The sequence below is a fragment of the Rothia sp. QJM3NY_36 genome (assembly GCF_056173115.1).
In genome coordinates, this window is the sequence record NZ_CM149658.1 from 56512 (window position 1) to 110430 (window position 53919).

54 protein-coding genes, 1 rRNA gene and 1 pseudogene (2 of these 56 cut by a window edge) are annotated in these 53919 nt (G+C 71.8%); 28 read left to right on the forward strand and 28 right to left on the reverse strand.

What is annotated here, in order from left to right; translation table 11 throughout:
• Nucleotides 1-931, reverse strand: the 5' portion of a protein-coding gene (locus AC0VXQ_RS00280; protein WP_064725031.1) for a glycoside hydrolase family 1 protein. The gene continues 515 nt to the left of window position 1, outside the view; only the first 931 of its 1446 coding nucleotides appear in the window; the start codon lies at nt 929-931; its stop codon lies off the left edge, out of view.
• A gap of 190 nt (nt 932-1121) precedes the next feature.
• On the opposite strand from AC0VXQ_RS00280, the gene AC0VXQ_RS00285 reads away from it, so the two are divergent.
• On the forward strand, nt 1122-3854 hold the full coding sequence (locus AC0VXQ_RS00285) for an excinuclease ABC subunit UvrA (protein ID WP_081275403.1): 2733 nt from the start codon (nt 1122-1124) through the stop codon (nt 3852-3854).
• A 250-nt stretch (nt 3855-4104) separates the two neighbouring features.
• Here the strand turns inward: AC0VXQ_RS00285 and AC0VXQ_RS00290 are convergent, their stop codons facing one another.
• Both AC0VXQ_RS00290 and AC0VXQ_RS00295 read right to left on the reverse strand, forming a co-directional pair.
• Complete coding sequence (locus AC0VXQ_RS00290; RefSeq protein WP_475528694.1) at nt 4105-5772, reverse strand: sensor histidine kinase; 1668 nt, start codon at nt 5770-5772, stop codon at nt 4105-4107.
• Nucleotides 5772-6527, reverse strand: a complete 756-nt coding sequence (locus AC0VXQ_RS00295) for a response regulator transcription factor (RefSeq protein ID WP_058731667.1) — start codon at nt 6525-6527, stop codon at nt 5772-5774. The genes AC0VXQ_RS00290 and AC0VXQ_RS00295 overlap by 1 nt, the downstream gene beginning before the upstream one ends.
• A gap of 159 nt (nt 6528-6686) precedes the next feature.
• On the opposite strand from AC0VXQ_RS00295, the gene AC0VXQ_RS00300 reads away from it, so the two are divergent.
• The 5 genes from AC0VXQ_RS00300 to AC0VXQ_RS00320 all read left to right on the forward strand — a co-directional run bounded on the left by AC0VXQ_RS00300 (nt 6687) and on the right by AC0VXQ_RS00320 (nt 13494).
• The gene (locus AC0VXQ_RS00300) at nt 6687-7697 is read left to right on the forward strand and encodes a hypothetical protein (protein WP_475528696.1); all 1011 of its coding nucleotides are present in this window, start codon (nt 6687-6689) and stop codon (nt 7695-7697) included.
• Between the two features lie 776 nt (nt 7698-8473).
• Entirely contained in the window at nt 8474-9037 is a 564-nt protein-coding gene (locus AC0VXQ_RS00305; RefSeq protein WP_058730568.1) for a hypothetical protein, read from the forward strand.
• Between the two features lie 218 nt (nt 9038-9255).
• Entirely contained in the window at nt 9256-10626 is a 1371-nt protein-coding gene (locus AC0VXQ_RS00310; RefSeq protein ID WP_064725753.1) for a bifunctional glycosyltransferase family 2/GtrA family protein, read from the forward strand.
• Between the two features lie 48 nt (nt 10627-10674).
• On the forward strand, nt 10675-12822 hold the full coding sequence (locus tag AC0VXQ_RS00315; protein ID WP_196826271.1) for a glycosyltransferase family 39 protein: 2148 nt from the start codon (nt 10675-10677) through the stop codon (nt 12820-12822).
• Between the two features lie 192 nt (nt 12823-13014).
• Nucleotides 13015-13494 (forward strand): pyridoxamine 5'-phosphate oxidase family protein, encoded by a 480-nt coding sequence (locus tag AC0VXQ_RS00320; RefSeq protein WP_058731715.1) that lies wholly within the window; start codon nt 13015-13017, stop codon nt 13492-13494.
• A 90-nt stretch (nt 13495-13584) separates the two neighbouring features.
• Here the strand turns inward: AC0VXQ_RS00320 and AC0VXQ_RS00325 are convergent, their stop codons facing one another.
• Genes AC0VXQ_RS00325 through AC0VXQ_RS00335 form a run of 3 tightly spaced genes read right to left on the reverse strand, consistent with a single transcriptional unit; the run spans nt 13585 to nt 15162 of the window.
• Nucleotides 13585-13932 carry a hypothetical protein gene (locus tag AC0VXQ_RS00325; RefSeq protein ID WP_058731714.1) on the reverse strand — a complete coding sequence of 116 codons (348 nt, stop codon included), beginning with the start codon at nt 13930-13932 and terminating at the stop codon, nt 13585-13587.
• Entirely contained in the window at nt 13919-14578 is a 660-nt protein-coding gene (locus AC0VXQ_RS00330) for a hypothetical protein (protein WP_196826272.1), read from the reverse strand. Before AC0VXQ_RS00330 ends, AC0VXQ_RS00325 begins: the two co-directional genes overlap by 14 nt.
• Entirely contained in the window at nt 14575-15162 is a 588-nt protein-coding gene (locus AC0VXQ_RS00335; RefSeq protein WP_061225115.1) for an RNA polymerase sigma factor, read from the reverse strand. Before AC0VXQ_RS00335 ends, AC0VXQ_RS00330 begins: the two co-directional genes overlap by 4 nt.
• 328 nt (nt 15163-15490) lie before the next feature.
• On the opposite strand from AC0VXQ_RS00335, the gene AC0VXQ_RS00340 reads away from it, so the two are divergent.
• The 5 genes from AC0VXQ_RS00340 to AC0VXQ_RS00360 all read left to right on the forward strand — a co-directional run bounded on the left by AC0VXQ_RS00340 (nt 15491) and on the right by AC0VXQ_RS00360 (nt 17870).
• The gene (locus AC0VXQ_RS00340; protein ID WP_058731711.1) at nt 15491-15976 is read left to right on the forward strand and encodes an Asp23/Gls24 family envelope stress response protein; all 486 of its coding nucleotides are present in this window, start codon (nt 15491-15493) and stop codon (nt 15974-15976) included.
• A 141-nt stretch (nt 15977-16117) separates the two neighbouring features.
• The gene (locus AC0VXQ_RS00345) at nt 16118-16300 is read left to right on the forward strand and encodes a hypothetical protein (RefSeq protein WP_058731710.1); all 183 of its coding nucleotides are present in this window, start codon (nt 16118-16120) and stop codon (nt 16298-16300) included.
• Nucleotides 16301-16303: 3 nt separating this feature from the next.
• Complete coding sequence (locus AC0VXQ_RS00350) at nt 16304-16714, forward strand: Asp23/Gls24 family envelope stress response protein (protein ID WP_196826273.1); 411 nt, start codon at nt 16304-16306, stop codon at nt 16712-16714.
• Nucleotides 16715-16719: 5 nt separating this feature from the next.
• Nucleotides 16720-17274: a DUF6286 domain-containing protein gene (locus tag AC0VXQ_RS00355; RefSeq protein ID WP_058731709.1), complete on the forward strand. Its 555-nt coding sequence runs from the start codon at nt 16720-16722 to the stop codon at nt 17272-17274.
• On the forward strand, nt 17271-17870 hold the full coding sequence (locus tag AC0VXQ_RS00360) for an Asp23/Gls24 family envelope stress response protein (protein WP_058731708.1): 600 nt from the start codon (nt 17271-17273) through the stop codon (nt 17868-17870). Before AC0VXQ_RS00355 ends, AC0VXQ_RS00360 begins: the two co-directional genes overlap by 4 nt.
• Nucleotides 17871-18079: 209 nt before the next feature.
• Here the strand turns inward: AC0VXQ_RS00360 and AC0VXQ_RS00365 are convergent, their stop codons facing one another.
• The 3 genes from AC0VXQ_RS00365 to AC0VXQ_RS00375 all read right to left on the reverse strand — a co-directional run bounded on the left by AC0VXQ_RS00365 (nt 18080) and on the right by AC0VXQ_RS00375 (nt 21228).
• Entirely contained in the window at nt 18080-18706 is a 627-nt protein-coding gene (locus AC0VXQ_RS00365; protein WP_100463510.1) for a hypothetical protein, read from the reverse strand.
• 103 nt (nt 18707-18809) lie between these two features.
• Nucleotides 18810-20126: an MFS transporter gene (locus AC0VXQ_RS00370; protein WP_100463511.1), complete on the reverse strand. Its 1317-nt coding sequence runs from the start codon at nt 20124-20126 to the stop codon at nt 18810-18812.
• A gap of 7 nt (nt 20127-20133) precedes the next feature.
• A complete protein-coding gene (locus tag AC0VXQ_RS00375) occupies nt 20134-21228 on the reverse strand; it encodes an aldo/keto reductase (RefSeq protein ID WP_129358055.1) in 1095 nt (364 codons plus the stop codon).
• A 179-nt stretch (nt 21229-21407) separates the two neighbouring features.
• Between AC0VXQ_RS00375 and AC0VXQ_RS00380 the strand changes: the two genes are divergently transcribed.
• From AC0VXQ_RS00380 to AC0VXQ_RS00395, 4 genes are all read left to right on the forward strand, one after another.
• Nucleotides 21408-21845, forward strand: coding sequence for a fluoride efflux transporter FluC (locus AC0VXQ_RS00380; protein ID WP_064725748.1), 438 nt, complete (start codon nt 21408-21410; stop codon nt 21843-21845).
• Complete coding sequence (locus AC0VXQ_RS00385; RefSeq protein WP_058731457.1) at nt 21842-22246, forward strand: fluoride efflux transporter FluC; 405 nt, start codon at nt 21842-21844, stop codon at nt 22244-22246. The genes AC0VXQ_RS00380 and AC0VXQ_RS00385 overlap by 4 nt, the downstream gene beginning before the upstream one ends.
• A gap of 160 nt (nt 22247-22406) precedes the next feature.
• Nucleotides 22407-23528 (forward strand): alpha/beta hydrolase, encoded by a 1122-nt coding sequence (locus AC0VXQ_RS00390; RefSeq protein WP_475528702.1) that lies wholly within the window; start codon nt 22407-22409, stop codon nt 23526-23528.
• Nucleotides 23529-23693: 165 nt separating this feature from the next.
• Nucleotides 23694-25082 carry an MFS transporter gene (locus tag AC0VXQ_RS00395; RefSeq protein ID WP_475528704.1) on the forward strand — a complete coding sequence of 463 codons (1389 nt, stop codon included), beginning with the start codon at nt 23694-23696 and terminating at the stop codon, nt 25080-25082.
• 82 nt (nt 25083-25164) lie between these two features.
• On the opposite strand, the gene AC0VXQ_RS00400 is transcribed toward AC0VXQ_RS00395, so the two are convergent.
• A complete protein-coding gene (locus tag AC0VXQ_RS00400; protein ID WP_196826274.1) occupies nt 25165-25671 on the reverse strand; it encodes a PTS sugar transporter subunit IIA in 507 nt (168 codons plus the stop codon).
• Between the two features lie 137 nt (nt 25672-25808).
• Between AC0VXQ_RS00400 and AC0VXQ_RS00405 the strand changes: the two genes are divergently transcribed.
• Nucleotides 25809-26576 carry a DeoR/GlpR family DNA-binding transcription regulator gene (locus tag AC0VXQ_RS00405; protein ID WP_058731460.1) on the forward strand — a complete coding sequence of 256 codons (768 nt, stop codon included), beginning with the start codon at nt 25809-25811 and terminating at the stop codon, nt 26574-26576.
• A 25-nt stretch (nt 26577-26601) separates the two neighbouring features.
• On the opposite strand, the gene AC0VXQ_RS00410 is transcribed toward AC0VXQ_RS00405, so the two are convergent.
• Nucleotides 26602-26730, reverse strand: coding sequence for a hypothetical protein (locus AC0VXQ_RS00410; RefSeq protein WP_260007669.1), 129 nt, complete (start codon nt 26728-26730; stop codon nt 26602-26604).
• 330 nt (nt 26731-27060) lie between these two features.
• Between AC0VXQ_RS00410 and exaC the strand changes: the two genes are divergently transcribed.
• The 3 genes from exaC to AC0VXQ_RS00425 all read left to right on the forward strand — a co-directional run bounded on the left by exaC (nt 27061) and on the right by AC0VXQ_RS00425 (nt 30148).
• Nucleotides 27061-28584: an acetaldehyde dehydrogenase ExaC gene (gene exaC / locus AC0VXQ_RS00415; protein ID WP_475528708.1), complete on the forward strand. Its 1524-nt coding sequence runs from the start codon at nt 27061-27063 to the stop codon at nt 28582-28584.
• Nucleotides 28585-28649: 65 nt separating this feature from the next.
• On the forward strand, nt 28650-29669 hold the full coding sequence (gene adhP / locus AC0VXQ_RS00420) for an alcohol dehydrogenase AdhP (RefSeq protein ID WP_475528710.1): 1020 nt from the start codon (nt 28650-28652) through the stop codon (nt 29667-29669).
• The gene (locus AC0VXQ_RS00425) at nt 29669-30148 is read left to right on the forward strand and encodes a DUF779 domain-containing protein (RefSeq protein WP_081046114.1); all 480 of its coding nucleotides are present in this window, start codon (nt 29669-29671) and stop codon (nt 30146-30148) included. The genes adhP and AC0VXQ_RS00425 overlap by 1 nt, the downstream gene beginning before the upstream one ends.
• A gap of 86 nt (nt 30149-30234) precedes the next feature.
• Here AC0VXQ_RS00425 and AC0VXQ_RS00430 read toward each other — a convergent pair whose 3' ends face one another.
• Nucleotides 30235-30942: a hypothetical protein gene (locus AC0VXQ_RS00430; RefSeq protein ID WP_061225105.1), complete on the reverse strand. Its 708-nt coding sequence runs from the start codon at nt 30940-30942 to the stop codon at nt 30235-30237.
• A 154-nt stretch (nt 30943-31096) separates the two neighbouring features.
• Between AC0VXQ_RS00430 and AC0VXQ_RS00435 the strand changes: the two genes are divergently transcribed.
• Nucleotides 31097-33097, forward strand: coding sequence for an acyltransferase family protein (locus AC0VXQ_RS00435; protein ID WP_475528713.1), 2001 nt, complete (start codon nt 31097-31099; stop codon nt 33095-33097).
• Between the two features lie 25 nt (nt 33098-33122).
• On the opposite strand, the gene AC0VXQ_RS00440 is transcribed toward AC0VXQ_RS00435, so the two are convergent.
• The 5 genes and pseudogenes from AC0VXQ_RS00440 to AC0VXQ_RS00460 form a co-directional block, all read right to left on the reverse strand.
• On the reverse strand, nt 33123-34082 hold the full coding sequence (locus AC0VXQ_RS00440) for an SGNH/GDSL hydrolase family protein (RefSeq protein ID WP_260007661.1): 960 nt from the start codon (nt 34080-34082) through the stop codon (nt 33123-33125).
• Nucleotides 34083-34117: 35 nt separating this feature from the next.
• Nucleotides 34118-35143 carry an alpha/beta fold hydrolase gene (locus tag AC0VXQ_RS00445; RefSeq protein ID WP_475528716.1) on the reverse strand — a complete coding sequence of 342 codons (1026 nt, stop codon included), beginning with the start codon at nt 35141-35143 and terminating at the stop codon, nt 34118-34120.
• A 144-nt stretch (nt 35144-35287) separates the two neighbouring features.
• Nucleotides 35288-35665 carry a hypothetical protein gene (locus AC0VXQ_RS00450; RefSeq protein WP_475529426.1) on the reverse strand — a complete coding sequence of 126 codons (378 nt, stop codon included), beginning with the start codon at nt 35663-35665 and terminating at the stop codon, nt 35288-35290.
• A 157-nt stretch (nt 35666-35822) separates the two neighbouring features.
• A pseudogene (locus tag AC0VXQ_RS00455) lies at nt 35823-36167 on the reverse strand (MFS transporter); the annotation flags it as partial.
• Entirely contained in the window at nt 36082-36765 is a 684-nt protein-coding gene (locus tag AC0VXQ_RS00460; protein ID WP_358293416.1) for an MFS transporter, read from the reverse strand. The gene AC0VXQ_RS00460 and the pseudogene AC0VXQ_RS00455, both read right to left, overlap by 86 nt.
• 274 nt (nt 36766-37039) lie before the next feature.
• Here AC0VXQ_RS00460 and AC0VXQ_RS00465 point away from each other — a divergent pair, with 274 nt between their 5' ends.
• Nucleotides 37040-37387: a hypothetical protein gene (locus AC0VXQ_RS00465; protein ID WP_475528718.1), complete on the forward strand. Its 348-nt coding sequence runs from the start codon at nt 37040-37042 to the stop codon at nt 37385-37387.
• Nucleotides 37388-37513: 126 nt separating this feature from the next.
• Nucleotides 37514-38314 (forward strand): trimeric intracellular cation channel family protein, encoded by an 801-nt coding sequence (locus AC0VXQ_RS00470; RefSeq protein ID WP_058730979.1) that lies wholly within the window; start codon nt 37514-37516, stop codon nt 38312-38314.
• A 22-nt stretch (nt 38315-38336) separates the two neighbouring features.
• Here the strand turns inward: AC0VXQ_RS00470 and AC0VXQ_RS00475 are convergent, their stop codons facing one another.
• The gene (locus AC0VXQ_RS00475) at nt 38337-38858 is read right to left on the reverse strand and encodes an asparaginase domain-containing protein (RefSeq protein WP_475528720.1); all 522 of its coding nucleotides are present in this window, start codon (nt 38856-38858) and stop codon (nt 38337-38339) included.
• A 149-nt stretch (nt 38859-39007) separates the two neighbouring features.
• Here AC0VXQ_RS00475 and AC0VXQ_RS00480 point away from each other — a divergent pair, with 149 nt between their 5' ends.
• Nucleotides 39008-40579 (forward strand): MFS transporter, encoded by a 1572-nt coding sequence (locus tag AC0VXQ_RS00480; RefSeq protein WP_358293411.1) that lies wholly within the window; start codon nt 39008-39010, stop codon nt 40577-40579.
• Between the two features lie 145 nt (nt 40580-40724).
• On the forward strand, nt 40725-41687 hold the full coding sequence (locus AC0VXQ_RS00485) for an aldo/keto reductase (protein ID WP_475528721.1): 963 nt from the start codon (nt 40725-40727) through the stop codon (nt 41685-41687).
• Between the two features lie 77 nt (nt 41688-41764).
• On the opposite strand, the gene AC0VXQ_RS00490 is transcribed toward AC0VXQ_RS00485, so the two are convergent.
• From AC0VXQ_RS00490 to AC0VXQ_RS00520, 7 genes are all read right to left on the reverse strand, one after another.
• The gene (locus AC0VXQ_RS00490) at nt 41765-42025 is read right to left on the reverse strand and encodes a SemiSWEET family transporter (RefSeq protein WP_058730982.1); all 261 of its coding nucleotides are present in this window, start codon (nt 42023-42025) and stop codon (nt 41765-41767) included.
• A gap of 254 nt (nt 42026-42279) precedes the next feature.
• Entirely contained in the window at nt 42280-42777 is a 498-nt protein-coding gene (locus AC0VXQ_RS00495) for a hypothetical protein (RefSeq protein WP_100463524.1), read from the reverse strand.
• Entirely contained in the window at nt 42774-43661 is an 888-nt protein-coding gene (locus tag AC0VXQ_RS00500; RefSeq protein ID WP_058730984.1) for a PTS system mannose/fructose/sorbose family transporter subunit IID, read from the reverse strand. Before AC0VXQ_RS00500 ends, AC0VXQ_RS00495 begins: the two co-directional genes overlap by 4 nt.
• A gap of 10 nt (nt 43662-43671) precedes the next feature.
• A complete protein-coding gene (locus AC0VXQ_RS00505; protein ID WP_058730985.1) occupies nt 43672-44475 on the reverse strand; it encodes a PTS mannose/fructose/sorbose transporter subunit IIC in 804 nt (267 codons plus the stop codon).
• On the reverse strand, nt 44472-45614 hold the full coding sequence (locus AC0VXQ_RS00510; RefSeq protein ID WP_058730986.1) for a mannose/fructose/sorbose PTS transporter subunit IIA: 1143 nt from the start codon (nt 45612-45614) through the stop codon (nt 44472-44474). Before AC0VXQ_RS00510 ends, AC0VXQ_RS00505 begins: the two co-directional genes overlap by 4 nt.
• A 169-nt stretch (nt 45615-45783) precedes the next feature.
• The gene (locus AC0VXQ_RS00515; protein ID WP_058730987.1) at nt 45784-46167 is read right to left on the reverse strand and encodes a VOC family protein; all 384 of its coding nucleotides are present in this window, start codon (nt 46165-46167) and stop codon (nt 45784-45786) included.
• A gap of 146 nt (nt 46168-46313) precedes the next feature.
• Complete coding sequence (locus AC0VXQ_RS00520; RefSeq protein ID WP_058730988.1) at nt 46314-46883, reverse strand: TetR/AcrR family transcriptional regulator; 570 nt, start codon at nt 46881-46883, stop codon at nt 46314-46316.
• Nucleotides 46884-46959: 76 nt separating this feature from the next.
• Here AC0VXQ_RS00520 and AC0VXQ_RS00525 point away from each other — a divergent pair, with 76 nt between their 5' ends.
• The 3 genes from AC0VXQ_RS00525 to AC0VXQ_RS00535 all read left to right on the forward strand — a co-directional run bounded on the left by AC0VXQ_RS00525 (nt 46960) and on the right by AC0VXQ_RS00535 (nt 49504).
• Entirely contained in the window at nt 46960-47832 is an 873-nt protein-coding gene (locus AC0VXQ_RS00525; protein ID WP_196826278.1) for a DMT family transporter, read from the forward strand.
• Between the two features lie 61 nt (nt 47833-47893).
• Complete coding sequence (locus AC0VXQ_RS00530) at nt 47894-48880, forward strand: IS481 family transposase (protein ID WP_058730990.1); 987 nt, start codon at nt 47894-47896, stop codon at nt 48878-48880.
• Between the two features lie 3 nt (nt 48881-48883).
• Entirely contained in the window at nt 48884-49504 is a 621-nt protein-coding gene (locus tag AC0VXQ_RS00535; protein WP_058730991.1) for a DeoR/GlpR family DNA-binding transcription regulator, read from the forward strand.
• A gap of 27 nt (nt 49505-49531) precedes the next feature.
• Here AC0VXQ_RS00535 and AC0VXQ_RS00540 read toward each other — a convergent pair whose 3' ends face one another.
• The 3 genes from AC0VXQ_RS00540 to AC0VXQ_RS00550 all read right to left on the reverse strand — a co-directional run bounded on the left by AC0VXQ_RS00540 (nt 49532) and on the right by AC0VXQ_RS00550 (nt 53055).
• Nucleotides 49532-49945 carry a ChaB family protein gene (locus AC0VXQ_RS00540; RefSeq protein ID WP_058730992.1) on the reverse strand — a complete coding sequence of 138 codons (414 nt, stop codon included), beginning with the start codon at nt 49943-49945 and terminating at the stop codon, nt 49532-49534.
• A gap of 35 nt (nt 49946-49980) precedes the next feature.
• Nucleotides 49981-51384: a carboxylesterase family protein gene (locus tag AC0VXQ_RS00545; protein ID WP_061225092.1), complete on the reverse strand. Its 1404-nt coding sequence runs from the start codon at nt 51382-51384 to the stop codon at nt 49981-49983.
• 660 nt (nt 51385-52044) lie between these two features.
• On the reverse strand, nt 52045-53055 hold the full coding sequence (locus AC0VXQ_RS00550) for an LLM class flavin-dependent oxidoreductase (protein WP_058730994.1): 1011 nt from the start codon (nt 53053-53055) through the stop codon (nt 52045-52047).
• A gap of 801 nt (nt 53056-53856) precedes the next feature.
• Here AC0VXQ_RS00550 and AC0VXQ_RS00555 point away from each other — a divergent pair.
• A 16S ribosomal RNA gene (locus AC0VXQ_RS00555) occupies nt 53857-53919 on the forward strand; it runs 1468 nt beyond the window's last position.

Genomic DNA, 53919 nt, shown 5'->3' on the forward strand with positions numbered 1-53919 from the left:
CGAAGGGCGCGTCCGCCATCGTGGTGGTGTTGTAGTAGTTGAAGGCGATGAAGTCCGGCTTGGCGGCCTTCATGATCGCCATGTCCCCCACCTCGATCTGCGGGGCGATGCCCTTCTCCTCCAGGTACGCCCACGCGGTGGAGTTGTATTCCCCGCGCGCGGCCAGGTCCAGGTAGAGCCAGTTGCGCACCGCGTTGTAGTTGTCCGCGGCGATGACGTCCTCGGGCTTGGAGGAGGCGGGGTAGACGTAGGAGATGTTGGGGGCGGGCCCGATCTTGGCCTGCGGGTGCATCTGGTGCAGCAGGATCATGGCCTTGGCCTGCGCCAGGAACATGGTGTGGTTGACCTGGTACAGCTCCTTCTCCGGGTCATCGGTGAGCGCGTTGATGATGCCGAGCTTGCGCCCGTGCAGGATCATCATGTTCTGCTCGTTGATGGTCAGCCAGTACTTCACCTTGTGCCCGTACTCGCGGAACAGCACCTCGGCGTAGCGGACGAAGGCGTCCGCGGTGGAGCGGGCGGCCCATCCGCCCTTGGCGTCCAGGGCGGCGGGGGTGTCGAAGTGGAACATCGTGACGATGGGCTCGATGCCGTGCTCCAGCAGCGCGTCGATGAGCCGGTGGTAGAAGGCGATGCCGGCCGGGTTCTCCTCGCCGTCGCCGTCCGGGATGATGCGGGTCCAGGCGATGGAGAATCGGTAGGCGCGGAAGCCCATCTCGGCCATCAGGGCCACGTCCTCCTCGACGTGGTGGTAGTGGTCCGCGGTCACGGTGTAGTCCGCGGTGCCCTCGGGCAGCTCGTCGGCCGGCTTGGTGTCGATGACGGAGGGGCCCTTCCCGTCCTCGTTCCACGCGCCCTCCACCTGGTAGGCGGAGGTGGAGGCGGACCACAGGAAGTCCTGCGGGAACGGCTTGAGGTGCTGGTGGTACATGGTGTTCCTTTCTCGGTGGTCTGTCTCCCTCCCCAGCGTTTCACGTGAAACGCCGGGGAAGGGTGGGGGAGGATCGCCTCCCCGAAGATGACGTCCATGGCGGGGCCACGACCGTTCGACTCCACGGCTCCCCGCCCCTCCTCCACCCATGCCCACCTGCCCCTCCCCACCGGCGTGGTAGGCATGGGACATGCCCACCGACCAGCCCAACGCTGCCCCCGACGCCCCCACATCGCCCACCCCCGGCCAAGTCTCACCCACCCCCGCCACCCCGGCCCCCGACGTCGTGCGGGTGCGCGGGGCCCGCGAGCACAACCTGCGCGACGTGGACCTGGAGGTCCCGCGCGACGCCATCGTCGTGTTCACCGGGGTCTCCGGGTCCGGGAAGTCCTCGCTGGCCTTCGGGACGCTGTTCGCCGAATCCCAGCGGCGCTACCTGGAATCCGTGGCCCCCTACGCCCGTCGGCTGATCGACCAGGCGGGCGTGCCGGAGGTGGACGCCGTCGAGGGCATGCCCCCGGCCGTGGCCCTGCAGCAGCAGCGCGGCACCGGCGGTTCCGCCCGCTCCACCGTGGGCTCCGTGACCAGCTTGTCCAACGTCCTGCGGATGCTGTACTCCCGCGCCGGGATCTACCCCGCGGACCAGCCCATGCTCTACGCCGAGGACTTCTCGCCCAACACCCCGGAGGGCGCCTGCCCGGAATGCCACGGCATCGGCCGGGTCTACGACGTCACCGAGGACCTCATGGTCCCGGACCCCACCCTGAGCATCCGGGACGGCGCCATCGCGTCCTGGCCCGGAGCCTGGCACGGGCAGAACCAGCGGGACATCCTCGTGAACCTCGGCTACGACATCGATGCGCCCTGGCAGGACATGCCCGCCGACGCCCGCGAGTGGATCCTCTACACCGAGGAGCGTCCCACCATCCCCGTGTACCGGCACGCCGAGAGCCCGGAGGCGGTGCGGCGGCTGAAGGCCGACGGCGCGGAGCCCAGCTACCGGGGGACCTTCGTCGGGGCGCGCCGCTACGTGCTGGACACCTTCGCCGGGTCCAAGTCCGCCGCCGCCAAGAAGCGCGCCGCCCGCTTCCTCACCGGCGCCGTGTGCCCCGCGTGCCGCGGCCGGCGCATCAAGGCCGAGGCGCTGAGCGTGACCTTCGAGGGCCTGGACATCACCGAGATCTCCGCGCTGCCCCTGCACGAGCTGCGGGACCTGCTGGCGCCCGTGCTCGACGACGCCTGGACCCCCACCGCCCCCGAGGACGCCCGGGCCGCCGCCCTGCCGGATGAGGCCGCCCGCCGCGCCGCCGTCGAGGCCCGGGTGGCCGCGGGCGGCTCGGCCCACGCCGGCGGCGGGGACGTGCGCACCACCCCCAACCTCTCCGCGGAGAAGATCGCCGCGGCCCGCAGCCTGGTCCGGGATCTGCTGGCCCGGCTGCGCCCCATCCTGGACCTCGGCCTGGGCTACCTCTCTCCGGACCGCGCCACCCCCACCCTGTCCCCGGGGGAGCTGCAGCGGCTGCGCCTGGCCACGCAGCTGTCCAGCGAGCTGTTCGGCGTCGTCTACGTCCTGGACGAGCCCTCCGCCGGGCTGCACCCGCGGGACCGGGAGGCGCTGCTGGGGATCCTGCGGGACCTGCGCGCGGCCGGGAACAGCGTGTTCGTCATCGAGCACTCCCTGGACGTCATCCGCGCCGCGGACTGGCTGGTGGACATCGGCCCCGGCGCGGGCTCCGACGGCGGGCGTGTGCTCTACAGCGGGGAGCCGGCGGGCCTGGCGCGGGTGGAGGAGTCCGTGACCCGCCGCTACCTCGCTGACGACGCCGCCCGCCCCGAGCCCGCGGGCCGCACCCCCACCGGGTGGCTCGAGCTGACCGGGGTGCACCGGCACAACCTGGACGGCACCGACGCGCGGATCCCCCTGGGCTGCCTCACCGCCGTCACCGGGGTCTCCGGGGCGGGCAAGTCCACGCTGGTCGGGCAGGCCCTGCCGGAGCTGCTGGCCCGCGCCGGGGCGAACGCCGCCGGGGGTGCCGCCCACCCGGAGGAGACCGCCGAGCAGGCCCCGGATGAGGCGTCCCTGCTGCTGCAGACCGACGCGGAGACCACCCGCGGCGCGGTGGCCGGCGACGTCGCTCGGGTGCGCCGCGTCGTCGGCATCGACCAGAAGCCCATCGGGCGCACGCCGCGCTCCAACGTGGCCACGTACACGGGCCTGTTCGACCGGGTCCGCCGCCTGTTCGCCGGCACCGACGAGTCCCGCAGCCGCGGGTACAAGCCCGGCCGGTTCTCCTTCAACGTGCCGGGCGGACGCTGCCCCACCTGCGAGGGGGAGGGGTGGATCATGGTCGAGCTGCTGTTCCTGCCCAGCGTCTACTCGCCGTGCCCGGACTGCCACGGCGCCCGCTACAACCCGGAGACCCTGCAGATCACGTGGAACGGGCGGAACATCGCCGAGGTCCTGGACCTGACGGTCGCCGAGGCCCGGGAGTTCTTCGACGAGGTGCCGGAGGTGCGCCGCACCCTGGAGGTCCTCGACGACGTCGGTCTGGGCTACGTGCGCCTGGGCCAGCCGGCCACGGAGCTGTCCGGCGGGGAGGCGCAGCGGGTCAAGCTGGCCGCCGAGCTGCAGCGCAGCCACCGCGGGGACGCCCTGTACGTGCTGGATGAGCCGACCGCGGGCCTGCACCCGGCGGACACGGACCGGCTGCTGGCCCACCTGCAGCGACTCGTGGATGCCGGGTCCACCGTGGTGGTCGTGGAGCTGGACATGCGGGTGGTGGCCCAGGCCGACCACGTGATCGAGCTGGGTCCCGGCGCGGGGCAGGACGGCGGCCGGGTGGTCGCCGCCGGCACCCCGCGCGAGGTGGCCGACGGCGCCGGCGCGAGCGCGAGCTACCTGGCGGCCCAGTTGGGGGAGTAGGCCGGGCCGGAGGGTTCCGGTCTCGGGGAGGGGTCTGGTCTCGGACTCGGGGCTCCGGGGTCCCGGTTTTCCCGCGCGAAGACCCGCCGACCCGGCGCACCCGTTCCCACCCTCCATCGACCCGGCGCATCCGTTCCCAAGTTTGCCGTTCCTGGGAACGAATGCGCCGCCTCGCCGCCCGGGGAGGCCCGGATGGGAACGGATGCGCCGGGTCGGTGAGCCGCCTGGCCTCCAGCCCCGGGCCCCTCGGCTACGACGCCGTCGCCGTCGGGAGGCGGACCTCGAACTCGGTGCGGCCCGGGCGGGATGCCACCGCGATCCGGCCGCCGTGGCTCTCCACGATGGCTTTGACGATCGCCAGGCCCAGGCCCGTGGTGCCGACCTCCCCGGAGCGAGCCTGATCCGCCCGGGCGAAGCGGGAGAAGATCCGCGGGAGGAAGTCCGGGTCGATGCCGGGGCCGTCGTCGGTCACCGTCAGCACGGCCTCCCGGCGGTTGGCGCTGACCCCCAGGGCCGTGGTCACGGTGGTGCCGTCGTCGGTGTGCTTGCGGGCGTTGGACAGCAGGTTCATCAGCACCTGGCGCAGCTGCCGGGGGTCCCCGCGCACCACCACCGGCTCCTCGGGAAGCTCCAGGGCCCAACGGTGCGAGGGGGCGGCCACCTGCAGGTCGGAGACGCTCTCCACCACCAGCTCGGTCAGGTCCACGTCCTCGCTGACCGGCTGGTGGCCCTGGTCCAGGCGCGCCAGCAACAGCAGGTCCTCCACCAGGGCCGCCATGCGCTGGGACTGGGAGTCGATCCGGCCCAGGGAGCGCTGCCCGTCCTCGGTGAGGTCCTCGGTCCACTTCAGCAGGTCGGAGTACCCGCGGATCGCCGCCAGCGGGGTGCGCAGCTCGTGGGAGGCGTCCGCGACGAACTCCCGCACCCGGTCCTCGGAGCGCTGCCGCGCGCTCAGCGCCGAATCCACGTTCTCCAGCATCAGGTTCAGCGCGTGCCCGACGGCGCCGACCTCCGTGCTCGGGCGGGCGTCCGCGGGAGCCACCCGCGTCTCCGGGGGCAGCTGGCCCGCGCCCAGATCCAGCTGGGAGACGTCCGTGGCGACGGCGGAGACCCGCTCCAGCGGCTTCATGGTGCGCCGGATCGCCCAGGATCCGAGCAGCCCGGCCAGCACCAGGGCGGCCGCGCTGACGCCGACGGTGATCAGCAGCAGGGTGGTCAGGGTGCGGTCCACGTCCGCGGTGGGCAGCCCGGTGATCACGGTCTGCCCGCTGGCGTCCTTCTCCGCGAGCGCCAGGTAGTCCCCCTGGGACAGGCTCACCCGCTGCGCCTCCTTCCCGACCGGCAGGTTCAGCAGGGTCTGCTCATCGGCGGCGGTCAGGGCGACGGCGGAGCCGCGGGTGTCCAGCATCCCGCCGAAGACGAACTCGCCGCCGACGACCCGGGCGTTGAGGGTTCCGGCGGCTTGGCCCGGGGCGTTCAGAGGGTTGGGGGCGGTGGAGGAGGGACTCGGGGTGCTCGTGGCCGCATCCTGGCCGCCGTCGGCTCCCCCGGCGGAGCCATCGGCGCCGGTGCCGTCCTGGCCGCGGTGCGGTCCGGCGAAGCTGGTGGCCCGGTCGGAGGCCTCGGCGAGTCGGGTGCGCAGCTGTCCGGTGAGGTTCGCGTCCATCGCGGCGTAGCTGGCGGCGCCGATCACCAGGCACGCGATGCCCAGGAACGCCAGGAGGATCGCGATCAGCCGGGTGCGCAGCCGCCACCGGCCCGGGTGCAGCAGCCCGGCGCGCGCGGGGGCCGCCGGGCGGCGCGGGGCCGTCGCGGAACCGCTCGCGGCCGCCCCGCCCCCGGCGGTCCCGGTCGCGGCCGCCTCATTCGTCGCCGGCCCGCGCGGGGCGGGGGTGGCGTCGTCGTGCGCGAGGGCCATCAGACGGCGGGTTTGATGACGTACCCGGCCCCGCGCACCGTGTGGATCATGGGTTCGCGGCCGACGTCGATCTTCTTGCGCAGGTAGGAGATGTACAGCTCCACGATGTTGGCCTGTCCGCCGAAGTCGTAATTCCACACGCTGTCCAGGATCTGCGCCTTGGACACCACGCGCTTGGCGTTCTCCATGAGGTAGCGCAGCAGCTCGAACTGCGTGGCGGTCAGGGTGATCTCCTCCCCGCCGCGGGTGACCTCGCGGGTGTCCTGGTTCAGCACCAGGTCCCCGACCACCAGCTCGGCGTCGTCCACCGCGGCGACCCCGGAGCGCTGCACGAGCCGGTGCAGGCGGATGATCACCTCCTCCATGGAGAAGGGCTTGGTCACGTAGTCATCGGCCCCGGCGGCCAGGCCCTGGATGCGGTCATCCACGGAGTCCTTGGCGGTCAGGAACAGGCACGGGACCTCCGGCTGGAAGGCGCGGATGCGGGAGAGCAGCTCGACGCCGTCGTACCCGGGCATCATGATGTCCAGCACCAGCACATCGGGGCGGAATTCGCGGGCGGCGGCGAGGGCGGAGGGGCCGTCCCCGGCGGAGCGCACCTCCCACCCGGTCATGCGCAGGCCGGAGCCGATCAGCTCGGCGAGCATCGCCTCGTCGTCGACGACGAGCGCCCGGATGCGGCTGCCGTCCGGGTGCTCGAGGGCGGGCAGGTTCCGGGCGAGCTCGGTGGCGGAGGCGGCGGTGTTCTGGCTCATGTTCCACACACTAGCCCGCGGCCTGCCCGCCACGGGGCCTGGGCGGCGTCTCGGGGACAGGTCACAGCAACCCGAACACGCCGGCACAGCCGGGGCACAGGCGGCGTCCGGATCGTCGGTAGGGACCAACCACGGACCCGACCGAGAGGATCCTCAGCCATGACCACCCGCGACTCCGCACAGCATCCGAAGGATGACGCCCGCCGATCCGCCGAGGAGGCGGCCCGCCGCGCCGAGGACGCCAACCGTTCCGAGGGCGTCCACCGTGTCGACGACGGCTACGGCGTCGACGACGTCCGCCGCACCGAGGCCGGCTCCCGCCGCCGAGAGGCGACCCGCCCCGCCGCCTCCTACCCCGCCACGCACCGACAGGAGACCGAGCCGATCGCCGGGGGTCCCGCCCCGGCCTGGGGCGCTCCCGCCGAGGAGTGGGAGCGAGCCCGGGACCGCAGGGCGGGGCGCACCTGGAGCACCCGGAAGACCGCGGCGACGGCGGCCATCGCGATCGCCGTGACCGGCGGCGCGGCCGCGGCCGCCTACGGGCTGTCCTCCGCCGCGGACTCCTCCAGCTCCCAGGGCCAGGGAGGACCCGGCGGCATGGGCGGCGGGATGGGTGGCGGCCAGGCGGGCGGCACCGGCCAGGCGGGCGCGGGCCAGTCGGGAGACGGCTCCGGCGCCGCGGGTCAGTCCGGGCAGCAGGGCGGCACGGGCCAGTCGGGGACCGGCCAGTCGGGCACGGGCGCCGGCGGCACCGCGCAGGGCGGCGCACCGGGCATGGGCGCTGCGGGGCTGGGCATCGCCGGCGGGCAGCCGCTGTATTCGCAGAGCGTCACCGAGCAGAACGGCGAGTACGTCACCACCATCACCCAGACCGGCACGGTGGAGAAGATCTCCGACTCCTCCGTGACCGTGAAGTCCTCCGACGGGCACACCCAGGTCTACACCGTGTCCGATTCCTCCCTGGTGAGCGGCATCTCCACGGGGGATGAGGTCATGGCCTCCGGGACCAAGAAGGACGACGCCGTCACCCTCGTCTCGCTGCAGGCCGCCCAGTCGGGGACGGGCTCGACCGGCTCGGGTTCGTCCGGGGCGGGTGGGGCCTCCGGCGGGCAGGGGGCCGCGGGCCAGGGCTCGGGGTCGTCGTCGGACTCCTCCGGGACGGACTCCTGACCCAGCCCCTGATGGTGAGGAATATCACTCTCGGGGGGTCTCGGCGCGTGACCAGGGGAGACGCCCCGCACCCGCGATGGCGCGGGGGCTGGGCGTCTCCTTCGGGTTGCCTCACCTCGTGGGGGAGAGCACGATGGTGTCTCATCCGCGGGGCATCGGCTCCATCAGGACCGTCAGCCCTCCCGTTCTCCCCGCCTCCGGCGTCATGGGACGGGCTCGCACCCGCGGACGCTCCCGGTCCGCGCTCCGGGGCTTCGCTGCCCCGAGACACACTTCTGCCGGATCCGGAGGGCATGGATGCGGTCTGCGCCCGCGGTTGTGGTTCCCGGGGGTGCAGACCGCATCGTCTCATCCTCGCGGTACCGCGCTCTCGCCCGGCCTGCTCGAATCGATCGGGGAGAGGGCGAGGCCGCGGCGGGCGCGTCCCGCGTCGGCACCCAGAGCTCGGGCTTCGACCGTAGGGTCCTGCCTCGAAGCCGCCCGCGAGGGATGAGTTTGACGGAGCCCACATGATGTCTGACACTTCTCATCAGGCACCGGATCGCGCTCCGTGGTGTGGGCCTGCGTGCCTTGTCGAGGGGGTCGCGATGCCGCTTCCCGTCCTGCCCCGACCTCGGATGCTGATGGCAGCGAGGCTCGGGTGCTGCGGATGGAGCCGGAGGATCTGAGCGCTCCGCCGGATCTGATGAGCGTCACCCGGTGCCCGGAAGAGACCGGGTCCTCTCGATGACATCAACCCACGGGCATTGGGCGTTTCGATGATCAGGTCCTCACCGATGGAGTGGCATTTCGGATATCTTCCGGCGGGGACGGCTGGGCTCATCCTCAGTTCGGCGGCGACGAGGATAACGCTGGCGGCAACCTCTGAGGAATCATACGCCTGGGCTTATTTGTATGCCCTGACCTTCGCCGCCTGTCTTCTGCTGGGCGCAGTACACCGGATCAGGTTGCGCCCCTGGCATGCCGAGTACACGCAGGGTGTGAAGACATTCAAGATCACGAGGAGCGGGGTCAGGTCCACCGGTTCCCTGCGCATCGACAGACCGATGGAAGAGGCGCAGGAGGTCTTCCTCCTCGGTGTCGCGACCGTCGAATCCGTGAAGTTCGATGGGCGCGATGGTCGCATGCTGCACTTCCGCCAGGGGTTGTCCATCAGATCATGGGGCGAGAAGTTCACCGCAGAATTCACCGAAGAGGGCCGGGGCGTGTCCGTGAAGCTGACGGCCAGGCCATCCGTCAAGACCACGGTCCTCGACTTCGACCAGGGGAAGATCATGATCTATGAGATCCTCTCGGCGGTGGATGCCCAGAACCGACTGCAGGGGGCGATTTCTCGTTGAAGAGGGGCGATGCTGGACTCGCTCTTCAAGAACCCCCATGCGGATGACGATCCCGTCTGAGCCCTCTGAGACAGCGCAACGCCGTAAGGACCGCCGTCTCGCCTGACCAGGCCACCCGCTGCTGCCCCAGCCCCCATCCCGCCCCGCCCCTCCGCAGTCACAGCAACGGCACAGCAGCGCCACACAGGCGGCACACACCGGGCCTCGACGCTGGTCCCATGACCACCACAGCCCCCACCCCCCAGTCCCTGACCTCCCGCACCGCGGCCGCCGCCCGCGTCGTCGACATCGGCCGGGACCCCGTGGACACCCGCGGACCGCAGCCCGTGCTGGACGTGACCATCCCCGTGTACAACGAGCAGACCGACATCGAGGCCTGCGTGGGCCGGCTCAACGCCTACCTCGCCGAGCACTTCCCCTACACGTACTCCATCACCGTCGCGGACAACGCCTCCACGGACGAGACCCTCGTGATCGCCGAGCGCCTCTCCCGCGAGCTGCCCGCGGTGCGCACCGTGCACCTGGACCAGAAGGGCCGGGGCCGGGCGCTGCGCGAGGTGTGGACCCACCCGGCCGCCGCCGTGCTGGTGTACATGGACGTGGACCTGTCCACGGACCTCGCCGCCCTGCAGCCGCTGGTCGCCCCGCTGATCACCGGGCACTCGGACCTGGCCATCGGCACCCGCCTGAACCGCAGCTCCCGGGTGGTCCGGGGGGCCAAGCGCGAGTTCATCTCCCGCTGCTACAACCTCATGCTGCGCACCTTCATGGGCGCCCATTTCTCCGACGCCCAGTGCGGCTTCAAGGCCATCCGCGCCGACGTCGCCCAGAAGCTGCTGCCCTACACCGAGGACGCCGCCTGGTTCTTCGACACCGAGATGCTGGTGCTCGCCGAGAAGGTCGGCCTGCGCGTGGCCGAGGTCCCCGTCGACTGGACCGATGACCCCCACTCCAGCGTGGACGTGGTCAAGACCGCCACGGACGACATCAAGGGCATGATCCGGCTGTCCAAGGAGATGGCCACCGGCCGGATCCCGGTCAGCGCCCTGCGCGCGGAACTCGGCCGCGGAGCGATCGCCGGGCAGTCCAACGCCCTGTTCTCCCAGGCCGTGCGCTTCTGCGTCGTCGGCGTCGGCTCCACCCTCGCCTACCTGCTGATCTTCGTGCTGTGCCGGATGACGATGAGCGCGCAGTGGGCCAACTTCCTGGCCCTGATCATCACGGCCGTGGCCAACACCGCCGTGAACCGCTTCTTCACCTTCGGGGTCACCGGCCGCGCCGGAGCGGCCAAGCACCAGCTGCAGGGCCTGATCGTGTTCTTCCTCGGCTGGGGCCTGACCGCCGGGGCCCTGGCGGGCCTGGACGCGCTGGGCGGGAACCACCCCGTGCTGGAGGTGATCGCCGTCGTCCTGGCCAACCTCGCCGCGACCGTCCTGAAGTTCCTCCTGTTCCGCTGGTGGGTCTTCCGCCCCCGCGAGGACGCCGCAGCCGAATCCGCAGCCGACGCCGCCGAGGCGCGCCTCGCCGGCACTCCCGAGACGGTGCGACCGGCGGAGCCCGCCGAGGCCGACGCCGCCCGCGCCGCCTGAACCCACCCCTGACCCCCTCCCCAACCCCTTGATCCTTTGAGGAGCACCATGCTGACCCAGAGAACCCCCGGCCGCTTCCGGCGGCTGATCGCCGGGACACCCGGCGAACCGCGATGGCTGAACCCCGCCGTCGCCCTGATGATGCTCGGCACCGCCGTGCTGTACCTGTGGAACCTGACCATCTCCGGCTGGGGCAACAGCTTCTACGCCGCCGCCGTGCGTGCCGGATCGAAATCCTGGACGGCGATGCTGTTCGGCTCCCTGGACGCCAACAACGGCATCACCGTGGACAAGCCGCCGGCCGCCTACTGGATCCCGGCGCTGTTCGCCCGCCTCTTCGGCTTCAGCTCCCTGACGGTGCTGCTGCCGCAGGCGCTCATGGGCATCGCCGCCGTGTGGGTGCTGTACCTGGCGGTCAAGCGCACCAGCGGCAAGATCGCCGGGCTGATCGCCGGAACCCTGATGGCCCTGATCCCGGTGGCCGTGATGATGTTCCGGTTCAACAACCCGGACGCGATGCTCACCCTGTGCCTGACCCTCGGCGCGTACTTCACCATCCGCGCGATCCAATCCGACCCGGCCCGGCGCTTCGCCTCCACCGGGTGGCTGTTCGGCGCGGGACTCATCCTGGGTCTGGCCTTCCTGGTCAAGATGCTCCAGGGCTTCCTCATCCTGCCCGCCCTGGCCCTGGCCGTGCTGGTGGCCGCCCGCGGCGGATGGGTGCGCAGGATCCGCGATCTCGCGGTGGCCGCGGTGGGCGTGTGCCTGCCGGTGCTGGCCTACGCGGCGGTGTTCTACGCCTGGCCGGCCGATTCCCGCCCGTACATGGCCGGCACCGAGAACAACTCCTTCTGGGAGCTGGTCTTCGGGTACAACGGCCTCGGCCGGATCTTCGGCGGCTCCGGCAACGGCGGCGGAGGGGGCGGCGGTGGCGGCTCCATGTTCGGCGGCTCCACCGGCGTGCTGCGGATGTTCAACTCCGGCTTCGGCCCGGAGATCTCCTGGCTGCTGCCCGCCGCCGCGGTGCTGCTCGTGGCCGGCCTCTGGTTCACCCGCCGCGCCCCGCGCACGGACGGCACCCGCGCGGCCCTGCTGGTCTGGGGCGGCTGGCTGGTGATCACCGCCGGGATCTTCTCCTTCATGCAGGGCACCATCCACCCCTACTACGTGGTGGCCCTGGCCCCGGCCGTCGCCGCCCTGGTGGCCATCGGCGGCGTCGAGCTGTGGCGAGGACGCGAGTACGCCCCGGCCCGCTGGACGCTGGCCGGAACCCTCCTGATCACGGTGATCTGGAACTTCGCCCTGCTGCGCAGCGCCGGGGCGGACTGGCTGCCGTGGCTGCGCTGGGTCATCCTGATCGGCGGGTCCCTCACCGCGGTCGCGATCGCGGCCGGTGTGCACCGGCTGCGCCCGGGCGGCTTCCGCCGGATGGGTACGGTGCTGGCCCTGGCCGCGCTGATCTTCGGCGGCCTCGGCACGGCCTCCTGGGGTGTCGCCACCGCGGGCCAGGCTCACACCGGCTCCACCCCGTCCTCCGGGCCGGCCGTGGCCGGTGCCTCCGGGATGGGCGGACCCGGCGGCGGCACGGGTGGTGCCCCCGGCGGCGGGACCGCGGGGCAGACCGACGGCGCCCAGACGGATGGCACCCAGACGGACGGAACCCAGGGTGGCACCGGTCAGACCGGTACCGCGCCCGGGGGTGCCGCCCAGAACGGCACCTCCCAGGACGGAACCGGTCAGAGCGGCGCGGGCCAGACCGGGACCGACTCCGCGCAGACCGACGGGTCCGCGTCCGGAACCTCCGACGGCACCCAGACCGACGGGGCCCAGGGCGGCATGGGCGGCGGCATGGGCGAGTCCAACGCCGAGCTGACCGAGCTGCTGGAGAACGCCGGCACCGAGTACTCCGCGGCCACCATGGGCGCGACCGGGGCGGCGAACTACATGCTCGCGTCGGACACCGAGGTCCTGGACATCGGCGGCTGGAACGGCTCGGACCCGTACCCCACGCTGGACGAGTTCAAGCAGATGGTCTCCGAAGGGAAGATCCACTACTTCATCGCCGGCGGCATGGGCGGCGGCGGGATGGGTGACTCCAGCTCCTCCGCCATCCAGCAGTGGGTCCAGGAGCACTTCACCGCGACGACGGTGGGAGGCACCACGGTCTACGACCTGACCTCCTCGTCCTCCTCCTGACCCTGCGCACCCCGTAAGAGGGACCCGACGCCGCCGCCCATGCTGTTGGGTGGCGGCGTCGGCTCCGTCCGCCGTGCGCGCAACCGGCCCCGCACCCTGGCCAACGGGAGCGGGGCGGCGGAGCATGGGAGGCGGAACCACCCGCCGTACGAGCCCCGGGCTCGGCGGCACCCCAACCCCAGGAGGAGAACCATGGCCGAGGAACTGACCCGCGCGGACATCGTCGAGATCATGCGCGGCGAGCGCTTCGTGATGATGACGTCCGTCGCCGCCGACGGCACCCTGCAGTCCTACCCGATGACCCCGCAGGAGGTCACCGAGGAGGCCGTGGTGCGCTTCTTCATCGGGCTGCAGGGGGATCAGGCGGAGAACCTGCGGAAGAACGGCCAGGTCAACCTCGCCTTCGCCGAGGCCGGATCCTGGCTGTCCGTGTCCGGGACCGTGGAGTTCGAGGAGGACCGGGCCACGATCGATCGGCTGTGGAACGACGCCGCCGGCGCCTGGTTCGAGCACGGCAAGGAGGATCCGAACCTCGGGGTGCTGCGCTTCGAGGGGGAGTCCGCCCAGTTCTGGGGTCAGCCCGGTGGGCGCGCGAAGGCCCTCGGCGCGATCCTCAAGGCCAAGGTCACCGGGCAGCGCCCGCAGGGCTCCTCGGAGACCGTCGAGCTCTGAGGACCGACGGGCCTCGGTGATCCCGGGGCCCAGCAGAGCGTCGAGCCTGCGCCGCGGTGAATCTGCGGCGCAGGCTCGCGCTGTCTCGGGCTATTCCGTGCCGAGGATCGTGAGATCCAGCAGGGCCGGTGCCCGACCCGTCTGCTCGAGCACCGCCGCCTCCACCGCGTCGCGCAGACGACGGTGGATCTCCAGGAGGGAACGCTCCCGCCGGACCGTGATCTCCGCGTAGACGCGCACCCCGGCGTCGGTCTCGGAGACCCGCAGCCCGTCCACCCGCTCGCGGGCCTGCCCGCGGCGCAGGCTGGTGACGAACTGGGCCAGGGTCGGCTCCCGGCGCACGACGTCGGGGTCGGCGTCGAGGACCTCGGCGATCCGGTGGATGAGGCTGGTGGGCGCCTGCCCCTGGGGGGCGGCGGCCGTGCTAGACGCGATCATTGATGTCCTCGATCTCCAGGTTCACCGTCTGGGCTGTCAGTCCCAGCTCATCGCGCAGATCCTCCACGATGGCGGTGCGCAGGTTCCGGTCATAGCTGGTGTAGACGCTCTCCGGGGAGATGTTCATGCTCACCCGCAGGTGCAGGGGCCGCTCCCCGTCCGGCAGGGTCTGCTCGGTGCTGACCCGGCAGCGCCGGGCGGTGAGACCCGGGAAGGAGTCCACGGTGCGACGCACCCGCGCGGCCACCGCGGCCTGGCTGACGAACAGCTCCGAGGAGTCGGTGCGGAACGCCAGGACGGGGTGGGACCGGCGCACGTGCATCCGGGCGAAGCCCATCACCCGCGAGCGGATCGAGGGGGCCGGTGCCAGCTCCTGCTCCTCGGCCCGGGCCGCATCGGTCAGGGCCGCGAGGGACTGCAGGCTGTGCCGGGCCTGGGTGCAGTACTCGCAGCTGCGCTGGTGCTCATTGGGCGGGCCGTCCAGGGTGGCCCAGATCGAATCGATGGGGCGCCCGCAGCCCAGCAGCTCCTCACCCTCGTCGGGCGCGGCGGGGTCCGAGGGGCCGACGCCATGTGGTTCCGGGGCGGCGGGGCCCGTGCCGGACCGCTGCCGTTCGGGGTCGACGTCCTGGTGCTGGCTGCTCATCGCCACGCCTCCATTCCTTGCGCCAGATTCTTCCGGGTGCGGGCCAACCGGCCCCGGACCACGGTTTCGCTGACTCCGAGCGTCTCTGCCAGTTGATTGTAGGAGTACCCGTGCAGCTCCCGGAGGATCCACACCAGCCGCTGATCCTCGGGGAGGGTCTGCAGCAGCCGGTTCAGCTGATCCATCCCGGCCCGGCTCTCCGCCCGGCGGTGCGGGTCCTCCCCGGCCGCCGCCGAGGGGATGCGCTCCAGGGTCTCGTCCTCCACCGCCTGGGTGCCGCGGCGGGAGTCGCTGCGGATCGCATCCTTGCAGCGGTTGGCCCCGATGCGCAGCAGCCAGGTGGGGAAGGTGACCGGCTCCCGGAGGGTCTCCAGCTTCTGCCACGCGTAGATCAGGGTCTCCTGGGTGACGTCCTCCGCTTCGGATCGGTCCCCGAGCATGCGGTAGGCCATGCGGAACAGGGAGGTCTCGTAGCGGATGACCAGGGGCTCGAAGGCCTCCAGGTCTCCGTCCTGGGCGCGCTCCACGACCGTTGCGAGGTCCATGTCCTCGAGGTCGGGCCCTGCGGGCTCGTGCCGGACCATGCCGTGGTTCCCCTCCGTTCGTCGGTGGTCGCTGCTGCTCGGTGGCCGTGTCCGGGGATTCCGCGGGGTCGCGGGCCGGGCGGCTGCCCTCCCCAGGGTACGTGACGCATCTGACGTCGCCCCTCGGGGTTCTCCCCCGGCGTACTCCGCACAATCCCGGTCCGACTGGGGACGATGCGGTCCTCCGGGCTCCCGCGGGGAGGCCCGCGGGCACCCCTCCGGGAAGCCGCCGGAAAAAAATCTCGAGAACCTGCGTGAGGATTCCGCACGGGCGGCGTCTGTACTGGTGACCGTCGCCGATGGCGGTCATGAGGAAGGAGTCATCGACATGGCCAACACCAACGACATCAAGTCCACCACCTCCTCTGCTCAGCAGAACGGGCAGCGCTCCGAGGACAAGGGGGCCAACAACAGCCCGCTGCAGACCTCGCAGGGCACCACGACCATCAACGACACCGTGGTCGCCAAGCTGGCCGGCATCGCCGCCCGCGAGGTCGGTGGGGTGTACAAGATGGGCAACGCCGCCCGTCGCGCCTTCGACGCCGTCTCCGAGCGGATCCCCGGCGCCCAGACCTCCGTCTCCGGCGGCGTGTCCGTGGAGAAGGGCGAGCGTCAGGCCGCGGTGGACCTGTCCATCATCATCGAGTTCGGCGCCTCCGTCGTGGACGTCGCCCGCTCCATCCGCCGCAACGTCATCTCCACCGTGGAGCAGGCCACCGGCCTGGAGGTCGTCGAGGTCAACATCAACGTGACCGACGTGCACCTGCCCGAGGAGAACGACGACAACGAGGACGAGGGCAAGCAGCTCCAGTAGTCCTCCCCGCCACCCCAGCGGGGGCGGCATCCCCACCGGCCGCGCCGACGCGCCGCGAACCACCCGCACAGCTCCGATCCGTCGGACCTTCGCGGGGCGCGGCGGCGCGGCCCTCTGGACACTCATCTCTAAGGATTCATCATGAACACCACTCGTTTCGGTCTGCTCGTGGGCCTGGTCCTCGGCATCGTCGCCGCCTTCGGGACCTTCTCCATGTTCCTGATCGTGGTGCTCTTCGGCGCGATCGGCCTGGTGGTCGGTCTGGTGCTCGAAGGCCGCCTGGACCTGCGCTCCCTGATGGGCAAGTCCTCCGACCGGAGGTGACCCATGGCTGAGACCACCACCGCGGGCCGCCGCGCCGCCGACGCGCAGGCCCCAGCGCCCGACGAGCGGGGACGCACCGTCCTCGCCGAGCGCGTGATCGAGAAGATCGCCGGGCAGATCGCCTCCGAGCAGCCCCACATCGGGGGCACCTCGGGTGGGGTCCTGGGCATCGGCAAGCAGGAGAGCCTCTCCGCCCGCCCCTCCGTCAAGGTGGAGCTGACCGGGCGGATCGCGACCCTGGCCCTGGAGGTCGGCGTGCGCTACCCCGCACCCATCCGCCAGGTCACCGAGGACCTGCGCGAGACCCTGCGCCGGCGCGTCAGCGAGGCCACCGGCGTGCAGATCCGCCAGGTCGACATCCGCGTGGGCTACCTGCAGCCGCGCACCGAACAGGGAAGGAGGGAGCTGCTGTGAAGGGAATGCGCCAACGTCCCACCCGGCTGACCCCCGTCATCGTCACCTGCGTGGTGCTGCTCGCCCTCGGCGCGCTGCTGATCTGGCTGTCCGTGGACCAGCTGAGCTCCGGACGCTGGATGCCGCAGGTCGACGACGCCGTGGACGGCGCCTCCGGGCTGGCCTGGGATTCCCCGGTCGGCTGGACCGTCGCCGTGATCCTGGTGCTGCTGGGTCTGGTGCTGCTGATCGGGGCGATCGTGCCCGGTCGCCACCACGCCGCCCGGCTGAGCCTGCCCGTGGCGGAATCGGTCGCCGTGGACGGGAGCACCGAGGCCGTGATCACCAACAAGTCCCTGGCGGGGCTGGCCTCCGCCGAGGCCTCGCTGGTGGACGGCGTCACCAAGGTCAGCTCCTCCGCGGATCCGCGCTCCGTGATCGTGCAGATCACCACCCCGCTGCGCGAGCACCGGGACATCGTGGAGGAGGTCCGCGGCAGCGTCCAGCGTCGGCTGTCCGAGGCCGGGGTGACCCCCGTGCCGAAGGTCCGCGTGCGGGCCGTGACGAAGGAGATGTCATGAGGAAGAGAGCAGGCGCGCTGAACCGCGCGTGGCTGGCCGTGATCGGCCTCGTCCTGCTGCTGGCCGGGGCCTTCTGGATCCTGACCGCCGCCGGTCTCGTCTCCTCCTGGGGACTGAACGGCTTCGACGCCGGATCCCAGCCCCTGCAGGGGGCCTCGGACGTGCTGGGGCAGCAGTGGCTGCCCGGCGCGGCCCTGGCCGCGGGGATCGTGCTGGTGCTGCTGGCCGTGTGGTGGCTGGCCGCCCAGACCCCCCGCAAGCAGGAGGCCTCCCCACTGCAGCTGCACCGGGACGCCCGCCAGGGCACCACCGTGATGCCGGCGTCGGCCGTCACGGATGCCCTGGAGCAGCGGGTCGAGGACCTGGAGCATGTGACCCGGGCCAAGGCCGTGCTGCGCGGCACGGCCCGCGCCCCCGAGCTGGCCTTGGACGTCACCGCCAATGAGCGGGTGGACGTGCAGGAGCTGTTGGGCGCCATCCAGCAGGAGATCCTGCCGGAGGCCGCCCAGGCGCTGGAGCAGCGCTTCACGAATCTCGGCGTGCAGGTGTCGGTCTCCCGGGAGACGGCCAAGCGCCATCAGGTCGTGGTCGCCTAGCCGGCGCACCCGGATCCGGGTGCCGTCAGCTGGGGATCCGCCCGGCAGGGCGGAGCCGACCATGGGGCCGACCATAGGGGGTGGTCGACCGCGGCGGTGCCGCGGGCCTTCGGAGGAGGGTCCGCACCGCCACGGAGGGGCCGTTCCCGCGTCGTCATCGACGGCGTGGGAACGGCCCCTCCTTTTTCTCTGCGCGCAAGCCCGCGGTCTCAGCCGCCCGCGGGCAGGCGCACCGTGCTGGTCAGGGCCGTCAGGCACGGGGTGCGCGGGGTGGAGCCGAAGCCGAACTGCGGGGCCGGGTCCACCGGCGCCAGGGGTCCGGCGTCGCGCCCGCGCCACCGGACCCGGGAGTCGGCGATCCGGTGCAGGTCCGCGGCCGCGTACCACTCGGTGCGCCCGTTCCCGGCGGTGCCCAGGGTGCGCACCCCGGGCAGGAGCCGGCGGGCGACGGCGTCGGTGATCCCGGCGAAGCTGCGGGAGCGGCCCACCGGCCCCGGCACGGCGCGCAGCAGCAGCCCCAGGGGGTCCCGGGCCCCGACGGCGAAGTTCCACTCCAGGGGCCCGGCCGAAACCTCCCACCGGGAGGCCCGCCCCGTCCCGGTGCGCGCCAGGCGCACGGGCAGGACGCGGGCGTCGTCGAAGGTGTAGGTGGCGCTCACGAAGTCCCGGACCCACGGGTCCGGGGCCAGCAGCTGGCGGGTGCCGTCCGGGTGGGCGAGCATGACGTCGGCGAAGGGTCCGTGGGGCGTGGTGTGCCAGGCTCCCAGGACCAGGCGCAGCCCCGAGGCGGTGCCGACCCCGGCTATGTGGCCGGTGAAGCGCTGATCGCGGTGCATGGAGCCCATCCTGTCACCATCGATGTGGAAGCCGGCACCGAGTGAGCACGGGGCCGACCCGGTGCCGGTTCAGCGGCGGGTCGGCTCCCGGGTCGGCGTCGGCTCAGCGCCGCGGCCCGGGCAGGCCGGTGCGCCGCCCGGTGGCCGCCGTCCACACGGCCCCGCCCAGGGTCACCGCGCCCGCGCAGATCAGGGCCGCCGGCAGGCTGGCGATGCTCAGCAGCGCGGAGACCAGGGCGGGTCCGCCCAGCTGCCCGGCATTGGTGAACACCGCCCACACCCCGAGGAACCGGGCCCGGCCGACCGCGGGGCTCAGGTCCGCCCCGATCGTCATGTTCACCCCGGCGCCCAGGCCGTTGCCCACCGCCATCACGACGACGGCCGCGACCAGCCCCGCCACCGTGGGCACGGCGCCCATCAGCACGAAGCCCGCGCCGAACACGGCCAGGCACGCGGTGAGCACCGCGACCCGGCCCAGCCGGTCCTTCAGGTACCCGCCGGGGAACATCAGCACCAGCTCGATCGCCGCGCCCACCGCCACCAGCAGGGAGATCCCGGATTCGTGCAGCCCGATGGACGCGCCCCACAGCTGCACCATCAGCGGCTGCAGCACCCGGGCCACGGCCAGCACCAGGATCCCGATCCCGGCCAGCCAGACCGCGTGCCAGTCCACCGCCAGGGCCCGCAGGGACGGGCGCGGGCTCGCCGGTGCGGGCTCGGCCCGTTCGGCCAGATCCGCGGCCGCCTCGGCGGGTCCCTCGGGTTCGGCGGCCCCCGTGGCCGCCCCGATCTCCGGGACCGGCTCCTCCGTACCCGCGCGGGAGGAGCGGGCCGCGGCGTCGTCGAAGCCGCGGTTCAGGGCCGGGATGTTCAGGATGACCACGGCCAGCACCGCGCACAGGCAGGAGAACACGTACACGGACCACAGCGGCAGCCACACCAGCAGCGCCGCGCTGATCAGCGGGCCCAGCAGGTTGCCCACCCGCATGGTCCCGCCCAGGGCGGTCATGGCCTTGCCCAGGTGGGCCGGGGGCATGTGCTCGGCGACCACCGCCTGCCGGGCCAGGCGCCAGATGTCCTCCACGGGGGCGCGCAGCAGCAGCAGGACGATGTACAGGGTCAGGGCCAGCGGCTGGGCCAGGGGAGCGGCCAGCGCGAACACCGTCAGGGCGGTGACGACGACGGCCGCGACCGTGCCCAGGGTCATCGCCCGGCGGTCCCCGACCCGGTCGATGAGGATGCCCACCGGGACCGTGAAGATCAGGGAGACCGCGCCCATCAGGGTCACGGTGCCGCTGGCCAGGGCGTTGCCGGCCCCCAGCTGCAGCGCGGCCAGCACGTACACCGGGATCGTCGCCCCGATGCCGATGGAGAACAGCAGGGACGGGACGAGGACCGGCCAGAGGATCGGCTTCAGCACGGGCGGCTCAGTCGTCGTCGCCGGACGCGCCGTCCAATGCGCCGAAGACGTGCTCGCGCTGCTCCGCGAAGAACTCCGTCTCGGCCGGCTCCGGGCGGTCCTGGCCGTTCATCAGCCGGTGCCACAGCGGGTAGTAGGCCGGCAGCTGGGAGGCGCGGGTGATGCGATCGCGGGCCTCCTGCGGCAGGTGCAGTTCGGCGGCGTCCAGGTCCTGCTCCAGGTGCTCCTGGCGCCGGGCCGCGATCACCGTGCCGGCCACCCCGGGGCGACCCAGGATCCAGGAGATCACCACCTGCGGGATGCTCCACCCCAGCTCCTGGGCGATCTCGTCGAACAGCTCGATGAGGTCGTAGGCCCGGTCCCAGTCCGTCACGTGTGGCTCGGGCCAGCCGGTGCCCTGCCGGGTGTCCGACGGCGTCGGGCGCCCGCGGCGCACCTTCCCGTTGAGCAGTCCCTCCCCGAGCGGGGACCAGCCGAAGGTGGCGACCCCCAGGTCCCGGGCGGCCGGGATGATCTCGTACTCGATCTCCCGGGCCTCGGGGGTGTAGTAGACCTGCTGGGCGATCGGGGCGGGCAGACCGGCCATGCGGGCCTCGTACACGGTCTTCGCCAGCTGCCAGCCGCTGTAGTTGGACACCCCCCAGTAGCGGATCTTCCCGGCCCGGATCAGCTGTGCCATGGTCTCGATGGTCTCCCGGATGGGGGTCTGCCCGTCCCACTGGTGCAGGTACAGCAGGTCCAGGTGGTCCGTATCCAGGCGGCGCAGGGAGTCCTCGACGGCGCGGGTCAGGTGCAGCCGGGAGGCCCCGGAGTCGTTGGGTCCGTCCCCGACGGCGGTGCGGGCCTTGGAGGTCAGCACGATCTCCTCCCGGTGCCGGCCGAGGATCCGGCCCAGCACCTTCTCGGAGTCCCCGCCGTTGTAGATGTTCGCGGTGTCCACGAAGTTCACCCCGCGCTCCAGGGCGGTCTCCAGCTGGCGGGTCGCGGCGGCGTCGTCCAGCCCGGCAATCTCCTCCATGCCGCCGCCGGAGCCGAAGGGGATGGTGCCCAGGGCCAGGCGGGAGACGTACAGCCCGGAATCGCCGAGTCGGATGTGGTCCACGGTGGTGCTCCGTTCGCGAGGGGATGCGTAGTCCTCCCATTGTGCTCCCCGTTTCCGGGCTCCTCCGGCGCTCCCCGGCGCTCTCCTGCTCCGGGGGCGTCGGGGTCGGGGGAGGGACTACCGTGGAGACGGATCATCTCCGGATCCGCCGTCCATCCGTCCGACCTGAGGAGGCAGCCGTGCGCCCCCTGCATCTGAGGTTCCGCTACCTCGGCCTCGCGTTCCTCGGCGGCGCGCTGGGCACGGGGCTGCGGTACGGGCTGACGCTGCTGCTGCCCGGGGCCGGTCAGGGCCGCGGGGCGGTGCTGGTCGCCAACGTGCTCGGCGCCTTCCTGCTGGGCCTGCTGCTGGAGGGTCTGGCGATGCGCGGCCCGGACCAGGGCATCCGGCGCACCGGGCGCATCCTCGTGGGCACGGGCCTGCTCGGCGGGTTCACCACCTACTCCACGCTGTCCGAGACCACCGTCCAGCTGCTGGGGGAGCGGGGCCTCGGGGTGGGGCTGGCCTACCCGGCGGCCACCCTGGTGCTGGGGCTGGCGGCGGCCTTCCTCGGCGTCGCGCTGGGGCACCGGCTGGTGGCCCCGGCCTCCCCGGAGCGGGAGGTGCAGGACGCATGAGCCTCGTCCTGTTCCTGGGCGTGTGCCTGGCCGGAGGGCTGGGTGCCGCCGTGCGGATGCTGCTGGACGGGCTGCTGAAGTCCGCCGTCGCGGCAGGTTCGGCGCCGCTGCGCGGGTGGGCGGCGTTCCCGTGGGCCACCGGCGTCATCAACGTCACCGGCTCCTTCCTGCTGGGCCTGGTCACCGGTCTGGCCCTGGGTGGGCTGGTGTCCCCGGTGTGGCAGGCGGTGCTGGGCACGGGCTTCCTCGGCGGGTACACCACCTTCTCGACGGCGATGGTCGAGACGGTGCGGCTGGTGCAGGAGCGCCGGTGGGGGCTGGCCGCGGCGAACCTGCTCGGGGTCATCGGCCTCGGGACGCTCGCGGCCTGGGGCGGGATGCTGCTGGGGCTGCACCTGTAGCTCCCGACCCCTGTCGGCCGTCGGCCCGGCACCCTATTCTGAGGCTATGCGAATCTTGTCGCGACGGGGACGCGAGGTCGCTGTCGATCCGGCGGGGCCGCGACGCCGGTCCCCGGGCGCATCGGCCCGCCGCGGTCGACTGCGTCGGGTCCTCGGCGCGGTGCTCTGCGCGCTCGCGGGCATCCCCGCCGCCCTCGCCATCGTCCCGGCGGCGGAGCAGGTGCCCTTCGCCCTCTCCGTCCTGCTGCCCACCCTGGCACCCTTCCTCGCGCCGGCCGCGCTGCTCGGGGCGGGGCTCGTGCTCTCCGGGATGCCGGCACGCCGCCGCGTGCGGGTCGCGTCCCGGATCCGCGATCTGAGCACCCTGGCCCTGGCGGTGCTGGGCGCGGTGGTTCCCGGGGCCGCCTACGGCGCCGTCGTTGTGACCGCTGAGCGCGCCGGGGCTCCCGTGGACCTGGTCCGCACGCTCGCCCCGGGGTCCATGACCGCGCCCCCGGATCGCACGATCCCCGCTCAGGATGAGGTCCACGGTCGGCTGCAGATCTGGACGCCGCCCGGCGGGGCCCAGCACGCCCCGATCCTGTTCGATGTGCACGGCGGCGGCTGGACCACCGACGCGCAGATGCAGGCCACGCTGCGGGATCTGGCCCAGCGCGGCTGGCTCGTGGTGCGCCCGGAGTACCCGCTGGCCTCCCCGGGGCACCCGACCTGGCAGGAGGCGCCGCGCTCCCTGGCCCGCTCCTACGCCTGGGTGGCCCGCCACGCGGGCACGCTGGGCGGGGATCCCCGGCGGATCTCGGTGTTCGGCGACTCGGCCGGCGGGGACCTGGCGGTGAATCTGGCGGATCGGATCGCGGCGGGGACCCTCGATGGGATCGACGACGCCGCCGCCCTGCCGGTGCCGCGCGCCGTCGTCGCCCTGTATCCCACGGTGGACGTGGCCGCGGTGCAGCGGGTCCGGGCCCTGGGGGCCGGGAAGGCCGCGGAGGAGTTCGTCGGCGGCACCCCCGCGGAGCCTCCCGAGCGCTACCAGACCCTGGATGCGCGCACCTGGGCGACGCGCGGTGACCCGCCGACGCTGATCATCCGCGGCGGAGCGGACACGTTCGTGCCCCCGGATTCGGTGCGGGACTTCGTCGCCGCGGCCCGCGCCCGGGGAGCCGCGGTCACGGATCTGCGGGTCCCGCTGGCCAATCACGCCTTCGACGCTCAGGCGCGCAAGTCCGCGGGCTACCAGCTGGTCACAGGAGCCGCCGAATGCTTCCTCTCCGAGCACGGCTGAGGTGCCTTCCCCCGCGGTCGCCGAGCCGTCACCCGCGGGGGCTCTGAGGGGCTCAGACGCCACGCCGGTGACGGCTCGGCGCGGGGTCAGTCGGCGTCGGTGACGTGGATTACTCTGAGGGAAGTATTCTGAGGCGAATATCTCTCATCGGATCGAGGAGCTGCCATGTCCCCCGTGGAACCTTCCCGCCGAACCCCCGAGGAGGCCCCAGTCGAGTCCGAGGCTCGACGGCATCCCGGACCGGGCTCCGCCGATCCCGGCGCGGGCTCCACCGCGAGCGTCGTGAAGTCCATCCTCGCCGCCTCCAGCGGCAACCTCGTGGAGTGGTTCGACTTCTACATCTACGCGTTCTTCAGCGTGTACTTCGCGCCGCTGTTCTTCACCGGCACGGGAGAGACCGGGGCCTTCGCGAAGTCCGCGGCCGTGTTCTTCGTCGGCTTCCTGATGCGCCCGATCGGCGGGTACGTGTTCGGGCGGGTCGCGGACCGATACGGCCGCAAGACCTCGATGCTCGCCTCGATCCTGCTGATGTGCGCCGGGTCGCTGTGTCTGGCCATGCTGCCGACGGCGCAGACCATCGGGGCGGCCGCGCCGTGGCTGCTGCTGCTCGTCCGCTGCGTGCAGGGCCTGTCCGTGGGCGGGGAGTACGGCTCCACCGCCACGTACATGTCCGAGGTCGCCACCGCCGGCAAGCGCGGGTTCTTCTCCTCCTTCCAGTACGTCACGCTGATCGGCGGACAGCTGCTGGCCAGCCTGCTCGCGGTGATCATGACCCACACCCTCGGTGATGACGCGATCACCGCCGGGTGGTGGCGCCTGCCCTTCGTGATCGGGGCGCTGGCCGCCGTCGTGTCCCTGTGGCTGCGCTCCGGGCTGGCGGAGACGACGACGTCCGAGGAGCGGCAGCGGCGCACCACCGGCCGGTTCCTGACCATCCTGCGGGACTACCCGCGGGCGTTCTGGGTGGTCCTGGGGATCACGAGCATCGGCTCGCTGACCTTCTACGTGTTCACCACGTACATGCAGAAGTATCTGATCAACACCGGCGGGTTCGCCAAGGGGGAGGTGGCCGATGCGATGACCGTGTGCCTGCTGCTGTATCTGCTGATGCAGCCGGCGGCCGGGTGGCTCTCGGATCGGATCGGGCGCAAGACCTCCATGCTGATCTACGTGCTCGGGATGATCGTGCTGGTGGTGCCGCTGCTGACGCTCATCGGACGGTCCTCCTCCCTGGTCACCGCCTCACTGCTGGTGCTCGTGGCGATGCTGTTCCTCAGCCTGTACACCTCGATCTCCGGGATCGTGAAGGCGGAGATGTTCCCCGCGCACGTGCGCGGGCTCGGGGTGGGCTTCACGTATGCGATCGGCAACTCTCTGTTCGGCGGGTCCGCAGAGTATGTGGCGCTGTTCCTGAAGGAGCAGGGTTTCGCGGGCGTCTTCCCGTGGTACGTGGTGGTCGTGGGGGGGCTGGGCCTGGTCGCGGTGCTGTTCATGCACGACAACCGGAGCCATTCGACCCTGGACCACCCGGAGTCCAGCGCCTACGGGCGGTAGGGAGCGTGCGGAATCGCCGAACCGTCACGCGCGGGGGTTCCGGGGCGCTCAGATGCCACGCAGGTGACGGTTCGGCGCGGGGTCAGGCGGCGGTGAGGCGGACCAGCGGCGTCGAACCGGCGGTGGCGTGCGCGGTGCCGAGGCTGATCGCGGTGCCCTCGGGGCGGGCGGTGATGACCACGGGGGAGAGGGTGGAGCTGGCCTGAGCCTCGAGGATCTCCAGATCGGCTCGGCACAGCGGCTGTCCGGCGGTGACCCGCTGCCCGTCCGCCACCAGCGGGATCACCGCCGGGGCCTGTGCGCGGCAGCTGTCCGTGCCCACCAGCACGAGGATCTCCAGGGGGCTGCCGCCCAGCGTGTCCTCGGAGCGGATCCAGTAGGCGTGCGGGCTGCGCGGGCTGGTGCGCACGACGCCGTCCAGGGGTGCGACGAACAGCCCATCCTCCGGGGCGACGGCCACGCCCGGGCCCAGCACGCGGCGGGCGTGCAGCAGATCCGGCACCTTGGACAGGGAGACGAGGTCCCCGGAGGCGGGAGAGAGGAGGGTTGCGGTGGTGTTCCGGTTCAGGGTTCGGGTGCGCTTGAACATGATCGTTACCTTTCGCTTATGCTCAGAAGGAGCGTAGAACGAAAGCTAGTGATGTGCAACGATCACGAACGAAACCACGTGGGGGGTGGAGCCCGTCGCCCCGCGATCGCTGGGCGACGCCGGTATCCTGGGGAGCGATGAGAGCTCAGAGCACGGACTTCGCCGAACAGCGCCGCCGCAAGATCGCCGACCTGGTCCGACGCGCCGGCAGCGTCCGGCTGGCCGACCTCGTGCAGCCCTTCGGCGTCAGCGAGCCCACGCTGCGCAAGGACCTCACCGCCCTGGAGCAGGAGGGACTCCTGCGACGCACCCATGGTGGAGCGATCGCGATCGAAACCAGACCGCAGTCCACCAATGACGCCAGGAAGGCCCGCCACATCGAGGCCAAGCGGGCGATCGCCGCGTGCTGCGCGGAGATGGTGCAGGAGGGACAGTCGGTGTTCCTCGATTCCGGCACCACGATCGAGGTGCTCGCCGAGCATCTGGAGCGGGATGCGGTGAACGTGCTGACCAACTCGATCGGCGCGGCGATGGCCGTCGCGGAGCGCCCCGGCCTCCGCCACACGCTGCTCGGCGGGGAGTACAAGCGGGTCGGCGGCTCTCTGAGCGGGGCCATCACCGTGGAGACCCTCTCCCGCTTCCATGTGGACACCGCGTTCATCGGGGTCAGCGGCATCACCCCGCAGGGGATCTTCACTGTGGATGTGGCCGAGGGGTATGTGAAGCAGGCGGCGATCCAGGCGGCACGGCGCGTCGTGGTGCCCCTGGACACCTCCAAGGTGGGATACCAGGATTTCTACCACCTGGCGGCCCTGGGCGTCATCGACGACATCGTCACCGAGGCGCCCCATGAGGACCTGGCCCGCTGGTGCGCGGAGCACGGGGTGCGGCTGCACGCCGCATAGCCCTGCGCCCCGCGGGGAGACGGGGTCAGCTGCCGCGCCGCTCCTGCGCACCGCCGGAGATCTGCTGCTCGGCGGCCTCCTCGGTGGTCTCGCCCTGGCCGGGCTCCTCCTCGGAGGCGGTGTGCTCCAGGTCGTCCTTCGTGGGATCGGGCATGACGGGCTCCTTCGGTGGCTCGAGGCGCCCCGGATGGGGTGCCGCTTCCAGCATGGCCCATCCCGACGCCGCGGACCAGGGTGATCGCCCTGCGGGAACGCATCCTCCCGCCCCCGCCGCCCCGCCCGCTCCCGGATCGACACTCCGCAGTGCATGAGTCCGCCGCTCCGCTCGGCGAAATCCCGAATCCGCCGCAAGTCCGGTGGCCGGGGGGTCGAGCCATGAATCCGCTCCGTCTGTTCGGATCGCGCACTCCGCTTCACATGAGCCCGAAGGGTGACTAGCATCACCCATGGGTGCGATGAGGCACCCGAGGATGGAGGAGATCCCATGACCGCGTATGCGAATCCCGGCACCGACGGCTCCCTGCTGACCTTCAAGGACCGCTACGAGCACTTCATCGGCGGTGAGTGGACGCCGCCCGCCAAGGGCCGGTACTTCGAGAACGTCACCCCGGTGACCGGGAAGGTCTTCTGTGAGATCGCCCGCGGCACCGCCGAGGACATCGACGCCGCCCTGGACGCCGCCCACGCCGCCGCCCCCGCCTGGGGCCGGACCGCCCCCGCCGAGCGGGCCGCGGTGCTGCTGAAGATCGCCGAGCGCATGGAGCAGAACCTGGAGATGCTCGCCGTCGCGGAGACCTGGGACAACGGCAAGGCCGTGCGGGAGACCCTGGCGGCGGACCTGCCGCTGGCCGTGGACCACTTCCGGTACTACGCCGGGGCGATCCGCGCCCAGGAGGGGCGGCTGTCCCAGATCGACGAGGACACCACCGCCTACCACTTCCACGAGCCGCTGGGCGTGGTCGGGCAGATCATCCCCTGGAACTTCCCGCTGCTGATGGCGGTGTGGAAGCTGGCCCCCGCGCTGGCCGCCGGCAACGCCGTCGTGCTCAAGCCGGCGGAGCAGACCCCGGCCTCGATCCTGGTGCTCATGGAGCTGATCGGGGACCTGCTGCCGGCCGGCGTGCTCAACGTGGTCAACGGCTTCGGGGTGGAGGCCGGCAAGCCCCTGGCCTCCTCCCCGCGCATCGCGAAGATCGCCTTCACGGGGGAGACCACCACCGGCCGGCTGATCTCCCAGTACGCCTCGGAGAACATCATCCCGGTGACCCTCGAGCTCGGCGGCAAGAGCCCCAACATCTTCTTCGAGGACGTCATGGACCGGGAGGACGCCTTCTGGGACAAGGCCCAGGAGGGCTTCACCCTGTTCGCCCTGAACCAGGGGGAGGTGTGCACCTGCCCCTCCCGGGCCCTGGTGCAGGAGAGCATCGCGGAGGGGTTCCTGGAGGCCGTGGTGGCCCGCACCGAGCGGATCCGGATGGGCAACCCGCTGGATACGGACACGATGATGGGCGCCCAGGCCTCCAGCGACCAGCTGGAGAAGATCCTGTCCTACCTGGACATCGGGCGCCAGGAGGGCGCCGAGGTGCTCACCGGCGGGGAGCGGGCCGTGCTCGACGGCGAGCTGGCCGACGGCTTCTACGTGCAGCCCACCATCTTCCGGGGGGATAACTCGATGCGGATCTTCCAGGAGGAGATCTTCGGGCCCGTGGTCTCCGTGGCGACCTTCGCCGACTACGACGACGCGATCTCGATCGCCAACGACACCCTCTACGGGCTGGGGGCCGGGGTCTGGTCCCGCAGCGGCAACACCGCCTACCGCGCGGGCCGGGCCATCCAGGCGGGGCGCGTGTGGGTGAACAACTACCACGCCTACCCCGCGCACGCGGCCTTCGGCGGGTACAAGTCCTCCGGCATCGGCCGGGAGACGCACCTGATGATGCTTGACCACTACCAGCAGACCAAGAACCTCCTGGTCTCGTACTCGGAGGACGCGATGGGCCTCTTCTGAGGCGAGCACGCCCCTCCCCGAGCACCCCTGGAACCCTTTCACGACGATTCGAAGGAGAATCCCTGATGAGCACCATGACAGCAGCCGTGGTCGGCGCCTTCGGCGAGGAGCTGGACGTCACCGACGTCGAGCGTCCCACCCCCGGGCCCGGACAGGCCCTGGTCAAGCTGATCGCCTCCGGCGTGTGCCACACGGACCTGCACGCCAAGGACGGCGACTGGCCGGTCAAGCCCACCCCTCCCTTCATCCCCGGCCATGAGGGCGTGGGCGAGGTGGTGGCCCTCGGTGAGGGGGTGGCGGACCTGCAGGTCGGCGACCTGGTGGGCAACGCGTGGCTGTGGTCGGCCTGCGGTCGCTGCGAGCACTGCCAGACCGGCTGGGAGACCCTGTGCGAGGAGCAGGTCAACGGCGGGTATTCGGTGGACGGCTCCTTCGGCGAGTACATGCTGGTGGACGCGGACTTCGCGGCCCGCATCCCCGAAGGCGCCGACCCGTACGAGGTGGCGCCGGTGCTGTGCGCCGGGGTGACCGTGTACAAGGGCCTCAAGCGCACCGAGGTGAGGCCCGGCCAGTGGGTCGTCATCTCCGGGATCGGCGGTCTGGGGCACCTGGCGGTGCAGTACGCGGTGGCGATGGGGATGCGGGTGGCCGCGGTGGACGTCGCCGAGGACAAGCTGGCCCTGGCCCGCCAGCACGGGGCGGAGCTCACCGTCAACGCGATGTCGGGGGATCCGGCCGCGCAGATCCAGGAGGCCACCGGCGGGGCGCACGGGGTGCTGATCACCGCGGTGCACCCGGACGCCTTCCGGCAGGCCATCGACATGGCCCGCCGCGGCGGGACCATCGTGTTCAACGGCCTGCCCCCGGGGGAGTTCCCGGCGCCGATCTTCGACATCGTGCTCAAGGGCCTGACCATCCGCGGGTCGATCGTCGGCACCCGACGGGACATGGAGGAGGCCCTGGACTTCTATGCCCGCGGCCTGATCCATCCGACCCTCTCCAAGCGCCCGCTGCAGGACATCAACGGGATCTTCGACGAGATGCACCACGGGAAGATCGAGGGTCGCGTGGTGATCGAGTACTGATGCCGGCCCACGACGACGCCCGCCCGGCGTCCTCCGACGCGAGCCGCCGCGAACCGGGGGCCGGGGCCGACGGCGCCGCCGGGCGGGAGACCATCGAGGCTCACCCCGCCGTCGCGGGGGAGACGGCCTCCCGCGTGGCCTTCACGGGGGAGGCGGTGGCCCTGTTGCGGAGTCTGTGGGAGATCCACGGGCCGCTGATGTTCCACCAGTCCGGCGGCTGCTGCGACGGCTCCTCGCCCATGTGCTTTCCGGCCGGGGAGTTCCGCACCGGCGCGGCGGACGTGCTCCTGGGCGAGCTGGATCTGCCGGACGGGCGCGGCGCGGTGCTCGGGCGGATCGGGTTCTGGATGTCCCGCGAGCAGTTCGAGTACTGGAAGCACACGCACCTGACGGTGGACGTGGTGGACGGGCGCGGGTCCGGCTTCTCCGTGGAGGCCCCGGAGGGCAAGCGCTTCCTGATCCGCAGCCTCCTGCTGTGACGGCCCCGCCCGGCCGCCCCTCCCGGGCTTTGGCCGCGAAGGGCGGCCGGGGCGCTGGAGGGAATGGGCAGCGGATCGTGGGCGCGTCACCGGGTGAGCAGGGCGGGCGGGAAGGCCAGGAGCAGGAACGCCAGGCCGAGCACCAGGAGCACCACCGCGAGGATCACCCGGGCATCCCAGTGCATCAGCCAGTCGAACCCCGCCCGCACCCAGCCGCTGGCCCGCGGGAACCGGTTCCACACCCACGAGGAGAGCAGGTACGGTCCCATCAGCGCGCCCAGCAGCAGGCCGACCAGCACCAGCTGCAACGGCCACGCCTCGGTGGTGCGGGTGATCAGCCGGCTCGTGGCGTAGGTGAGCAGGATCCGGTTGGTGCTCAGCCCCGCGCTGAGCGCGCCGAACAGGTAGATGCCCAGCGGCGTCATCGCCTGGGCCGTCGCCCCGGTCCGGGCGGGTGGACGGGGCGCGGCGGAGCGGGCGGCCTCCCAGCCGGCGGCCAGCAGGAAGAGCACCCCCACGGCGAGGTCCAGGTTCCGCTGGGTGAGCAGCCGCCGCACGGCGCCGCCGACCTCGCGGGCCAGCTGGCTCGGATCGAAGACCTGGAACAGCAGCAGGAGCAGCAGCGTGCCCGTGCCCAGACCCAGGGCCAGGCAGCGGATCATCGTCGCCGCGCGCGGGGAGCGGTTCAGCTGGTGCAGGACGACGGCGTACAGGGTGGGGCTGAACCCCATGGACGCACCCAGGACCGCCATGCCCACGCCGGAGCCGATCACCTGAGCCGTCTGCGAAGCCATCGCTGACCAGTATCCGCCACCGCGGGTGAGCCTCGCACATCGGAACCGCCCGTCGAGGCCCCGAGCGCACGCAGCCCGGGTTAGAATCGGCGACGGCGCCGGGTGGACCCGCGCTCCCCCTCTTCACATCCCCGTCTTCGCCCCTCGAGGATCCATGTCCTCTGCCTCCCCCAGCGACCGCCCCGCCCACACCGGACCCGCAGCAGGCCGCCTCCCGGCAGGTCCCGACGCCACCGCCGCGAGCTCCCCGGCCCGCCGCTTCCACATCAGCGGCCTGGACGCCCTGCGGGCGATCGCGGTGCTCGCCGTCGTCATCTATCACGTGGGCCCGGGTCTGCTGCCCGGCGGCTTCATCGGCGTGGACGTGTTCTTCGTGGTCTCGGGCTTCCTCATCACCACGCTCCTGCTGCGCGAACGCGCCCGCACCGGGCGGATCGATCTGCGCGGCTTCTGGGTCCGGCGGGCCCGGCGCCTGCTGCCGGCGCTGCTCGTGGTCATCACCGTGTGCTGCGCGGCGTCCCTGCTGGGCGGCCCGGATCTGCGGGTGCACCTGGACCGGCAGGTCCTCGGCGCGCTGACCTTCTCCACCAACTGGCTGGAACTGGCCGCGGGCGGCTCCTACTTCCACCACACCGCCCCCGTGCTGTTCATGAACTTCTGGTCCCTGGCCGTGGAGGAGCAATTCTACCTGGTCTGGCCGCTGCTGTTCCTCGGGATCATGGCCCTGACCCGCCGCCCCGCCCCGCGCATCCTCCTGGCCCTGGCCGGGGCCGTCGCCTCCGCGGCGCTGATGGCCGGTCTCTACGTCCCGGGCGAGGACCCCACCCGCGTCTACTACGGCACGGACACCCGCGCCTTCGGGCTGCTGCTGGGCATCGCCCTGGCCTTCGCCTGGCAGCTGGGCCGGGGCCCGGCCGCCGGCCTGCTCGCCCGGCGCGGTCCTGCGTCGGCGCTGCTGGGCGTCGGGACGCTTGTCGTCGGCGCGTGCTTCGCGGTGCTCACCGAAGACGGCGCCGCCACCTACCGCGGGGGGCTGGTCCTGGTCAGCCTCGGCGCCCTGGCGATGATCGCCAGCCAGCTCGGCCCGGCCCCGGCCCTGGGGCGGGTGCTGGAGGCCCGGCCCCTCGTATGGGTGGGGCACCGCTCCTACGGGATCTACCTGTGGCACTGGCCCGTGCTGAAGATCCTCAACGACCTGGCGCCCACCGGCGTCCGCACCCCCGCGTGGTGGGGGGTGCAGGCCGCGGCGGTGGCGCTCACCGTGGTGCTGGCCGCCGTCTCCGAGCGGTGGATCGAGCAGCCCGTGCGCCGCCGCGGCTTCCGCGCCGTCCTGCTCGGGGCGGCCACCGTGCTCAGCGCCGGACTGGCCGCCATCGGCTCGGCCGACGCCCGGCGCACGATGTCGTCTCGCCTGCGCGCCGCCCTGGCCGGCGGGCTGGTGGGGGTGCTGCTGTTCGGCACCGCCGCGGTCGCCGTCGTCACCGCCCCGCAGCGCAGCCAGGTGGAGCAGGACGTGGACGCCGCCCAGCAGGCCATGGCCGAATCCCAGCAGAAGGCGCGCGAGCGGGCGAAGGAGCGGGCCGAGCAGCGGGCCAGCGCCGCCCCTTCGGCCAGCGCCTCCGCCGCCCCCTCCGCCAGCCCGACGCCGAAGGGATCGCAGTGCGCCTCCCCCAAGCCCGAGGACATGACGTTCATCGGGGACTCCCTGATCGCCGTCTCCGCGCCCGGGCTCATGCAGCAGTTCCCGGGGGCGGTGATCGACGGGGTGCCCAACCGCAAGTGGGACGAGGCCGAGGGGCTGGTGCGCTCGCACCTGGATGACGGCACCCTCGGGCCCTGCGTGGTCCTGGACTTCGGCACCAACGGCGGCATCCCCGAGCCGGGGGTGCTGGACCGGGTGCTGGACATGATCGGCCCGGACCGCGACGTCGTGCTGGTGACGATCTACGGGCAGTCCACCTTCATCGAGGCCGCCAACCAGCTGCTGTGGGATCAGGCGAAGAAGCGGCCGAACGTGCGGATCGCGGACTGGTACGCGATCGCCTCCACCCGCCCGGACCTGCTGCAGTCGGACCTGACCCACCCCAACATCCCCGGCGGCACGGTCTTCGCCGAGACCATCGAGAGGGCCTTCCAGGGGTTCGGGAAGCGCTGAGCCCGGCCCGGTCGGGCTGCCCTGGTCAGGCGGGCTGCCAATCCTCGGCCGGGCCCTGGGCCAGCCCCAGCAGCCACCGCGCCAGCATCCGGTGACCCTCGGCGTCGGGATGCAGCCCGTCCGCGCGCACCCGCTCGGGGTGGCCCTCCAGCACCGGCCAGGGATCCAGGTGGTCCCGGTGGGTCTGCCGCGCCCACGCGGCCAGGCGCTCGCGGTGCTCCCGCACCAGGTCCGGGTCCACCTCGTGGCCCAGCACGGTCCGGACCCGCTGGGCGTCCAGCCACGTGGGGCCCAGGACCACCGGGCGCATCCCCTCGGCCTCCAGGTCGGCGCACAGCCGCTGCACCAGCTCCACCAGCTCCCGCGGGGAGGTGCCGTCCAGCAGCAGATCGTTGATCCCCGCGCTGATCAGCACGGTGTCGGCCCTGCGCGCGGTGAGCTCCGGGAGGATGTGCTGAATGATCCGGCGGATCGTGGTGCCCGGGTAGGCCAGCTGGTACAGCCGGTGCTCGGCTTCCTCGCGGCCCACGTGCCAGGCGCCCAGGGCCGCCGCCCACCCGCCGTCGAGACTGGCTCGGCCGTAGGCGATGGAATCCCCGATCACCGCGATCCGCTGGGCGACGGCCAGCGGGTTCGCGCTGAGGTAGGCCCACGCGGGCCGGGTCTCGGTGGCGCCGGGGGTGCGGGTGAGGGTGCGGCGCCGGGCGTAGGCGGCCACCTCGTAGGCGTCCGCCGCGGCCAGCTGCTGCGCGTCCAGGGGCAGCAGAGCCCCGGCGACGCTGCGGCGGATCCGGCGCACGACACCGGGGTGCACGTCCTTGCCGCTGGCCGCGATCACCGCCGGATCCAGGATGGGCACGTCGACGACGTCGTGGTCGGCCAGCTCCGTGGGCTGGGCGTGCACGGTGTGCCCGAACAGGTGCTCCTGGACGCGGGGGTTGAGGAGGGTTCCGAAGGAGAAGACGGGGAGGTCGGTGCTGCTCATGCTCCCATTCTGCGCCGCGGACCCGTGGGAAGGGGCTAGAGCCGCCAGGGGTGCGGGGTGTAGGCCCGGCGCCCGGGCAGGCAGCCGGCCAGCGCGCGGATCTCGGCGGCCACCTGCTGCGCGGCCAGCACGGGCAGCCCCGCCCCGTCGACCCCGGGCAGGATCACGTGGCGGCCGTGGCCGGTGGCCCCGGCGCGGCGGGCGTGGGCCGCGGTCAGGGCGGCGCGCAGCCGGGCGGGCTGGCGGGCCTCGCGCCGTCCGGCGGAGATCACCGTCACCGGGATCCGGCCGAGCTTGGGGGACTGGTCCAGCCAGCCGGGCAGGGTCTCGTCGAGGGAGGCCCGCAGCTGCGCGGAGGCCGTCCGGCTGGCGGCGTCCCAGCCGTCGGCGGCCAGGTCCGCGCGGACGTCCTCCGGCAGCAGGTGCAGGCAGCGTCCGTGCCGCGCGAGGGCCGCGAGGCGGCGGGCGGCGTCTGCGGTGCCGGACAGCGCTGCGGCCCACCGGGGGCGACGCCGCTCGGAGAGGCCGCGGCGCAGGCTCTCCGGGCTCATCAGGCTTCCCAGGCTCACCGGGCCGAGCCGGCACTGGGTCGGGGCGGGGCCCAGCTCGTCCACGGGATCCACCAGCACCAGTCCGGAGATCCGCTCCCGACGCCGGGCGGCCACCGCGCGCACCACGGGCCCGCCGGTGCCGTGCCCCACGAGGACGAAGGGTCCGGGGCCGAAGTGCTCGAGCAGATCCTCCAGGTCCGCGGTCATACGCTCCAGGGTCCACGGGGCAGCCGGGCGGCGACCCGATCCGGCGGGGCGGCCCAGCCCGGTGCGGTCGTAGACCACGGTGCGGGCGGAGACGCCGACGGCGCGCTGCACGAGCGCCCACATCGAGCCGGTGTCCGCCGCGTCGGCCTCGACGATGACGGTGGGGCGGGGACACACGGCCCCGGCGGCCTCGGCCGCACCGCAACGGGGGCCGTCGATGACCATGGCGCACAGCTCGCGCCCGTCCCGGGTGGTGACCCATTCCCGGCGGCCCTGGCTGTGTCTGGCGCGTGCCCGCAGCATCGTCGGCGCTGACCTCCTCGCCGGCCCCGGGGGCCCGGTGTCTCCGAGCCTGCCCTCCCGGGACGCTGAGGCCATCCTAACCCCTCGGGGAAGGGCTTGGCGAGGTGGGGCCGGGGCGGATGTCCGGACGGGCGTCCGCGCTGGTCAGCCCGCGGTGGGCGCCTTCTCGCGGGGCTGCTGCGCGGCCTGGACCCGGGCGTTGAGCTCGGCGACGTGCTCGGGGGCCTCCTCGGGGCGGGCCACGGCCGGCGTCGACCCCCACAGCGGCCGTCCGTTGGACTCCGGGGTGAAGCGCAGGGAGATGAACCCGATGACCCCGGTGATCATCAGGTAGTAGGCCGGCCACATGAGGTTCTGGGTCTTGCCCACCAGGGTCTCCATGACCACCGAGGTGGTGCCGCCGAACAGCGAGATGGAGATGTTGAAGGCGATGGACAGGGCCCCGGCGCGCAGGGCGGTGGGGAACAGGGAGGGCAGGGTCGAGGATATGGTCGCGCTGAAGCAGATCAGGGACAGACCCATGATGAGCAGGCCGAACAGGGTGCTCAGCGTCCCGTCCGCGCGGATCAGCAGCAGCGCGGGGACGGCCAGCAGGATCAGCGCGGCGGAGCCGGTCAGGGCGACGGCGCCGGCCCACCCGATCCGAGAGCCACCCGAGCACGGGGATCAGCGCCAGGCACACGGCCATGACGATGATCTGCAGGATCTGGGAGGTCAGCTCGGAGACGGCCCCGCGCCCGCCCTGCATGCTCGCCATGATCGGGATGTAGGAGGGCATGTAGGCGGTGAGCATGTAGTTGGCGACGTTCCAGGCGATCACCAGGCCGCAGCACACGAGCATGTTGGGCCAGAGCCGGAAGGTCTCCTTCAGCTGGGCGCCCACGCGGTGCTCCTCCTTCGCCGCGGACTTCTTCTCCATGGCCTCGAAGGCGGGGGTGTCATCCAGCTTGGAGCGCAGGTACAGGCCGACCACGCCCAGGGGCAGGGCGACGTAGAAGGGCACCCGCCAGCCCCAGGCCAGCATGGCCTCGGGGCTGAGCACCCCCGGACATGATGGTGGCCAGGGAGGCGCCGAGCAGGTAGCCGGTGAAGGTGCCGACCTCCAGCATGGAGCCGAGCAGGCCGCGGCGTCGGTCCGGGGCGTATTCGGCGATGAAGGTCATGGCGTTGCCGTACTCCCCGCCGGTGGAGAAGCCCTGCAGCAGCCGGCACAGCAGCAGGAAGGCCGCCCACAGCCCGATGGAGTGGTAGTCCGGCAGGCAGCCGATGAGGAAGGTGCCGGCGGCCATGAGCAGCATGGTCAGCGCGAGCACCCGGTTGCGCCCGATCCGGTCCGAGAGCGGGTCGAAGAACATCCCGCCCAGGGGGCGCACGAGGAAGGCGACGGCGAACAGCCCGGCCACGAGGATGCTGCCGAGCACGCCGTCGGTCTCCGGGAAGAAGACGGTCTTCATGGTCAGCGAGAGGTAGCCGTACACGCCGAAGTCGTACCACTCGGTGATGTTGCCGATGGCGGCCGCCGCGATGGCGCGCTTGATGACGGGCGGTTCGGTGACGGTGACGTCCTCGACCTCCCAGTGCCGATGCTGCTCCTGCTGCGAGGGTCCGGCGACCATGCTCATGCCCTTTCCGTTCGATGCCGCGGGCGCCGCCGGTGGGCCGCGTCCGGCCAGGGATCGGGGCGGCGCGGCGGTGGTCCCCTCGGGCGGCCCTGCGGTCGGCGGGATCGGCAGATCATCACCGTACTGATCTTCTGGCTTCTCGATCCTACGGTGCAAAGGGATGCTAAGTACCTCGGAGGGGTGTGGTCCTGAACACCCCGCAGCCCGGGCCCGGGCGCGCCGGGGTTCGGCGGCCCGCGGCCCGGTCGCCTTGACCGGACCGCACCCGGCCCGCATGCTGGAAGCCGTTGCCGCCCCGATCGCCGAGGAGACCGCCATGATCCCGCTCGCCGCCGCGTCCCCGCTGGCGCTGTCCCCTGGGGAGCTGACCATCGGGATCCTCGCCCTGATCTGCGCGGTGCTGTTCCTGATCGCCCTGGTGGCGGTGGGCAGGTCCCGCCACATCGACCCGATCGGAAAGCTCGGCTACCTCGTGGTCATGCTCGCCTTCCCGCTGGTGGGTCCGCTGTGGACCCTGTGGACCGTGCGCGGCAAGGCCAAGGCCGACGCCGCCGCCCGGGACGCCGCCGCCCGGAACGACGCCGCGCAGAACGACGCCGCCGGGCCCCGCCCGCGCGCCTAGCCCCGCCGGGGCATCCGAGTCGTTCCGCCCGGTCCGCCCGGCCGGTGCGCCGAGCCCGGCTCGCACCCGATCACCCGCCCCGATCACCCGCCGAGAACCCCGCCCCGAGACCGAAGGAGACCGCCCGTGGAGCACTGGGACCCCAGCGTGATGTTCCGGACCGTGGACATCGCGGCGGTGGCCGCCAACGGGCTGCTCGGCGGCGCGGTCGCGCGGGCCTTCCGCTTCGACATCGTCGGCTTCGTCATGCTCGCGATCGTCTCCGGGATGGGCGGGGGCATGATCCGCGACGTCCTGCTCAACTCCGGGTTCCCGGTGGCCCTGACCGACGCCGGGTACTGGGTGGGAGTCCTGGCCGCGGCGGCGGTGGCCTACACCATCGATCTGGGGTCCCGGTGGGCGGATCGGCTGCTGATCGTCCTGGACTTCGTCGGCATGGGGGCCTGGACGGCCACCGGCACCCTGAAGGCCCTCGGGCTGGGGCTGCACTGGCTGCCCGCCGTCGCCCTGGGGGTCACCACCGCGGTGGGCGGCGGGGCCATCCGGGACATCATGGTCAACCGCATCCCGGCGGTGTTCGGCGGGAACTCCCTCTACGCGACGATCGCGGTGATCGGGGGTGCTGAGATGGTGGTCTTCCAGGAGCTGCTGCACCGGCCCAACGTGGGCATGGGTGTGGCGATCGTGACCTGCGGGGTGCTGGGGATCCTGTCCCGCTGGCGCAACTGGCGCCTGCCGGCCCCGGTGGATCTGACGGTCCCGCGCCCCAAGCTGCGCCTGGGGCGGCGTCGGATCCGCCGGGGCCCGCTGAAGGAGCAGGGCTGGACCCCGGGGGAGCCGCTGACCCGCAACCTGGAGACGGTCACCCCGGAGCAGATCCGCCGGCATCGGCGCCGCCGCCGACGCCGCGTGCGCGACCGCGCCTGAATCCGCCGGACTCGCCGGACCCTCAGCGGTCCACGAACACCCCGCGCGCCCGATCCTTGGCCACGGTGCCCGCGGGGAAGACCCGCCCGGACATCGCGATGTACACCCCGGGGCCCAGCAGCTGCGCGGCGGTGACGGCCGCGCCGACGTTGAACGGGGCATCCGTGATCCTCATGCAGGAGGGCTGCATCGCCCCGGTGAGCACCACCGTCTTCCCCGCGACGGCCTCCGGATCGGCGAGCAGGTGCTCGGCGGTCTCGGTCATCGTGTCCGTGCCGTGGGTGATGACGATGCGCGGGGTCTCGGCCGCGGCCACCGCCTCGGTGAGGATGCGTCGGTGCTCGGCGGTTATGTCCAGGGAGTCCACGGCGAGCACGCCGCGCACCGCGGTGCGCAGGTTCGTGGCGGCCTGCTCGAGGATCGGGCCGACGGTGGGCTCGTGGATCTCCAGCTGACCGGCGGTGGAGTAGATCTTGTCGATCGTGCCGCCGGTGGTCAGCACCAGCAGGTCGGGGGCGGCGGCGTCGGCGGGCAGTGCGGACATGGGTCTCCTTCGGGAGCGGGGTGGGACCGGACCAGCGTAGACCAGCCCGGGGCGCCGTGAATTCCCCCACGAACCGAGGATCTGCATTGCATCGCTCAGCAGAAGGAGTACCGTAGTCCGGGTTTGTCGACCGGAAAGCATACTTACTGATGAGCCGAACCCATCCCTCACCCGACCGTGTGGCGCTGAGCCCCGACGACATCCACGTCGTGGATCAGCCCGAGATGAAGAAGGCGTTGCGCGCGACCCTCCTGGGCAACTTCATGGAGTGGTTCGACATCGGCGTGTTCGCCTACGTCATGACCTACATCGCCGCGGTGTTCTTCCCGCTGCCGGACCCGTGGGGCCAGCTGGCCACCTTCGCGACCCTGGCCGTGACCTTCGTCGTGCGGCCCTTCGGCGGCCTGGTCCTCGGGCCCCTGGGCGACCGGATCGGACGCCGGGCCATCCTCGCGTTCACGATCATCATGATGTCCCTGGGCACCTTCCTCATCGGCTGCCTGCCCGGCTACTCCGCCTGGGGCCTGGCCGCGCCGATCCTGCTGATCCTGCTGAAGTTCGTCCAGGGCTTCTCCACCGGCGGCGAGTACGCCGGGGCCGCGACCTTCATCGCCGAGTACGCCTCGGACCGTCGCCGCGGCTTCTGGGGCTCCTTCCTGGATCTGGGCTCCTACCTGGGCTTCGCCGCGGCGGCCGCGCTGGTGACCGTCGTCGAGCTGGTCACCACGGACGAGCAGATGCTGGCCTGGGGCTGGCGCATCCCGTTCTGGGTGGCCCTGCCGCTGGGGCTGATCGGGCTGTACATGCGCAGCCACATCAAGGAGTCCCACGCCTTCGAGGCGCAGAGCGAGCAGGTCGCCCAGGATGAGCGGGAGATGGAGAAGACCGGCATGTGGCGCCAGATCGGCTCCCTGATCCGGGACTTCTGGCCGCAGATCCTCATGGGCACCGCCCTGGTCATGTGCGCGCAGGTCGTCGGCTACGCCGTGACCACCTACATGCCCACCTACCTCACCGAGACCCTGGGCTACGACACCCTGCACGGCAACGCCCTGCTGATCCCCGTGCTGATCATCGTCTCCGTGGGCCTGCCGCTGTTCGGGGCCCTCTCGGACCGCATCGGGCGCCGCCCCGTGATGATCACCGGCTGCGTCGTCGGCATCCTCGCCGCGATCCCCGCGTTCCGCCTGATGATGCTGGGCCACACCTGGTCCACGTTCCTGGGGTTGCTGATCATGGGCGTCATCATGATGTTCCAGGTCTCCGTGCAGGCCTCCGCCCTGCCGTCGCTGTTCCCCACGGACCGGCGCTACACCGCGATGGGCCTGATGTTCAACGTGGCCGTGGGGCTGTTCGGCGGCACCACCGGGCTGGTCATCTCCGCGCTGCAGAACCTGTTCGGCACCGAGATGATGGGCGCGTACTACATCATGTTCGCCTGCCTGGTGGGCGGCATCGGCGTGTACTGCATGAAGGAGTCCTCCGGACGCAACCTCATCGGGTCCATGCCCGCTGTGGAGCACGAGGAGGAGGCCCAGGAGGTCGCCGCCACGATCCACGAGAACGAGAAGTACGACCTGTCGACCATGCCGATCGACATCTCCCAGATCCGCACCGACGGCGACGCCGCGGCGTCGTCGACCGCTGGCCCGTCCGCTGGGACGGGTGCCGGGTCGGGTGCGGCCGGCGGCTCCGGGCAGGAGGCCGCCGGGGTGCGCTGATCCACCCCACGCCGGGTTCGTCCCGGCAACCGCGGCACGGGACCGGCGGAATACCTCTTCCGCCGGTCCCGTTGTGCGTAGGTGACGATGACGACGCCCCGCCGGCACGGCGGAGGCGTCGTGAGCCTCGAGACAAGGAGTCCCCATGACCGAGCGCAACGACATCCCCCGCACCGACCTGTCCGTGTTCCCCCTGAACCTGGGCGGGAACACCTTCGGCTGGACCTCGGATGAGGAGCAGTCCTTCGCCGTGCTGGATGCCTTCGTGGCCGCCGGCGGCAACTTCATCGACACCGCGGACGTGTACTCCGCGTGGGCCGAGGGGCACTCGGGCGGGGAGTCCGAGGAGGTCCTGGGCAAGTGGCTGGCCGCCCGCGAGAACCGCGAGGACGTGGTCATCGCGACCAAGGCCGGCCAGCCCCCGGAGCACTCCGGGCAGAGCCGCGAGGCCGTGCTCGGGGCGATCGACGCCTCCCTGGAGCGGCTGCAGACCGACCACGTGGACCTGTACTACGCGCACTTCGACGACGAGTCCGTGACCATCGAGGAGCAGGCCCGGGTCTACGACGAGGTCGTGCGCGCCGGGAAGGCCCGGTACGTGGGCCTGTCCAACTACTCCCCGGACCGGATGCGCCAGTGGTTCGAGTTCGCCAAGGCCGAGGGGCTGGCGGTGCCGGTGGCGATCCAGCCGCAGTACAACCTGCTGCACCGCAAGGACTACGAGCAGGGCTACCGGGAGATCGCCCAGGAGTACGACGTCGCCGTGTTCTCCTACTTCTCCCTGGCCTCCGGCTTCCTGACCGGCAAGTACTCCTCCGCGGAGGACCTGGAGGGCGCTGCCCGCAAGGACTTCGTCTCCGGGTACTTCTCCGAGACCGGGATCGACGCCGGGCTGAAGGTCATCGACGCGCTGAAGCGGGTGGCCCTGAACCACGACGTCGAGGTCACCACCGCGGCGCTGGCGTGGCTGCTGGCCAAGGGCGTGACCGCCCCGATCGCCTCGGCCCGCACCCCGGAGCAGCTCGAGGCCCTGATGGCCGCCCCCGGGGTGAAGCTGATCCAGGCCGAGGTGGACGCCCTGGACGAGGCCTCGGAGGCCTTCGCCTGATCCCCGGGCCGTGCGGCCCGGCCGCACCTCACCACGGAACCCGCACCTGAGCGCCGGGTGGACGGCCGCGGTGTGCGCTAGAACAGCGCGGTGGAGAAGGCGAGCAGGCCGAAGACGATGCCGGGCATGTTGGCCACGGCCAGGGGCCAGTCCCGCGGGGAGTAGAGCATCCCGTAGATGACCCACAGGGTGCAGTTGATGGAGGCGACCAGCGGCTGGATCCAGTCGCCCTTGTCGCCCTCCAGGTTGCCGATGATCTGCGGGATGTAGGCCACGTACATGGCCACCGACATGCAGGTGGCCACCCATCCCAGGGTCGCGAGCTTCTTGTCCTCCACGGGTCCACCGCTTCCGTCGTCGTCGGTGGACGCCGGTCGGCGCCCTCGCAGAAGCTTAGCGCGCCGCTGGACCGCGCTCCGCCGCCCAGCCCTGCCGCCGGAATCGACCGCGCGAGGTGCGGGATTCGTTCTCAGATGCGTCGTTCGTGCTGAGATGCCGCACGCCGGGCCGCATCTCAGCACGAACGGCGCACCTCAACACCAAACCCGCATCTCAGCACGCACCAGCCCCGCCCCCGACGAGGCCGCCGCGCTCAGTCTCCGTCCGGCGTCTGGACGCTGCGGCGCGCCCACGCCAGGTGCTCCTGCACGGCGTCGCGCCCCGCGGCGGTCAGGGCCCGGTTGTCCCGCAGCATCTGCTCGGCCCGCAGGCGCACGAACTCCGAGTACTCCGGATTTCCGGTGGCCGCGAAGGACTCCCGGGCCGAGGACATCTGGGCGAGGTCCCGGGTCACCTGCCGCAGGATCATCCACCGGCCCCACAGCAGCACCACGGCGCACACCAGCAGGGTCACGGACAGCCACGGCAGCCAGGTGTACGCCACCGCCGCCAGCACCATCAGGACGGTGACGGCCACGGCCACGGAGACGACGGGGGCGGCGTCGTACCGGGATTTGTCCAGGGTCTGCTGGCCCACGGCCACGAAGGTCTCCCGGAAGCTCGGCCGCTCCTCCGTCCGTCCTCCGGCCCGCCTGGAGTCGGCCGGATCCTCCGGGTCCCCGGCCGCCTGCCGGTGCGCCCGGCGGCTCACGGGGCGAGGATCCCGGCCCAGTAGCCGAGGATCCCGACGGCGAACATCCCGAAGATGATCCAGATCGCGTTGACCTTGTGCCGCAGCAGCCACATGCACAGGAAGGTCAGCAGCAGCGGCACCAGGCCCGGCAGCAGGGAGTCCAGGATGGACTGGACGGTGTTGGTCACGTGCTTGCCGTCGGACTGGGTGTACTCGGAGAGCACGAAGGGGATGTTCACGGTGGTCCACTTGGACACCAGCGCGCCCATCACGAACAGACCCATCACGGAGGCGATCTGGGTGAGGCGCTTGAGGGTGTTGCCGCCGACCTCGGAGACCACCTGCACGCCCTTCTGGTAGCCCAGCCGGAAGCCGTACCAGCGGGTCGCGATGCGGATGATGTTCAGCACCACGAAGAACAGCAGCGGTCCGAGGATGGATCCGCTCATCGCTAGGGACGCGCCGAGGGCCGCCAGCACGGGGCGGGCGGTGCCCCAGAACAGGGGGTCTCCGACGCCGGCCAGCGGACCCATCAGGCCCACCTTGACGTTGGTGACGTCCGCGGCGGAGATGTCCTCCCCCTCGGACTTCTGCCGCTCCATCGCGGCGGTGACCCCGAAGATCGGGGAGGCGATCCACGGCTGGGTGTTGAAGAACTCCAGGTGCCGACCCAGGGCCGCGGCCTGGTCCTCCTTCTTGGTGTAGAACCGCCGGATCGCGGGGATCATGCTCACGCACACGCCGATGGCCTGCATGCGCTCGAAGTTGAAGGAGCCGAGCATGAAGGTCGAGCGGAAGTACGTGGAGACGTAGTCGCGGCGGGTCAGGCGCTTCTGGGCGGTGGCCGTCGCCTCGGCGCCGGAGACGGCGTCGGGCTGGGCGGGGGTGTGCTGCACGGTCATGGGGTGGCTCCTACTCGAGCTCGTTGTCCAGGCGCGGGCCGGTGCTCGCCGCGGCGGGTGCGGGGGCCTGGATGCGGTCGTGGAAGACGGGGTTCAGCTGCACGTAGACGACGGCCAGGCAGGCGCCGATGATGCCCAGACCCACGAGGTTGAAGTCCGGGATGAAGGCGGCCAGCACGAAGCCGAGGAAGAAGAACGGCATGAGCGAGCGGGCCTTCATCATGTTGATGACCATCGCGTACCCGACGACGACGATGAACCCGCCGGCGATCTGCAGGCCGGTGGTGACGACGTCGGGGATCGCGTTCAGCCACTGCTCGACGATGCTGGTCCCGGCTACCGCGGCGACGGCGGCGGTGGGGATCGCCACGCGCAGGCCCTGCAGCAGCAGCGCGGAGAAGTGCATCAGCTCGATGCCGCGGAAGTTGGCCTGTTCGGCGAAGCGGTCGGCTTGATGTTGGAAGAACACGGCGATGGTGCGCACGAAGATGGTGAGCACCTGCCCGGCCGCGGCCAGGGGCACGGCGATCGCGATGCCCTCGCCCACGGATTGGTGGCCGAGGATCACGACGGCGGAGGCGACGGTCCCGGCGAGGGCGGCGTCGGGGGCCATGGCGGCGCCGACGTTCATCCAGCCCAGGGCGATCAGCTCGAGGGAGCCGCCCAGGACGATGCCGGTCTGCAGGTCCCCGAGGACCAGGCCCATGAGGGTGCAGGTGACGATGGGGCGGTGGAACTGGCGCTCGTCGAGCACCGAGGCCATGCCGGCGATCAGCGCGACGAGCACGACCAGGACGAATTGGACGGGGGTCATCGGAGCATGCCTTTCTCCTTCAGGGTGGCCATCATGTCCTGACGGGAGCTGCTGGGCACCTGCTGCAGGGTGAGGGGGACGCCGAGTTCGTGGATGGCGCGGTAGGCGGCGACGTGCTCGTCGTCCACGGACACGGCTTCGGAGACCTGGGTCATGCCCTTGCGGTAGGTGACCCCGCCGACGTTGACTTCCTTGACGCGCACGCCTTCGCGCAGCAGCCGCAGCGCGTCCATCGGGGATTCCACGACGATCATGGTGCGCATCCCGGCGTAGTCGGGGTTCCAGTACACGCGCACGGTGCGCTCCACGGTGAGCACGTTGGTGCGCACCGAGGCGGGCCCGACCTGCAGCAGCAGGGTCTTGCGCAGGGTGTCCTGGGCGGCGGCGTCGGAGGCGGCGATCAGGGTCTTGGGGGCGATGTCGTTGACCCAGTTGTTGGCGACCTGCCCGTGGATCAGGCGGGAGTCGATGCGCAGGAACGCGACGTCCATGTGGCGTTCGGGGTCCCGGGGGATCTCCTCCAGGGGGACGACGGCGCCGGTCGGGGCCGCCTGCGGGGCCTGACCCGCTGCGGCCGGGGCGGCGGTGGCCTGGCCCTCCGGGGCGGCGGTGGCGCCGGGCGGGGTCAGGGCGGAGCGGGCGGCGGCGTCGGTGGAGGCCTGCCCGTCCGGGCTCGTCTGCTCGGCACCCGCGGCGGGAGTCGAGCCGGCGGCCGGGGCCTGCTGGGCCGGAGTCTTCTGGGCCGGGGCCATGGTCTCCTTGAAGCTGCGGACCCCGCGGGATCCGGCCTTCACGGCCTTGGCCACGAGCTTCTCCACGGTGGCGGTGGGCCGCTTGGCGGCGGGTAGGACCTCCAGGAGCATGGGCACGTTGACGCCGGTGACGACGTCGGCGTGCTCGCGTTCGGCGACGAAGCGGGCTCCGGCGTTGTAGGGGCTGCCGCCGAAGAGGTCGACGAGCAGCAGCACGTCCTCCTCCGGGCCGACGGCGGCTGCGTAGGCCTCCAGCAGGTCCTCGGGGCCCTGGCCGGGCAGGAACGTCACGGGGGTGACGCCCTCGATCTCTCCGAGGATCATGCCGGAGGTCTTCAGCAGCGCCGGGGCCGTCTCCCCGTGCGCTGCGACGATGATCGCGACCATACGTCATCCTCCGATGGTGCGGCGGGACGGCGCCTCCGTGCGGAAGCCCGGTCCCGAAGTGATGGGTGGAGCCGGGGCGGGCGGTGCGGCGCGTCTCGGCGCGCTCAGTGTAGCTCCGCCGGAGATCGGAGGCGGGCAGGCGCGCGAGTATGACGGCGCGGCGGCGGGGTCAGACGGTGATCTCGATGCGGTTGCCCTCCGCATCCAGGAAGGCGGTCTCGTAGTAGCCGTCCCCGGTCGTGCGCGGGCCGTCGAGGATCTCGTAGCCGTCGGCGCGCAGCCGGTGGGTCAGCTCGTCCACGGCCTGCTCGGAGCCCAGGGACAGGGCCAGGTGGTTCCAGCCGAAGGCCGTGTGCCCTGCGCCGTCGGTGAGCTCCGGACGGGTCATGATCTCCAGACGGGTGCCGTCCTGGAAGGTGAGGAAGTGGGTGCGCAGCCCGGTGCGGGGGTTGTGGTAGCCGGCGTCGGCGGTGGCGCCGAAGTAGGTCTGCCAGAAGCCGCGGGCGGCCTCCAGGTCCCGGACGCAGATCGCGGTGTGGTCGATGCGGGGCATGGGTCTCCTCCGAGGGGATCGATGGCGGGGCGCGGCCTCGCGGCCGCGCGATGCGATCACGGTAAGTGGTTGGATGATCACAGCTGTACTAACCGGACACGTTGATCGAGAAGCGCGCCCCGGAGCTCGACGGTTGCCGGTCGAGCTCATGACCGGCTGGCCAGCAGGTGGTGGGATGCGGTGCGAGCCTCAGTGAAGACTGTGGGGTCCTGGTGGATGGATGCGGTGACCTGGGCACCTTCGTGGAGTAGGTGGAGTAGACCGGCCATGCGGTGGTTGCCTTCGGCCAGGATCGTGAAGAGTGCCAACATCCAGTTCTTCTCGTTCAGAATGATCCTTGTGGCCTGGTGGTCACTGGCCCCGATTTCGGCCCAGGCGTTGGCGAAGGCGCAGCCGCGGAGTGTGTCTCCGGCCCACCGGATGGTGTGGTCGTAGACGATGTCGAGGCCTTCTGCGAGGCTGGCTTGCTGCAGTGCGGTCACGAGTTCGCCCTGCCAGTTATGGGCGCGTTGTTGCAGGTAGCAGGCGACGAGATGGTCCTTGGAGTCGAAGCGCTGGTAGAGGGTTCGCTTGGTCGTGCTGGCACGCTCGGCGATGCTGTCGACGCCCGTGGCGGTGATGCCCTGTTCCCGGAAGAGCCATGTCGCGGCGTCGAGGATCCGGTGGCCCGCCGGGGTGGTGCTCACTGGAGCGAAGGGTTCGAGATCCATGTCCATGGTTGCTCCTGGCTCGGATGCGGATAGACTGACAGTATACCGACCGGTATGGTTACCTGTTGCGATGCGATGGATCTTGGCTGCAGCATTCGTGATGACGTGGAGCTCTGGTTTCGTGGGCGCGTCCTTGGCCGACCAGACGGCGGTGGGAGTCTGGGGGCTACTGGCTTGGCGCTACCTGGTGACCGCGGCAGTGCTCCTTGTCGTCTCTATGGTGACGTCCTCGACCCGCCGAGCGGTGGTCGACGTGGGACGCGGTGATCTGTTGCGACAGGTTGCCTTGTCGCTGCTGTCGCATGTCGTATTCCTCGGCGGGGTGTTCCTTGCCGCCCACCACGGGCTAGATGCCGGGCTGTCTGCCCTGGTGTGCGCACTGCAGCCCTTGCTGGTCACCGCCGTGGGGCGACTGGTCTTCTCTGATTCCGTCAGCATTCGCCAGTGGGCTGGTCTTGGTGTGGCGCTTGCCGGTGTGACCCTCAGCGTTGGTGGGATCAGCGCGGCCGGCGTGGCCAGTGTCGGCCTGGTGGTGGCAAGCCTGCTCGGCCTGTCCACGGCTGCGCTCCTGGAGCGCGTGTGGCAACCGGCAATGCCGGTCATGCTCAGCCTGACCATTCAAGTCTGTGTGGCGGCTGGATTCTTCATGCTCTGCGCGCTCGCCGATGGGAGCTTCCGCGTTCCCGTCTCCGGACGGTTGGTGCTGGCGCTCATCTGGCTCGTTCTCCTGTCAGGCCTGGGCGGCTATGCCACCTTCACCTGGTGCCTGCGCCACGTGGGGGCCACCGCAACCAGCACCCTGCTCTACCTGACAGCCCCCGTCACGATGTTGTGGGCCTGGGCCATGTTCGGTCAGCGGCCTTCCCCCATCCAATGGGCGGGGCTGCTTGTCGTGCTGGGCGGAGTGGCCTGCGCCACCACACGCATTGAAAGGTCAGCGGCAGAACCGGCATGAGCCAGCGCACATAACTCGCCCATGTACCCGCGAGGCAACCACTCTAAGAATGAGGCCATGAATGACTCACCAGAACGCTGCGCTGACACCCCGCCATCGCCTCAAGGTCGCCCAACTCGTGGTTGACCACGGGTGGCCGATCAGTGAGTTCGCCGCCCGTTTCCAGGTCTCTTGGCCGACTGTGAAGCGCTGGGCCGATCGCTACCGCCAGGGCGAGTCCATGCAGGACCGATCATCCAGACCCCGCTACTCGCCCAACCGGACCAGCCCGCAGACCACCCGGCGCTGCATCAACCTGCGACTGCGCCTTCGCGAGGGGCCAGTCCAGTTGGCCTGTCGACTCGGCATCGCCCCGTCCACGGTCCACCGCATCCTGGTCGACGCGCACCTGAACCGGCTGTCCCACGTCGACCGCGCCACCGGCGAGCCGGTCCGCCGCTACGAGCACGACCATCCCGGCGCGATGCTGCACGTCGATGTGAAGAAGCTCGGCAACATTCCCGACGGCGGCGGCTGGTGCTACGTCGGACGCCGCCAAGGCGAGAAGAACCGCGCGACAACCCCGGGCAAGCCGAAGAACAAGCACTACGACCCGTTGATGGGCAGGGCCTACGTCCACACCGTCATCGACGACCACTCCCGCGTCGCCTACGCCGAGATCCACGACGACGAAACCGCGATCACCGCCACCGCGGTCCTGGTGCGGGCTGTCGAGTGGTTCAACGCCCGCGGCATCACCGTCGAGCGCGTCCTGTCGGACAACGGCGGCGCCTACCGGTCACACCTGTGGCGAGACACCTGCCAAGAGTTGGGCATCACACACAAGCGCACCCGTCCGTATCGGCCGCAGACCAACGGAAAAATCGAGAGGTTCCACCGGACCTTGGCAGACGGCTGGGCCTACGCCCGCTGCTACACCTCCGAAGCCGAACGCCGAGGTGAGCTGGACGGGTGGCTGCACTACTACAACCAGCACCGGCCCCACACGGCCTGTGGCAACCAGCCGCCGTTCTCACGATTGACCAACGTCCCCGGTCAGGACAGCTAGCTGGTGCGCACCCACGGCGGGGCCCGGCGCGGCACTGCCCACGGCGTCCCCCGCCCCTACGCCGAGCGGGCGGAGGAGGATCCGGGGCTCAAGGCCGCGATGGCGCGGGCCGCGGCCGAGCTGATCGGGGACGGGGAGGCGGTGATCGTGGATGACGGCACCACCTGCGCCGCGCTCGCCGCACGGCTGGCCGGGCGTCCGATCCAGGCCCTGGCTCTGTCCCTGCGCGCCGCGGGGGAGCTGGCGGCCCGTCCCGGGGCCGACGTCGTGGTGCCGGGCGGTCCGGTGCGCCCGGTGGCGCTGTGCTTCCGGGGTGCGCAGGCGGTGGAGGCGGTGCGGGATTTCCGGGCCGACGTCGCGGTGCTCGGCGCCTGTTCGGCCGCCCCCGGGCACGGGCTCACCGCCACGGAGGCCGAGGACGCGCGCCTGAAGCGGGCGTGCTTGGAGACCGCGGGGCGCAGCATCCTGCTGGTCTCCCCGGAGAAGCTGGAGCGCAGCTCGGTGCACCGCTTCGGGCGGATCGAGGACGTCTCGGTGCTGGTCACGGGGGCGGCGGCCCGCCCGAGCCACCTGGAGGCCTTTCGGGCCGCGGGGGTCCAGGTCGTCACGGTGGCCCCGGAGTAGCCGGTCCCGGATGCCGCGTCGGCCGCCTCAGCTGCCGGAGGTTCGGCGCCGACTCTCCTTCTCCAGGGCCTCGATGAGCTCGTCCTTGGTCATCTCGGAGCGGCCCTCGATGCCCAGCCGCTGCGCCTGCTCGTACAGGTGCTCCTTGGAGGCCCGGGCGTTGACCCCGCCGGCGGTCTCGCCCTCGTCGCGTCCGGCGGAGGCGGCCCGATCGTCCGAGTCCCCGTACTGCTCCTTCTGCTCCCAGCGGTCCCCGACCTTCTCGTGGGTGTGCTTCAGCTGGGCCCACGCCGTGCGGGCGGCCCGCTCGGCGTCGTCGTACTCCTCCATCGCGGAGTCGTAGGTCTGCGCGTAGGTGTCCTGGGCCTTGCGGTCCGAGCGCTGCAGGGTCTTCGGCAGCTCCTCGGCGCGGGCGCGGTCGTTCCCGTCGGTCTTCGGCACGGGGTTCTCCTCTCGAAGGCGGTTCGCCTCCCAACCTAGCCCCGGCGCCCGCCCACCGGCAGCATCCGCAGGACCCCGGGGATCCCGGTCAGCTCGCCCGGGTCCGCCCCGTGCAGGACGGCGCCCCACCGCGCTCGCAGCTCCCGGCCGGCCCGCTCCAGGGTGTCGGGATCGTAGGAGTCCATCAGCTGCGGCCCGGTCACCCCGGCCCCGGCCTCCTCCTGCCCGGTGCGCCAGGCGGGGTGCGGGAAGAGCAGCGGCAGCTCGGCCAGATGGCAGCAGGCCAGGGGATGCCCGGGGCGCCCGAACTCGAAGCGGTACAGCCCCACCCGGCCCCCGGCGTCGCGGAACCGGCGTGCCCAGCGGCGGGCGTCCTTGGCGTAGATGCGCCGGGTCAGGGCCCGCACCAGGGGTTCGACGACGCCGCGCGAGCCCCAGCGGGTGCGTCCCAGGCGCTGCAGGGGCGGCAGGATCCCGGTGAACAGGCCGACCTCCCGCGCCGTCGTCCCGATCAGCAGGTCCACGGCCTCGGCCGCGCGGCGCCATCCCTCCTCCAGCCGCTCCTCGGGCGGCAGGGGGTCCGCGCCGTAGCGGGTGGAGAAGGGCATGAACTTCGCGGCTCCCCGGCGCAGGGCCAGCCGGTTGATCCCGGATTCCCGGGCGACGATCTGCTCCGGGGCCTCCGCGAGCATCCGCTCGGTCTGCTCGGCGGAGGGGGCCAGGGCCTCCCAGACCCGCTGGGTCCGCCCGTGCACGATCCCCAGGGGCGCGGACTGCACGATCGCCCGGCGGATCATCCGGGTCGCGGGGCCCTGCGCGTCCGCGGCCAGCAACAGGTCCCAGGCGGCGTGCCCGCCCGCCGACTGCCCGGCCACGGTGATGTTGCCCGGGTCCCCGCCGAAGGCCGCGATGTTCCGGTGCGTCCAGCGCAGGGCCTCGAGCTGATCCAGCAGCCCGGCGTTGGCTTCGCGGGAGCCGGCGTCGCCGAGGTAGCCGAACAGCCCCAGCCGGTAGGTCACGCTGACCACGATCACGCCCTGCTCCCGCACCAGCCAGCGCGGATCGTAGTGCGGGAGGTCCCCGGCGCCGCCGGTGTAGGAGCCGCCGTGGATCCACAGCAGCACCGGCAGGTCCGTGCGCCCATCCTCCGGCCGGGTGATGCTCAGCCGCTGGCAGTGCTCGTCGAAGCCGAGGGCGATCAGCCGCTCATCGGTGTCCTGGTGGCGCTGGGGGCAGGCCGGGGCGGGAATGTCCGCGGGGAAGGGATGCTGCGGACTGGTCTGCGGGTAGGCGAAGGGTGTGGGAGCGGCGAAGCGCTGGGCCTCGGCGTACCGGATGCCCCGGGCCCGCACGACGCCGTCCTCGCGCACCGTGCGGAAGGAGCCCGCGGGCGCGGTGACGATCTGCCAGGGGCGGACATGCTGCGGGGCGTCGGTCATGGACCGAGCCTATCCGGGCCCGTCCCCAGCGGTGCCGCCCGATGGCGGGCACCGGGCGGCACCTGCGGTGCACCCCCGGACGCACCCATGCCGACCCGTCGGCCCTCCCGTCGGATCCGGGTGGCTGCCGCCGTCGTCACGGAGGGCGGGCGGTGCGTGCGGCTCGGGGAGCCGGGGATCGCGGGTGGTGGGGCGGTTGGGGTCGGCATGGCGCCAGATGAGGAGGGGACTCATCAGCGAGTCCGTCTCCTGTGAGCGGTGGAAGGGAGGCCTCCCCGGGTCCTCGATGGGGTCTCGCCCTCATCGCGGTGACCGGGGAGCCTCGCTTCGCTGCGGTGCGGAATCCGCGGGGTCCGGGCCGGTGCCTTCCGTGCTGTGTCTCGCCGTACGGGATGCCCTGGGCGGTGTGCTGTCAGCTCAGCGGGGTCGAAGCGGTCCGGGGCCTCAGCGGGCCCGCGCGTGCTCTTCTGCGGGGTCAGCGATCATGTGCTCTCCCGTCTGCCGGTGGAATCGGTCCGGTTGATCAACCGCTTCCAGTGTCCCACCGTGGGCCCGCGAGGGGAAGACCTGAACGCGACTTTTCGTGATCCGGATCGCAGACCGGCGCGATGCCGGATCGCGAGGTGTCGTACGGAGTCCCGCGCGGGTCGGCGGGCCGGATCAGGCGGACGCGGCGGCGTCGTCGTTCTCGGCGGGCAGCCCCCACGCCTGGGCGAGGATCTCCATGGAGCGGCGGGACTGCTCGGTGGTCGGGGACTGCAGGGACACCATCAGCTCGTCGGCCTGCGCCTGGGCGGTGAAGCGCTCCAGGTACTCCCGCACCTGATCCCCGGTGCCCTGGGCGGTGAAGCGCAGCATGTCGATGATCTGGTGCCCGGCGGGGGAATCCACCAGCAGGTCCAGCTCCTCCTCCGTGAACTCCCTGCCGCGGCCCACCATGGCCTTGACCCGGTTGCGCCGGACCAGTCGGGTCTGCTCGGCGGCCTCCTCCTCGGTGTCCGCGGCGGTGACGTTCACGGCGGCGATGACGTACGGCTCGGCCAGGTGCTCGGAGGGCTGGAAGGTCTCCCGATACACCGTGGTGGCCTGCTCCAGGGCCGCGGGGGCGAAGTGCGAGGCGAAGGAATACGGCAGACCCAGCCGGGCCGCCAGCTGCGCGCCGAACAGGGAGGAGCCCAGGATGTACAGGGGAACGTTGGTCCCGCGCCCGGGGATCGCCTCCACCCCGGGGATGCGGGAGGAGCCGGACAGGTACCCCTGCAGCTCGACGACGTCGCTGGGGAAGCGCTCAGCGTCCTGGGGGTCCCGGCGCAGCGCCTGCAGGGTGCGCATGTCCGTGCCGGGGGCCCGGCCCAGCCCCAGGTCGATCCGGCCCGGGTACAGCTCCGCGAGGGTGCCGAACTGCTCGGCGACGGTCAGCGGTGAGTGGTTGGGCAGCATGACGCCGCCGGCGCCCAGCCGGATGCGGCGGGTGTGCGCTCCGATGTGCGAGATCAGCACGGCCGGGGCGGCGGAGGAGATGCTGGGCATGTTGTGGTGCTCGGCGTACCAGATCCGCGAGTAGCCCAGGGCCTCGGCGCGCTGGGCCATGTCCACGGAGCGGACATAGCTGTCCGCGGGGGTCTCGCCGTCGTAGACGGTCGCGAAGTCGATGAGGGACAGGGGGAGCATGGTGAGCCTTCTTTCGAGACGGTGAGCGATCGCGGTGGCCGCTCCCGCGTTGTCCGCGAGATCGGGGCGCGGGGACGACGGGCGCGGACGCCGGTTCTGCACGGGTGCAACGGCCGATCCCGGTCGGGCTATTCCGGGGGGGCGACCCCGCGCGCGCCCGGCGGCGCTGCCGCAGCGGGTCGTGGCAGCGGGGAGGGGTGCACCGGGCGCCTGGGGTGGGCGGTGAGCGCAGGGGGGAACGGGGCCTGCGACCCCGCGCGGCACACGCGGGCGAGCGGTGCGCACCCCGGCCTGGACGAGTGACCGGCATCGCCGTAGGCTGTGTCCTGAGCTATGACACCGCTGCGGATCCGCGGAATTCCGGGGTTCGGCAGCGGTGGCGCACTTCACTGTCTTCCGGCTTGCGTGGCCTGGTGGGGGTCTGTAAAGTCTTACAGGTCGCCGCGAGGCGGGCCGGTCCTGACCGGCCGGATCATCACCGAGGATCCGCAGGTTTGCGGGATGGTGTGAGGGTCTGGTACGGTGGACAGGTTGCTGCCGATCGAGACGGTGATGTTTTTCCGAGAGACCGATGGTCGTCTCTGGTTCCGAGTGTTCGGGACTGGTGGTGGCTGTGTGGTTCGTTGTTTGAGAACTCAATAGTGTGCTTTGTTCACTCTGATGGTGCATACCAAGTATTTTTTGTGAATGACTGTGGTCATCATGCAGAGTGTTGGTGCAGCGTGGAGGCCACCCCGTGGCTGGTGATGCGTTGCGCTGTTCATTTATTTTGATGAGTCCAGTGTTCATGCTTTTTGTTTTTCAACGGAGAGTTTGATCCTGGCTCAGGACGAACGCTGGCGGCGTGCTTAACACATGCAAGTC

What these genes read in the sequence shown, in the direction of transcription:
- AC0VXQ_RS00350 (WP_196826273.1), top strand. Translation starts at nt 16,304, where the DNA reads ATGGCTGAGACCACCACCGCGGGCCGCCGCGCCGCCGACGCGCAGGCC.
- AC0VXQ_RS00465 (WP_475528718.1), top strand. Translation starts at nt 37,040, where the DNA reads ATGCTGGAAGCCGTTGCCGCCCCGATCGCCGAGGAGACCGCCATGATC.
- AC0VXQ_RS00400 (WP_196826274.1), bottom strand. Translation starts at nt 25,671, where the DNA reads ATGTTCAAGCGCACCCGAACCCTGAACCGGAACACCACCGCAACCCTC.
- AC0VXQ_RS00445 (WP_475528716.1), bottom strand. Translation starts at nt 35,143, where the DNA reads ATGCTGCGGGCACGCGCCAGACACAGCCAGGGCCGCCGGGAATGGGTC.
- adhP (WP_475528710.1), top strand. Translation starts at nt 28,650, where the DNA reads ATGAGCACCATGACAGCAGCCGTGGTCGGCGCCTTCGGCGAGGAGCTG.
- AC0VXQ_RS00410 (WP_260007669.1), bottom strand. Translation starts at nt 26,730, where the DNA reads ATGCCCGATCCCACGAAGGACGACCTGGAGCACACCGCCTCCGAGGAG.
- AC0VXQ_RS00385 (WP_058731457.1), top strand. Translation starts at nt 21,842, where the DNA reads ATGAGCCTCGTCCTGTTCCTGGGCGTGTGCCTGGCCGGAGGGCTGGGT.
- AC0VXQ_RS00310 (WP_064725753.1), top strand. Translation starts at nt 9,256, where the DNA reads ATGACCACCACAGCCCCCACCCCCCAGTCCCTGACCTCCCGCACCGCG.
- AC0VXQ_RS00450 (WP_475529426.1), bottom strand. Translation starts at nt 35,665, where the DNA reads ATGGGTCTGTCCCTGATCTGCTTCAGCGCGACCATATCCTCGACCCTG.
- AC0VXQ_RS00320 (WP_058731715.1), top strand. Translation starts at nt 13,015, where the DNA reads ATGGCCGAGGAACTGACCCGCGCGGACATCGTCGAGATCATGCGCGGC.
- AC0VXQ_RS00330 (WP_196826272.1), bottom strand. Translation starts at nt 14,578, where the DNA reads ATGAGCAGCCAGCACCAGGACGTCGACCCCGAACGGCAGCGGTCCGGC.
- AC0VXQ_RS00285 (WP_081275403.1), top strand. Translation starts at nt 1,122, where the DNA reads ATGCCCACCGACCAGCCCAACGCTGCCCCCGACGCCCCCACATCGCCC.
- AC0VXQ_RS00505 (WP_058730985.1), bottom strand. Translation starts at nt 44,475, where the DNA reads ATGACCCCCGTCCAATTCGTCCTGGTCGTGCTCGTCGCGCTGATCGCC.
- AC0VXQ_RS00435 (WP_475528713.1), top strand. Translation starts at nt 31,097, where the DNA reads ATGTCCTCTGCCTCCCCCAGCGACCGCCCCGCCCACACCGGACCCGCA.
- AC0VXQ_RS00315 (WP_196826271.1), top strand. Translation starts at nt 10,675, where the DNA reads ATGCTGACCCAGAGAACCCCCGGCCGCTTCCGGCGGCTGATCGCCGGG.
- AC0VXQ_RS00300 (WP_475528696.1), top strand. Translation starts at nt 6,687, where the DNA reads ATGACCACCCGCGACTCCGCACAGCATCCGAAGGATGACGCCCGCCGA.
- AC0VXQ_RS00520 (WP_058730988.1), bottom strand. Translation starts at nt 46,883, where the DNA reads ATGGACATGGATCTCGAACCCTTCGCTCCAGTGAGCACCACCCCGGCG.
- AC0VXQ_RS00425 (WP_081046114.1), top strand. Translation starts at nt 29,669, where the DNA reads ATGCCGGCCCACGACGACGCCCGCCCGGCGTCCTCCGACGCGAGCCGC.
- AC0VXQ_RS00460 (WP_358293416.1), bottom strand. Translation starts at nt 36,765, where the DNA reads ATGAGCATGGTCGCCGGACCCTCGCAGCAGGAGCAGCATCGGCACTGG.
- AC0VXQ_RS00515 (WP_058730987.1), bottom strand. Translation starts at nt 46,167, where the DNA reads ATGCCCCGCATCGACCACACCGCGATCTGCGTCCGGGACCTGGAGGCC.
- AC0VXQ_RS00500 (WP_058730984.1), bottom strand. Translation starts at nt 43,661, where the DNA reads ATGACCGTGCAGCACACCCCCGCCCAGCCCGACGCCGTCTCCGGCGCC.
- AC0VXQ_RS00290 (WP_475528694.1), bottom strand. Translation starts at nt 5,772, where the DNA reads ATGGCCCTCGCGCACGACGACGCCACCCCCGCCCCGCGCGGGCCGGCG.
- AC0VXQ_RS00345 (WP_058731710.1), top strand. Translation starts at nt 16,118, where the DNA reads ATGAACACCACTCGTTTCGGTCTGCTCGTGGGCCTGGTCCTCGGCATC.
- AC0VXQ_RS00395 (WP_475528704.1), top strand. Translation starts at nt 23,694, where the DNA reads ATGTCCCCCGTGGAACCTTCCCGCCGAACCCCCGAGGAGGCCCCAGTC.
- AC0VXQ_RS00365 (WP_100463510.1), bottom strand. Translation starts at nt 18,706, where the DNA reads ATGCACCGCGATCAGCGCTTCACCGGCCACATAGCCGGGGTCGGCACC.
- AC0VXQ_RS00405 (WP_058731460.1), top strand. Translation starts at nt 25,809, where the DNA reads ATGAGAGCTCAGAGCACGGACTTCGCCGAACAGCGCCGCCGCAAGATC.
- AC0VXQ_RS00360 (WP_058731708.1), top strand. Translation starts at nt 17,271, where the DNA reads ATGAGGAAGAGAGCAGGCGCGCTGAACCGCGCGTGGCTGGCCGTGATC.
- AC0VXQ_RS00530 (WP_058730990.1), top strand. Translation starts at nt 47,894, where the DNA reads ATGACTCACCAGAACGCTGCGCTGACACCCCGCCATCGCCTCAAGGTC.
- AC0VXQ_RS00305 (WP_058730568.1), top strand. Translation starts at nt 8,474, where the DNA reads ATGGAGTGGCATTTCGGATATCTTCCGGCGGGGACGGCTGGGCTCATC.
- AC0VXQ_RS00550 (WP_058730994.1), bottom strand. Translation starts at nt 53,055, where the DNA reads ATGCTCCCCCTGTCCCTCATCGACTTCGCGACCGTCTACGACGGCGAG.
- AC0VXQ_RS00440 (WP_260007661.1), bottom strand. Translation starts at nt 34,082, where the DNA reads ATGAGCAGCACCGACCTCCCCGTCTTCTCCTTCGGAACCCTCCTCAAC.
- AC0VXQ_RS00295 (WP_058731667.1), bottom strand. Translation starts at nt 6,527, where the DNA reads ATGAGCCAGAACACCGCCGCCTCCGCCACCGAGCTCGCCCGGAACCTG.
- AC0VXQ_RS00355 (WP_058731709.1), top strand. Translation starts at nt 16,720, where the DNA reads ATGCGCCAACGTCCCACCCGGCTGACCCCCGTCATCGTCACCTGCGTG.
- AC0VXQ_RS00340 (WP_058731711.1), top strand. Translation starts at nt 15,491, where the DNA reads ATGGCCAACACCAACGACATCAAGTCCACCACCTCCTCTGCTCAGCAG.
- AC0VXQ_RS00480 (WP_358293411.1), top strand. Translation starts at nt 39,008, where the DNA reads ATGAGCCGAACCCATCCCTCACCCGACCGTGTGGCGCTGAGCCCCGAC.
- AC0VXQ_RS00430 (WP_061225105.1), bottom strand. Translation starts at nt 30,942, where the DNA reads ATGGCTTCGCAGACGGCTCAGGTGATCGGCTCCGGCGTGGGCATGGCG.
- exaC (WP_475528708.1), top strand. Translation starts at nt 27,061, where the DNA reads ATGACCGCGTATGCGAATCCCGGCACCGACGGCTCCCTGCTGACCTTC.
- AC0VXQ_RS00510 (WP_058730986.1), bottom strand. Translation starts at nt 45,614, where the DNA reads ATGGTCGCGATCATCGTCGCAGCGCACGGGGAGACGGCCCCGGCGCTG.
- AC0VXQ_RS00545 (WP_061225092.1), bottom strand. Translation starts at nt 51,384, where the DNA reads ATGACCGACGCCCCGCAGCATGTCCGCCCCTGGCAGATCGTCACCGCG.
- AC0VXQ_RS00335 (WP_061225115.1), bottom strand. Translation starts at nt 15,162, where the DNA reads ATGGTCCGGCACGAGCCCGCAGGGCCCGACCTCGAGGACATGGACCTC.
- AC0VXQ_RS00475 (WP_475528720.1), bottom strand. Translation starts at nt 38,858, where the DNA reads ATGTCCGCACTGCCCGCCGACGCCGCCGCCCCCGACCTGCTGGTGCTG.
- AC0VXQ_RS00485 (WP_475528721.1), top strand. Translation starts at nt 40,725, where the DNA reads ATGACCGAGCGCAACGACATCCCCCGCACCGACCTGTCCGTGTTCCCC.
- AC0VXQ_RS00325 (WP_058731714.1), bottom strand. Translation starts at nt 13,932, where the DNA reads ATGATCGCGTCTAGCACGGCCGCCGCCCCCCAGGGGCAGGCGCCCACC.